The organism is Citrobacter sp. RHBSTW-01013, from assembly GCF_013781985.1.
GTDB classification, from domain to species: domain Bacteria; phylum Pseudomonadota; class Gammaproteobacteria; order Enterobacterales; family Enterobacteriaceae; genus Citrobacter; species Citrobacter braakii.
This window is the reverse complement of sequence record NZ_CP056185.1, coordinates 4,430,981-4,488,651: the sequence shown is the minus strand read 5'-3', so window position 1 is coordinate 4,488,651 and position 57,671 is coordinate 4,430,981. Positions and strand designations below refer to the sequence as shown.

Annotated in this window: 55 protein-coding genes (2 of these 55 running past the window's edge); 36 read left to right on the top strand and 19 right to left on the bottom strand. The window is 48.6% G+C overall.

What is annotated here, in order from left to right; translation table 11 throughout:
• The 5 genes from brxL to HV350_RS21495 all read right to left on the bottom strand — a co-directional run.
• Positions 1–983 carry the 5' portion of a protease Lon-related BREX system protein BrxL gene (brxL, locus tag HV350_RS21515; RefSeq protein ID WP_171862425.1) on the bottom strand. It extends 1,078 nt beyond the left edge of the window, so only the first 983 of its 2,061 coding nucleotides appear in the window; it begins with the start codon at positions 981–983; its stop codon lies off the left edge, out of view.
• 257 nt (positions 984–1,240) lie between these two features.
• On the bottom strand, positions 1,241–3,844 hold the full coding sequence (gene pglZ / locus HV350_RS21510) for a BREX-1 system phosphatase PglZ type A (protein ID WP_099433766.1): 2,604 nt from the start codon (positions 3,842–3,844) through the stop codon (positions 1,241–1,243).
• A 217-nt stretch (positions 3,845–4,061) separates the two neighbouring features.
• Complete coding sequence (gene pglX / locus HV350_RS21505; RefSeq protein ID WP_181630680.1) at positions 4,062–5,402, bottom strand: BREX-1 system adenine-specific DNA-methyltransferase PglX; 1,341 nt, start codon at positions 5,400–5,402, stop codon at positions 4,062–4,064.
• A complete protein-coding gene (locus tag HV350_RS21500; protein WP_181629287.1) occupies positions 5,399–5,845 on the bottom strand; it encodes a hypothetical protein in 447 nt (148 codons plus the stop codon). The genes pglX (HV350_RS21505) and HV350_RS21500 overlap by 4 nt, the downstream gene beginning before the upstream one ends.
• On the bottom strand, positions 5,845–7,818 hold the full coding sequence (locus HV350_RS21495; protein WP_220131609.1) for a hypothetical protein: 1,974 nt from the start codon (positions 7,816–7,818) through the stop codon (positions 5,845–5,847). The genes HV350_RS21500 and HV350_RS21495 overlap by 1 nt, the downstream gene beginning before the upstream one ends.
• A gap of 152 nt (positions 7,819–7,970) precedes the next feature.
• On the opposite strand from HV350_RS21495, the gene HV350_RS21490 reads away from it, so the two are divergent.
• Positions 7,971–9,178, top strand: a protein-coding gene (locus HV350_RS21490) for an IS3 family transposase (protein WP_089617520.1) whose coding sequence is annotated in 2 segments (ribosomal slippage) — positions 7,971–8,292 and positions 8,292–9,178 — 1,209 coding nt in all. Because the reading frame shifts where the segments join, the coding sequence is not laid out codon by codon here.
• Here HV350_RS21490 and HV350_RS21485 read toward each other — a convergent pair.
• The 7 genes from HV350_RS21485 to HV350_RS21455 all read right to left on the bottom strand — a co-directional run bounded on the left by HV350_RS21485 (position 9,170) and on the right by HV350_RS21455 (position 19,613).
• Positions 9,170–10,198 carry an RNA-directed DNA polymerase gene (locus tag HV350_RS21485; RefSeq protein WP_249418020.1) on the bottom strand — a complete coding sequence of 343 codons (1,029 nt, stop codon included), beginning with the start codon at positions 10,196–10,198 and terminating at the stop codon, positions 9,170–9,172. The two genes, HV350_RS21490 and HV350_RS21485, sit on opposite strands and share 9 nt — an antisense overlap.
• A 16-nt stretch (positions 10,199–10,214) precedes the next feature.
• A complete protein-coding gene (locus tag HV350_RS21480; protein ID WP_137675670.1) occupies positions 10,215–10,679 on the bottom strand; it encodes a hypothetical protein in 465 nt (154 codons plus the stop codon).
• 22 nt (positions 10,680–10,701) lie between these two features.
• Positions 10,702–12,636, bottom strand: a complete 1,935-nt coding sequence (gene pglX / locus HV350_RS21475) for a BREX-1 system adenine-specific DNA-methyltransferase PglX (RefSeq protein ID WP_023280806.1) — start codon at positions 12,634–12,636, stop codon at positions 10,702–10,704.
• 86 nt (positions 12,637–12,722) lie between these two features.
• Positions 12,723–14,477 carry a DUF262 domain-containing protein gene (locus tag HV350_RS21470; protein WP_079805578.1) on the bottom strand — a complete coding sequence of 585 codons (1,755 nt, stop codon included), beginning with the start codon at positions 14,475–14,477 and terminating at the stop codon, positions 12,723–12,725.
• A gap of 101 nt (positions 14,478–14,578) precedes the next feature.
• Complete coding sequence (gene brxC, locus HV350_RS21465) at positions 14,579–18,301, bottom strand: BREX system P-loop protein BrxC (RefSeq protein WP_249418019.1); 3,723 nt, start codon at positions 18,299–18,301, stop codon at positions 14,579–14,581.
• A gap of 101 nt (positions 18,302–18,402) precedes the next feature.
• Positions 18,403–19,017, bottom strand: a complete 615-nt coding sequence (locus tag HV350_RS21460; protein ID WP_001201808.1) for a DUF1788 domain-containing protein — start codon at positions 19,015–19,017, stop codon at positions 18,403–18,405.
• Positions 19,014–19,613: a DUF1819 family protein gene (locus tag HV350_RS21455; RefSeq protein ID WP_094760991.1), complete on the bottom strand. Its 600-nt coding sequence runs from the start codon at positions 19,611–19,613 to the stop codon at positions 19,014–19,016. Before HV350_RS21455 ends, HV350_RS21460 begins: the two co-directional genes overlap by 4 nt.
• 270 nt (positions 19,614–19,883) lie before the next feature.
• Between HV350_RS21455 and HV350_RS21450 the strand changes: the two genes are divergently transcribed.
• From HV350_RS21450 to HV350_RS21420, 7 genes are all read left to right on the top strand, one after another.
• Complete coding sequence (locus HV350_RS21450) at positions 19,884–20,072, top strand: hypothetical protein (protein WP_171862386.1); 189 nt, start codon at positions 19,884–19,886, stop codon at positions 20,070–20,072.
• 52 nt (positions 20,073–20,124) lie between these two features.
• The gene (locus tag HV350_RS21445; RefSeq protein WP_094760990.1) at positions 20,125–22,776 is read left to right on the top strand and encodes a TrlF family AAA-like ATPase; all 2,652 of its coding nucleotides are present in this window, start codon (positions 20,125–20,127) and stop codon (positions 22,774–22,776) included.
• Between the two features lie 20 nt (positions 22,777–22,796).
• The gene (locus HV350_RS21440) at positions 22,797–24,029 is read left to right on the top strand and encodes an RNA-binding domain-containing protein (protein WP_065945025.1); all 1,233 of its coding nucleotides are present in this window, start codon (positions 22,797–22,799) and stop codon (positions 24,027–24,029) included.
• Between the two features lie 287 nt (positions 24,030–24,316).
• On the top strand, positions 24,317–24,457 hold the full coding sequence (locus HV350_RS21435; protein WP_181629285.1) for a hypothetical protein: 141 nt from the start codon (positions 24,317–24,319) through the stop codon (positions 24,455–24,457).
• Positions 24,458–25,103: 646 nt separating this feature from the next.
• On the top strand, positions 25,104–25,691 hold the full coding sequence (locus HV350_RS21430) for a hypothetical protein (protein WP_094760988.1): 588 nt from the start codon (positions 25,104–25,106) through the stop codon (positions 25,689–25,691).
• A gap of 260 nt (positions 25,692–25,951) precedes the next feature.
• Positions 25,952–26,485 carry a hypothetical protein gene (locus HV350_RS21425; protein ID WP_094760987.1) on the top strand — a complete coding sequence of 178 codons (534 nt, stop codon included), beginning with the start codon at positions 25,952–25,954 and terminating at the stop codon, positions 26,483–26,485.
• A 655-nt stretch (positions 26,486–27,140) separates the two neighbouring features.
• Entirely contained in the window at positions 27,141–28,718 is a 1,578-nt protein-coding gene (locus HV350_RS21420; protein WP_094760986.1) for a sulfatase-like hydrolase/transferase, read from the top strand.
• Between the two features lie 50 nt (positions 28,719–28,768).
• On the opposite strand, the gene HV350_RS21415 is transcribed toward HV350_RS21420, so the two are convergent.
• From HV350_RS21415 to HV350_RS21405, 3 genes are all read right to left on the bottom strand, one after another.
• Positions 28,769–29,275, bottom strand: coding sequence for a hypothetical protein (locus HV350_RS21415; protein WP_094760985.1), 507 nt, complete (start codon positions 29,273–29,275; stop codon positions 28,769–28,771).
• Positions 29,276–29,288: 13 nt separating this feature from the next.
• Positions 29,289–29,498, bottom strand: coding sequence for an AlpA family transcriptional regulator (locus tag HV350_RS21410; RefSeq protein ID WP_094761036.1), 210 nt, complete (start codon positions 29,496–29,498; stop codon positions 29,289–29,291).
• 90 nt (positions 29,499–29,588) lie between these two features.
• Positions 29,589–30,179: an inovirus-type Gp2 protein gene (locus tag HV350_RS21405; protein ID WP_174329944.1), complete on the bottom strand. Its 591-nt coding sequence runs from the start codon at positions 30,177–30,179 to the stop codon at positions 29,589–29,591.
• 434 nt (positions 30,180–30,613) lie between these two features.
• Between HV350_RS21405 and HV350_RS21400 the strand changes: the two genes are divergently transcribed.
• The 14 genes from HV350_RS21400 to HV350_RS21335 all read left to right on the top strand — a co-directional run bounded on the left by HV350_RS21400 (position 30,614) and on the right by HV350_RS21335 (position 38,005).
• Positions 30,614–31,471: a hypothetical protein gene (locus HV350_RS21400; protein ID WP_094760983.1), complete on the top strand. Its 858-nt coding sequence runs from the start codon at positions 30,614–30,616 to the stop codon at positions 31,469–31,471.
• A gap of 273 nt (positions 31,472–31,744) precedes the next feature.
• Positions 31,745–32,020 (top strand): hypothetical protein, encoded by a 276-nt coding sequence (locus HV350_RS21395; RefSeq protein ID WP_094760982.1) that lies wholly within the window; start codon positions 31,745–31,747, stop codon positions 32,018–32,020.
• 105 nt (positions 32,021–32,125) lie between these two features.
• Positions 32,126–32,359 carry a DUF905 domain-containing protein gene (locus tag HV350_RS21390; RefSeq protein WP_094760981.1) on the top strand — a complete coding sequence of 78 codons (234 nt, stop codon included), beginning with the start codon at positions 32,126–32,128 and terminating at the stop codon, positions 32,357–32,359.
• Entirely contained in the window at positions 32,356–32,586 is a 231-nt protein-coding gene (locus HV350_RS21385; protein ID WP_094760980.1) for a hypothetical protein, read from the top strand. Before HV350_RS21390 ends, HV350_RS21385 begins: the two co-directional genes overlap by 4 nt.
• A gap of 116 nt (positions 32,587–32,702) precedes the next feature.
• Positions 32,703–33,521, top strand: coding sequence for a DUF932 domain-containing protein (locus HV350_RS21380; protein WP_094760979.1), 819 nt, complete (start codon positions 32,703–32,705; stop codon positions 33,519–33,521).
• 113 nt (positions 33,522–33,634) lie between these two features.
• The gene (locus tag HV350_RS21375) at positions 33,635–34,054 is read left to right on the top strand and encodes an antirestriction protein (protein WP_094760978.1); all 420 of its coding nucleotides are present in this window, start codon (positions 33,635–33,637) and stop codon (positions 34,052–34,054) included.
• Positions 34,055–34,065: 11 nt separating this feature from the next.
• A complete protein-coding gene (gene radC, locus HV350_RS21370; RefSeq protein ID WP_171862414.1) occupies positions 34,066–34,575 on the top strand; it encodes a DNA repair protein RadC in 510 nt (169 codons plus the stop codon).
• Positions 34,572–34,793 (top strand): DUF987 family protein, encoded by a 222-nt coding sequence (locus tag HV350_RS21365; RefSeq protein WP_094760977.1) that lies wholly within the window; start codon positions 34,572–34,574, stop codon positions 34,791–34,793. Before radC ends, HV350_RS21365 begins: the two co-directional genes overlap by 4 nt.
• Positions 34,794–34,815: 22 nt before the next feature.
• A complete protein-coding gene (locus tag HV350_RS21360) occupies positions 34,816–35,157 on the top strand; it encodes a type IV toxin-antitoxin system YeeU family antitoxin (protein ID WP_094760976.1) in 342 nt (113 codons plus the stop codon).
• 43 nt (positions 35,158–35,200) lie between these two features.
• Positions 35,201–35,542 carry a TA system toxin CbtA family protein gene (locus HV350_RS21355; protein WP_094760975.1) on the top strand — a complete coding sequence of 114 codons (342 nt, stop codon included), beginning with the start codon at positions 35,201–35,203 and terminating at the stop codon, positions 35,540–35,542.
• 115 nt (positions 35,543–35,657) lie between these two features.
• A complete protein-coding gene (locus tag HV350_RS21350; protein ID WP_094760974.1) occupies positions 35,658–36,491 on the top strand; it encodes a DUF4942 domain-containing protein in 834 nt (277 codons plus the stop codon).
• Positions 36,492–36,567: 76 nt separating this feature from the next.
• A complete protein-coding gene (locus HV350_RS21345) occupies positions 36,568–36,816 on the top strand; it encodes a ribbon-helix-helix domain-containing protein (protein WP_094760973.1) in 249 nt (82 codons plus the stop codon).
• Positions 36,817–36,819: 3 nt separating this feature from the next.
• Positions 36,820–37,095 carry a type II toxin-antitoxin system RelE/ParE family toxin gene (locus HV350_RS21340; protein ID WP_094760972.1) on the top strand — a complete coding sequence of 92 codons (276 nt, stop codon included), beginning with the start codon at positions 36,820–36,822 and terminating at the stop codon, positions 37,093–37,095.
• A gap of 115 nt (positions 37,096–37,210) precedes the next feature.
• The gene (locus tag HV350_RS21335) at positions 37,211–38,005 is read left to right on the top strand and encodes a helix-turn-helix transcriptional regulator (protein ID WP_094760971.1); all 795 of its coding nucleotides are present in this window, start codon (positions 37,211–37,213) and stop codon (positions 38,003–38,005) included.
• 134 nt (positions 38,006–38,139) lie between these two features.
• On the opposite strand, the gene HV350_RS21330 is transcribed toward HV350_RS21335, so the two are convergent.
• Entirely contained in the window at positions 38,140–39,012 is an 873-nt protein-coding gene (locus HV350_RS21330) for a phosphorothioated DNA-binding restriction endonuclease (RefSeq protein WP_181629283.1), read from the bottom strand.
• Positions 39,013–39,270: 258 nt separating this feature from the next.
• Here HV350_RS21330 and HV350_RS21325 point away from each other — a divergent pair, with 258 nt between their 5' ends.
• The 3 genes from HV350_RS21325 to tssD are packed head-to-tail and all read left to right on the top strand — an operon-like array spanning position 39,271 to position 40,544.
• Complete coding sequence (locus tag HV350_RS21325; RefSeq protein WP_137367027.1) at positions 39,271–39,720, top strand: STM2901 family protein; 450 nt, start codon at positions 39,271–39,273, stop codon at positions 39,718–39,720.
• Positions 39,714–40,040 (top strand): DUF1493 family protein, encoded by a 327-nt coding sequence (locus HV350_RS21320; protein ID WP_149382327.1) that lies wholly within the window; start codon positions 39,714–39,716, stop codon positions 40,038–40,040. Before HV350_RS21325 ends, HV350_RS21320 begins: the two co-directional genes overlap by 7 nt.
• An 18-nt stretch (positions 40,041–40,058) precedes the next feature.
• Positions 40,059–40,544, top strand: a complete 486-nt coding sequence (tssD, locus tag HV350_RS21315) for a type VI secretion system tube protein TssD (protein ID WP_003830101.1) — start codon at positions 40,059–40,061, stop codon at positions 40,542–40,544.
• A 57-nt stretch (positions 40,545–40,601) separates the two neighbouring features.
• On the opposite strand, the gene symE is transcribed toward tssD, so the two are convergent.
• The gene (gene symE, locus HV350_RS21310) at positions 40,602–40,964 is read right to left on the bottom strand and encodes an endoribonuclease SymE (RefSeq protein WP_016155589.1); all 363 of its coding nucleotides are present in this window, start codon (positions 40,962–40,964) and stop codon (positions 40,602–40,604) included.
• 778 nt (positions 40,965–41,742) lie between these two features.
• On the opposite strand from symE, the gene HV350_RS21305 reads away from it, so the two are divergent.
• From HV350_RS21305 to pdxY, 3 genes are all read left to right on the top strand, one after another.
• Complete coding sequence (locus tag HV350_RS21305) at positions 41,743–43,113, top strand: tyrosine phenol-lyase (RefSeq protein WP_181629282.1); 1,371 nt, start codon at positions 41,743–41,745, stop codon at positions 43,111–43,113.
• A gap of 188 nt (positions 43,114–43,301) precedes the next feature.
• Positions 43,302–44,567, top strand: coding sequence for an aromatic amino acid transporter (locus HV350_RS21300; RefSeq protein ID WP_016151548.1), 1,266 nt, complete (start codon positions 43,302–43,304; stop codon positions 44,565–44,567).
• Between the two features lie 11 nt (positions 44,568–44,578).
• On the top strand, positions 44,579–45,436 hold the full coding sequence (pdxY, locus tag HV350_RS21295) for a pyridoxal kinase PdxY (RefSeq protein WP_181629280.1): 858 nt from the start codon (positions 44,579–44,581) through the stop codon (positions 45,434–45,436).
• 471 nt (positions 45,437–45,907) lie between these two features.
• Here pdxY and HV350_RS21290 read toward each other — a convergent pair whose 3' ends face one another.
• Entirely contained in the window at positions 45,908–47,461 is a 1,554-nt protein-coding gene (locus HV350_RS21290; RefSeq protein WP_153689761.1) for an L-lactate permease, read from the bottom strand.
• A gap of 580 nt (positions 47,462–48,041) precedes the next feature.
• On the opposite strand from HV350_RS21290, the gene HV350_RS21285 reads away from it, so the two are divergent.
• From HV350_RS21285 to HV350_RS21275, 3 genes are read left to right on the top strand one after another with little or no spacing between them, the layout of a single operon-like run.
• Positions 48,042–48,761, top strand: a complete 720-nt coding sequence (locus tag HV350_RS21285) for a (Fe-S)-binding protein (RefSeq protein ID WP_016155592.1) — start codon at positions 48,042–48,044, stop codon at positions 48,759–48,761.
• Between the two features lie 10 nt (positions 48,762–48,771).
• Positions 48,772–50,199, top strand: coding sequence for a LutB/LldF family L-lactate oxidation iron-sulfur protein (locus tag HV350_RS21280; protein WP_016151552.1), 1,428 nt, complete (start codon positions 48,772–48,774; stop codon positions 50,197–50,199).
• Positions 50,192–50,884 carry a lactate utilization protein C gene (locus tag HV350_RS21275; protein ID WP_094169249.1) on the top strand — a complete coding sequence of 231 codons (693 nt, stop codon included), beginning with the start codon at positions 50,192–50,194 and terminating at the stop codon, positions 50,882–50,884. Before HV350_RS21280 ends, HV350_RS21275 begins: the two co-directional genes overlap by 8 nt.
• 49 nt (positions 50,885–50,933) lie before the next feature.
• Here the strand turns inward: HV350_RS21275 and gntP are convergent, their stop codons facing one another.
• Complete coding sequence (gntP, locus tag HV350_RS21270) at positions 50,934–52,277, bottom strand: gluconate permease GntP (protein WP_181629278.1); 1,344 nt, start codon at positions 52,275–52,277, stop codon at positions 50,934–50,936.
• Positions 52,278–52,537: 260 nt separating this feature from the next.
• On the opposite strand from gntP, the gene uxuA reads away from it, so the two are divergent.
• From uxuA to HV350_RS21245, 5 genes are all read left to right on the top strand, one after another.
• Positions 52,538–53,722, top strand: a complete 1,185-nt coding sequence (gene uxuA, locus HV350_RS21265; RefSeq protein ID WP_181629277.1) for a mannonate dehydratase — start codon at positions 52,538–52,540, stop codon at positions 53,720–53,722.
• A gap of 78 nt (positions 53,723–53,800) precedes the next feature.
• The gene (locus tag HV350_RS21260; protein WP_181221168.1) at positions 53,801–55,276 is read left to right on the top strand and encodes a fructuronate reductase; all 1,476 of its coding nucleotides are present in this window, start codon (positions 53,801–53,803) and stop codon (positions 55,274–55,276) included.
• Between the two features lie 221 nt (positions 55,277–55,497).
• A complete protein-coding gene (gene uxuR, locus HV350_RS21255) occupies positions 55,498–56,271 on the top strand; it encodes a Uxu operon transcriptional regulator (protein WP_029139754.1) in 774 nt (257 codons plus the stop codon).
• A 647-nt stretch (positions 56,272–56,918) separates the two neighbouring features.
• A complete protein-coding gene (locus tag HV350_RS21250; protein WP_016151558.1) occupies positions 56,919–57,128 on the top strand; it encodes a hypothetical protein in 210 nt (69 codons plus the stop codon).
• Positions 57,129–57,304: 176 nt separating this feature from the next.
• Positions 57,305–57,671, top strand: the 5' portion of a protein-coding gene (locus tag HV350_RS21245; protein ID WP_181629275.1) for a porin. The gene runs 671 nt beyond the window's last position; the window shows 367 of its 1,038 coding nt (coding positions 1–367); the start codon lies at positions 57,305–57,307; its stop codon lies beyond the right edge, outside the window.

Sequence of the window (57,671 nt, the reverse complement as noted above, 5' to 3'; positions counted from 1 at the left end):
CCGACAAATACCATGGATGCTTTGGCTTCGATAGAATCACGGCCACGGGAAAAAGAGCCCGATGCCATGTAATCCTTCATGATCTGGACACCATCTTTATCCTTGAAGGTAATACCAGCCACTTCGTCAAAAGCTACTACATCCCACATGCCTACCAGCCCAACCTGCCGGGAACTCATGTTGTAAAACAGATTGGCGACCGTCGTCTGGCCACCTGAGACTAGTAATGAATTAGGCGAGCACTCTTTATAGACGTGGCTTTTACCGGTACCACGTGGGCCGAGTTCGCAGACGTTATAGTTGTTCTCAACAAAGGGGATCATCCGCGTTAACAGATGCCATTTCACCCGTTGCTTCAGATTGGTTGGCTCCATGCCAATAGAGCGGATCAGGGTATCCAGCCATTGGTCTGTTGAGAAATTAGCCCGGGCGGCAAAAAGTTCTTCCATATCCATGGAGGGCATCTGGATCGGCTTAAGGTTGAAAATTGAGAAGGGCGAAATTCTTTGCCCTTCTTCATAAAAATAGTTAAGAGTAACGATACACCAGATCCCCCCGGTGAGCAGCTTCTCGTTAGCTTTAACAATGTTGGCGGGGATCACGGCATCTTTGATACCGAGGTTCGAAAGCTGAGCCTCGTAGACATCTTTCTTCTGGTTGAGCTTTACTCCGATCTTATCGATCACTTTAAAGCTACCACGCTCACGAATCAGAGATTTTACTTTCTCAGCCTCATCCGGGCGAACATAGTTCTCAGCGAGGATTTTTTTGACGTTTTCAAGACCTTCGCGTACCACTTCATCATCGTCTGAAGCACAGTACATACCGAGCAGATATTCCAGTACATAGACAGGGACATTAGCCCCTTCTTTTAGCTGTTTGGTCAAATCCTTACGGACAACTTTACCCTTAAAGTAACGATTTAGACGGGCATCAAGATCCATGCTGGCATGCTGAGATAACTCATCGTCAATGCTGAGCATAGAAGCCTCATCAACAGTAGTTCCGCTCGGCTGGGCAAGCTTCTCCGTGTAAACGTCCATCTGCTGGATCACTACATTGTTCGTGATATGTGTGACATTCACCGCTGGCTCTTGTGCGGTTTCCTTTCCTACAAACTCACCTTCAGTAGGATTTATCTCATCATGTGGCATCTGGTATTGCTCCCGGGTACTGATTAGCTGGCACCCAACATTAGAATTTACTTATCACATCCACAGGATCGCTATTTTGCGAGCCATTAAAAACCGAATTCATCCTGGATTGCCAAATCAATAGTGACTGGATAGCGTGCCATTTCAATACCATCCTCATCATCAACGAGCAGCAATTGATACTGCGCCTTGCGGTCAAATTGAGCACCGGTCAGTTTTAAACGCACGTCTTGCTGGCGCTGATCCAGATTACTTGAGGTCGCTTCAAAGAGTAGCTTCTCAATAGCTGACACGGTTTGTTCTGAACTATCTAACACCGAGATACGAACCATTCTTGATTTATGACGTTCATCGACGGCATCGGTCTGCAGGAAGCGGATTTTATCGATAACATTTACCAGCTTAATGGGTTGGTATGCCGGAACTATGTCGACTTTGGTTTTTTCATGCAGAGTTTGTTTCTTGCCACGCAGCTCTTGTACTTCAAGTATTGGAACACAGACCTCTTGCAACATTGCACCACCATGGACGAAGCGGGCTCCACCAACAAAATGGAAACGGCTCACTCCTTTCGGAAGCCAGAATTCCACATCAGAGTTACCATCAACAATATTACGCAATTGCCCATGCCAGACATCTTCGTTTGTTGGTAAATTGCGACCAAGGAGATAGCGTTTTGAAGCTTCCAGAGTTCCAGATGGTTCGTATTTCAGAGACGATTTTACCCCGTTTTCAACTGAGGCCTGTTGGAATAAGAATCCATGATCGGCTGTGATAACTACGCGAGTAACGCCAAACCCATTGATAATTTTGTTGATGAGTCCATTCAGTTCGTCTATAGCCTGGCGGGCATGAATGAATGTCTTGAGCTCACTTTTCTGAGATTCACTCTGAGCATCGATGACATCGTGATAGACGTAGATTACCTTTGCGTCACCAACCGCCTCGTTAGCTTCTGCCCGGGTCCAGCTCAGCAGACTTTTGGCCGAAATCGCTATACCACCTACCTTACTTAGAATAGTGCTGCGATTTTCTAAACCCGCGCTGTTCTGTCCATCTACTAATACTGTTGAGTTGGTAGCGGCATAGTCAAGTTGCTGATGAGGGAGTAAGGCGGCCATGCCAAGTTGCGTGTAGCTAGGTAGTACCCCGAGCTGGCTCTTGAGCTGTGCAGAGAAGCGCTTGGCTTCATTTATCTGTCCCTGGAGCTCATGAGCAACTTCATAGCGCAAGGCATCACTGATAATAACAAACTGGCGCTTGACGCCGCTTTGGGTAAGGCGTTGTTTGATGACTGTATCATAGAAGCGATGCTGAGAAGGGAGACCAAGTTGCCAGTTATCAAGCAACTGCTCTTTATCTAGCAACCCATCCCATGTCAGTCCCAGTTGGTATAGATACCAGTTCACATACAGATCTTCGATTTTACTGGCCAGTACTGCCAGCACTTCTACCGACTGCCCTTGCAGATGCAATAGTGCTTCATTAAATAGGCGATAGGCTGCATCAAACTGGAACAATTCAGCTTCATAGGCAAGATACATTTCTTGCGCTGAAGTGTAATGAAAACCATCCGGTTTCGAACGGCGTAGTTCTAGCAACAATTCAGCTTGTTGCAGCGCCTGGTAAATATATGCATATTTAGGTATAGTTCTGGCCCAGAATCCATGTCGACGACGAGAGATTAGTTGGGCAAACTCTACTCGATTCAGTTTCAAGTCACCGTTGTTTAATCCAGATATCAGCTCACGGATCAAACCTTGTTCGACTGCTTCAAAGCCTTCGACTTCTCCCCAGAGCCAGATATCTTGCGCTGTCAGGCGTGAAGCAAGTTCGAGCTGATCCGCTACCTGTGCAGAGATGTCGGCAAAATTGCTGCTGTACTGGTTAGAATCACGCCAACCAGATAGTAGAGCCATAGCATTCGCACGTCCGGTGGGAGTGGCTAATAGTTGTGACTGTAGCCAGACAGGGCGCTCTTTAGCATCAAGCTGTTCGTAGCATTCACTCACCAGTAACTTACGAATCAGTTCGCGTAGTGACGGTTCTGTCCCTTCAGCTATGTGGTATCCATATTCACGGTTCATTAAATGCCAAAATGCAGGCAGCAATCCATGCTGTTCTAGCGGAAAAAGAGCGGTTTCAGCATTCTCAAGTAACCGATCGCCAATGCTTTTCATTATTTCGGCAATCTGAGCATGACAGGTCAGCACGACACTTATCATTTTCATATCAAGTGATAGCGGATCTTCTATGCCGCCACGGCCGTCCAGGCGACGTTTAAAGGCTGCAGTACGCTCCTTGTTGGCGAAAAAGCTTTTACGTGACGCGATGTGGTCGCGCAGCGCCATATTGGCGAGACCGAGGTCATTAAGCAGAATTGAGGCTGCATCAGCATAAAACGTGGTGCTATAACGACGTATATCGAGCAACCAGTCTTTAGCTGGTGATGGTTCTGAACTGGGCCAGTAGAGAAGGAACCCCTGCGTGGGTTCATCGATTTCAATGCGTTTGCGCGTCTGAAGCTGTGACTGCTCTGCCATATTGAGCACTATTACTGGCAACCCGTTCCACAGTATGGCGAGTTCTGTTAGCTGTGCAGTAAAGCTCTGTTCTGGGTCGTGCCAGAAAACAATCCTATCTGCGGTGAATTTGTTGTTAAGCCCGGTTTGAAGCTGAGTGATATCCATCAGTACGTCTCGGAATAATTAAGCCATCAGCACCATGGCTGTGAATCGGCGGTAGTGTGTAATGTTGAAGATGATTATACCAACTCTGAACGTTGATGAGTGACCGAATCCCACATGCTAAAGATTCGATAGCTAATCTAACTGATTTGTACAAGGGGACAGTGAGAACAAAGTTATAAAGCGGAGACACTAGTGTCTCCGCTTTATCTTTTTGAACTTACTCGGCTTTATCACCAGTAATAGCTTTCACTTCAGCTAATAAAGTACCGAACTTGCCGTAATTGATCTTAACACCATCGTCGAGATCGAGCTGGATCTTCATATCAGCATAGTGTTTGAGTTGGTCGCCAAAAGAACGCAGCTCGGTAAGCTGTTTGGTCAGGCTATCGATCTCTTTACCGACGAGTTTGGCTTCGGCTGTTTCTGCTTCATTCTGCTGCAGGCGCAGGCGCTCAATACGGCTATCCATTTGGCCGAGCAGGGGCGTGACATACTCAGTGCGCATGCGCGGGAGAGTTGTTTCATTGTAGCGATGTAAATAGACCAAGCATTCAAAGGCTTTCTCTTTACCTGAACTGAATAGCCAGTAGATCGGGCGTTTTTTGTAGGTCTTCAAGTGATCTTTAAAGAATTGGGTCGAGAGATAGCGGCGAATCGTCTCGCGTGAGGTTTCTCCTCCTTTTTTCACTGGCTTGATCGCAGCTAAGCACAGGCTATCGGCAATAAATTGCAAGTTCTCTTCCAGATGAATATTCCCCCATACAGTGCGGATAAACTCTACAAAACGAACAGCAATATCATCCTCAAACCAAGTCTCTGAGGCCAGAGGTAGAATACCATCGCTATCAGCCGGGAAACTGATATAAGCACCTCCTTCAACTAGTGTTTTAAAACCTTTGTTACCGGCATGGGCATAAACCAGTCCCTCACGATCTAGTGAATAGCGCCCCATCATACAGCCGAGCGAATAGGAAATCAGTTCTACGACGGTATCCGATTGCAGTCTGTCTTCTCGCTCTTTGTCGGTCAGATTACCGCCATAGCGATAATGCGGGTTACAGGTGAGGGTTATTTCACTTAGTGGTACGTCAGGCGTCAGCTCATTTTGCAAGCCATAGGTGTCGATAAAAAGACTGTTATTCTCCTCTTCGAGGCGTTGCATTTCCTGAGATTTATTGTGCATAGATGTACGCAGTTTTTGGTAGCAGTTATCCAACAATAACTCACTGAAAACTGGTGGGAGTAGAGGTAATCTATTGAATGCCCAAGAAAGCTCATTAGAGTCCCAATCACTTTTTGACAGTTCAATGAGGGTCTCGGTCAAGAATTTTTTTTCTGGTAATTTAACCGGTATCGCATTTATCCCTATTGAACTGTAGTCAAGTGTCGGACAAAGAATATTCAGAAAAGTTTGAGCAACCTTGCTATTCAACAGACCAAGTAGCCCATGTTTATCTACAGATATAGGAAATATACAAGATCCCTTGGTATCGAAAAGAAAGCCTGTAGGATTATATCTTGCAGAGAATAAGCCAGAGCTTAACGATGAATAAGTTATGTTCTCACGAAAATAGTATTCTTGATTTTTAGGCGTCCTCCAGGTCTAAGCTTGTTAATTTCTTCAACAAACTCTTTAAGTTCTACTCCATTTTTTTCCCAGTTAACCAAATATTCGTTATTTCCAAACCAACGACGAAACTCTCCACCTTTATTGTAGGCGTACCATTTCTCAGGTCTGCTTTCAGATTCTTCGGCACTTTTGCAGTCAAAACATGATTTATCCGCGCTTACTTCATGCCAGAAACGTAAGAAGCGGCCATTATCAGAGGTGGCCATGCCTTGTTTTGCATCAGCAACTTCACGTAGCTTTTCAAATTTGAAGCTGGAAATAACCATGTCGTTAACCCAATATGCAATTGGGCTTCCCGGAATTTTTTCAAAATCCTTGGCTGAAGCTCGATAAAAGTGTTTGTCCATGTTGTTATTTTCTTGCTGGACCATTATGAGTCTCCTTTTGGCAATTCTTTTCTGTTATGTGCCATATCCTGAGCAAATCCATCCGGAACGGGCTTAAAGGGTTTTCCTGGTGAACGGTGGTTGGACTGGAATTGGCGTAAGGTCGTTACATCAATTTCACCGGTGATGCAGTAATCGTGATTCCCACCTTTCACGCGCATTAAGTCGCGTTGGTAGCGTTCTTTGTAAGGTGCACGAATACGGCTATCGCCATAAAGGCGATTATTACACTGGATGATGTAGGCATGGATATCAAGTGCAGCGGATTCTACCAATGCATTAAACGTGTCGGTATCAGGGTTCCATTCTGGTACAAATAACGCATCGATTTTACCGCGCAGATCTGCCCGATAACGAATATTGGTCAATTCGCTGCAGATCATCAATGCAAAACGAAAATCTCCATGTTGCACAATCGGGGGTTGTGTCCATTGTGTGGCAGGGCTTAATTCAAGACCTGCAAGGCGGAAGAGTTCCTGTTCTTCATGTAATGCAGGTCGCTGCTTATCTTGTCGGTAGAGCATCAGAGATGGGAAGCCCAGACCATCATGACTCAGCGAGGCCCATACCTGATTACGTACGCGCTTTTTCGGAGCATGCAGATATTCCACACCACTGATAAATGAAATACCACGCCCCTTAAGTTTGTGGGCTATGCGAATAAACCACTGCGGTGGTAAAGCCAGCTCCGGTAAAATGAGATATCCACTATTATCAGGTCTGGAGATCAGTTCATTGATTAGACGACTGAGTCGCTGATAACGGCGACGACTATCAGGATCGGGTTTGTTCATCACCGCTGCGACAAAACTCGACCCACTAGTTTCCCAGCTAGATACCGCGATTGTATGCTTGGACTTAGGTTCGCCATCAGGGATCTGAAGTATTTTCTTACCGTTATTCCAATGCGGCATTTTGTGCTTGGTCAGCTCAAAACCACGTAAAGCCTGCATCACCTGGCTCAGCTTAGCGCAGTGAAGCGAATTAAACGGATCTGGTGCTATCAAATACAACTCATTGAGGCTAAAAGGGCGAGTAGCGAAATTTAGACCTGCCGGGATCCCTCTTTTAAATTTGAGCCAATCCACGAGAATACGGATACCTTCCGTTATATTGCAAGGAAGTAACTCATGTGCATCTGAGGTGATTAATTTATTACGTGCAATGATGCCTCGCTGGCTCACAATCTCTTTGGGCAGGCCGATGAAGCGAAGTGGAATATGCGCTAGATCGTAACTGAATAGCCGAGCATGAGCTCCCTGTAAGACATTGCTGCCGAGAAGTTTAAACAGACTAGACTCTAAGTGCTTTTTAAACTGTAAGGTATTACGGAATTCCTCCCAGGCAACCTTTCCTTCACCACATAGCTTGTGTGGAAAAGACGAAATAATGCTTTCAGCAACAGCATCGTAAAGTGTGTTCCACCAATCATGTTGTTGATATTGCAAGGAAGACTGCAGAGCCTTAATCGATATAGTGCAATGATCTTTGACCTTTTCCGTTAGCTTATTAAGAGCCTTAATCATTTTATCAAGATAGCTAAAATCTTCACAAGCGACTGCCATTCGAATGATACGTGGCAGGTATTGAGCCAGTTCGAAGAATTTTATCGGCGTAAGCAAATGACCTGTTACCGCATCAAAAAAAGCATGGCGGTGTTCTTTCCAGGCATCAGGCGGAAGGTCGCGCTCGTAAGCTTCATAGTCACGCAGATTGAGAGCGAAGCTAGCTCGATGCAGGGTTAAAGCATCAGTTTTACGCAGATTATCGGCTTGTTCACCAATATGACTGGTTGCTTTAAGCAGATCGGTTGCCACTGATTCGGCTGAATCAGGAAGGTTTGGTAAAGAGCGCCATTCGCTTGCACGTTGATTAATCTGCTCAGAGATAGCATTGACCAAAGCAATACCAGCCGCGCCAGACAGAACGAATAATTTATTTTTGTTGTTTGTAAACACGATACGGCTGGAACATGTTTCAAGGTAATCAGGCTTGAAAAGGATAGCCTGTTCTTTTGGGTGATGTAGCCCCCTGAAACACCGGACAGTAGCTGTATCTCCAGATAAGAGATAGGCTTGAATATATGTCTAACACTAACGCCAATTTTGAGATGACCGGGATCCTGTTAGGGCAAGAAGTCCGTAAACGTAAAACTCCTCAGGAGAAGATCGCCATTATCCAGCAGACGATGGAGCCGGGTATGAATGTCTCCCATGTCGCCCGCCTGCATGGTATCCAGCCCAGCCTGCTGTTTAAGTGGAAGAAGCAATATCAGGAAGGCAGCCTCACCGCCGTTGCGGCTGGAGAGGAAGTCGTTCCTGCTTCTGAGCTTACTGCTGCTCTGAAGCAGGTCCGGGAGCTTCAGCGCCTTCTGGGCAAGAAAACGATGGAAGTTGAGATCCTGAAAGAAGCCGTGGAGTACGGTCAGTCGCGAAAATGGATAGCGCACGCGCCCTTGTTGCCAAAGGACGGGGAATAGCCATGGTCAGCCGGACCATGGGCGTGTCGCGTGCGCAACTGTCACTGCGGATTAACCGTTCTGCCGACTGGCAGGACAGGCGCTGTAACCGGCGTAATGAAGAAGCAGACGCAGAAATACTGTCGGCTATCCTCAACATTATCAGCGATATGCCGAGTTATGGTTATCGACGCGTGTGGGGCATCCTGCGCAAGCAACGTCGCACAGAGGGACAGCCACCTGTGAATGCCAAACGGCTTTACAGGATAATGAGCGAGCATAACCTGTTGTTGTTGCATCACAAACCAGAGCGACCGAAGCGTGAACATAAGGGCAAGATAGCGGTGGCAGAAAGCGATATGCGCTGGTGTTCAGATGGCTTCGAGTTCGGCTGCGACAACGGCGAAAAACTGCGGGTAACGTTCGCGCTGGACTGCTGCGACCGTGAGGCCATAGACTGGGCAGCAAGCACGGGAGGCTATGACAGTTCGACCGTGCAGGATGTGATGCTGAGGTCGGTGGAAAAGCGCTTCGGCGACAGGTTGCCCGACACAGCGGTGCAGTGGCTGACGGATAACGGTTCAGCGTATACCGCGTATGAAACGCGGAGGTTCGCGAGAGAGCTGAATCTGGAGCCCTGCACAACAGCGGTGAGCAGCCCGCAGAGTAATGGCATGGCCGAACGGTTCGTGAAAACGATGAAAGAAGACTATATCGCGTTCATGCCAAAACCGGATGTGAGAACAGCACTGCGAAACCTTGCAGTAGCGTTCACGCATTACAATGAAAACCACCCGCACAGCGCGCTGGGATATCACTCCCCGAGGGAATACCGGCGGCAGCGGACATCGTTAACTTAAGATACAAAAGCTGTTCGGAGATGGAGGGTCAAGATCAGCCTGTTCTTTTGGGTTATCCATATGTTCCCACTTAAATAACTCTTTGCCCCCATCCCGATTGAAGATCCAATCCCAGAACTGATACGTATTTTTTATCTTACTGGTATTTTCCATCACTAACAGGATGTCATCCACATAGCGACCATAGTAGAGTGGAACAACCTGCTGTTCGATAAACTGATCGAGCTTAAAGAGTGCTGCATTGGCAACAACAGCAGAGGCTGGCAAACCAACGGGTAAGCCTTTTCCGAGTGGTGTTAGTTTTGCCCAGGCTTCCAGTGCAGTAATAAACAATTGGTGCACTCTCGTCTGACTCTGATCCAATTCGACGCCGATCAGTTTTATAAAGGCCGGATCTTGCATAAAACCGGGATTTAGTTCATGGAAAAAACTGCTCACATCAGCTGTAAGAGCTAAGACCTCTTTTTTATCTTGCAGTGCTGAACGCATAGCGTTAATGCCGCCATCACGCCAGTCGCGAAAAGGTTTGAGGTAAGGAGTAAATGATCCCAGTGCTAGTTCGTTAATTTGACCATGGCGATTACGGCGTAATCGGCTGCCATAAACATTGCTACTGAGTTTTTTATCAAAAAGCGAACCCACCTTGAGCATCCAAAGAGCTGAAAGGACATGGAAGTCCAAACTGCAGCAGGCCATCAAACGAAATTCTGCTGTGATTTCTTTTCCAGCTTCTATTATCTTCTGCCATTCATCATCAGGTGACGCGAAAATTAGTCCTGTGCTGTCATCTGTTTTCTCCGTTTTAATGGCTTTTGGGACCAGAGACCAACCCCCTAGAAAATCTGGGTTGTGTATCCAATCTTGATCTTCTCCATTGATTCGTTCTTGCAAATCAGTGAGGTTAACCTGCAGCTTATCCTCGTAGTCAGCAATGGCAAATAGCGACGGAGTTGTCGAGTAATAGAGGTCTACTTTAGCCTTACGATAAGCGAGCCCTAAATCTTCTAATGTAAAACCCATATCGTGTCTCCTTTCCCTATTTTCGTTTTGCTACTGCTTTTTTTTTCAGATTTTTAGCTGTATCAACAAAGCACCAGAAGTCAGTCTTTTTCATTTGACAGAAGAGTTTTAGCTGGCCTTTATAACGATGTTCAATGTGATACCAGATTGGATTTCCTGCAACTCGTTCAATATCGGCATGAGCAGCTGCATTTCGCAGATGGTAAAAAATACTCTTTAAAATGTTACTCTTCGCGTTATGGAACCAGATCAGATTTTGCTTGTTATCTGCAGTAGGTAGGGTTGATGTCGCCAGCTCTTTTTCAGTCGAGAAAGGCTGGATTTGTAGACTAAGTCCACTCTTTAACTTGCGATATCCTTTAACCTGGGTTGATAACAGTTCAGATGTTAGCCCCTGGTGCTGCTCGTAATAGAGCACCAATTTTTCATAGATGTCGGCTAACTCGGCGCGAGTCAATTTGTGGAGGTTAGAGTTTGACATTATCTGCTTAAGCCCTATTTCTTTAAGCAATAGCTGCTTTAAACATGGCTGCTTTTTCTGCTTCAGAGTTTCCATCCACTAAACGGAGATAAGTGCCCTGATAGCTTGAAAGGTGAAAATTTCCTAATACGAATGCAGTAGTTGAGACGACTTCTCCACCAATACTATCAAATCCTCTTGCCCCAAGATGGGTCATACTCAGGATAGTGTGTTGATTCAAAATTCGGGTACGCAATGACTCGTATGAAGAAAGGAACATCCAGCTTTGCATGGTGATCATCGCTACCACACCTGACTCTTTGGTTAAATCCAGATTTCGTTCGATAAAAATGGCAAACAGGTCTGACTTGCTATTAGGGAACTGCTTCTTAGCGAACTCTTTCAGATCCGCATTCATCCCCTTACTGCCCATGTACGGTGGATTTGCAATCACCGCATCATAGCGTTTAGCTAGTAGGCGAGCTTGTGCTAGCAGCGGTAATAGTTTTTTAGATTCAGGTCGTTGCATATTATCGCCATTTTTGCTGAGTTCCTGAATCGTGGAATAGAGCTCCTCAATAGCTGAGGCTTGTTCAGTAGATATACTAATTAAGGAACCCAGTGTTTTGGCATTAAGAAAACGCTGATGCAGGTCTTTTAGAAGCGTCAGACGGGGGTCATCTGTAGCTTGGGCTACTGTAAGTAGATCTTGAGTCTGGCCATGCTGCGCATCAGCATTGAGATTAAGTGCTTGCCAAAGTTTCTGAATGTTGAGGTGTCGACTTTCCTGTAGGGCGTAAATATTCAGGTCTATATCACAACCATTGTTACGAGAAAACAGACGACGATCATCCTGACGGGCACGCATTAGCAAAGCAAAACCCGCCAGCTGTGCAGCGCGGTCGTCGATATCGAGTCCAAAGAGGTTATTCTTAAGTATTAGCACTGGGATCTCGCGGCTCCGATAACCGCGTTCTTCATAAATTCGATAGAGCACATTATAGGCTTCCACCAGAATATGGCCGGACCCACAGGCTGGATCGAGTACGCGTATTGATTCAGGTTCGATGCTGGCGGTTGTAAGTTCAGCCAGTTGTGCCACTACCTCGGAAGCCTGCTCGCCTTGGTCGATATAGTAGGGCATCGTGCTTTTGAGTGTGGACTCAGGATAGGTTTGCAGCCAGTAACGTCCCACCGAGTTTTGCACCAGATATTGTACTATCCAGTTAGGCGTGAACAGCTGAGTAGCGGCAGGAATATCTGCGGATTTGACCACCTTACCAATGACCTGCTCTTTTTTCTCACTAATGTAAAATTGGTAAAGCCAGCCGATAACCTCTACTTGCTGCCAGTCAAGTTCTGGGATCTCATCTACCAGTTCGCGCCAGAAGGCATCAGTGCGGGTAAGGCCTGTAGGCAACAGGAGTTCTGTTTCATCATCAATGGCTTCAAACAAAAATGGCATTGCCTGATGCAGTCGGTGACATTGGCCGAGAAGTAGCTCACGGAAGAGAGTCTCCTGCTCATTACCTGCCAGTAACAAGTCCAACAGAGCGGGCTTATCCAAAGCCACACCTTCTGTTATCAGGGAATCGATCACCTCAGGGGCGCGATCCAACACTTCAAAACCCTGTGGCTGAGAAGGGTGTGATAGCAGACGTACACCGTGTTCTAAATATCCCTCTTCGCTTTTCAGCTCCATAAAGCGGATGGCACAGAAGCGGTTAAACCAAGTGTATGCGACATGCTCTATTAAAGTCTCATAGCTATCGTTTGCAAGCTGTTGTTGCAGGCGCTTAAGGGCAGAGGCACAACTGGCTGGATGGGTAAATCCAGCAACTTGCAAAACTTCACCGCTAATTACCGGCTCAATATGGCCCTTGGCAGTGATTCCAAATTCAGCAGCGCGTGCTTTGATCGCTGTGATAAATGCTGTACGAGCCCGAGGGGCTATTTTTTTTAAATTGGCAGTGTTCATTAAGGCTCACAAATTAGTTTATCCGGGCGGTATCCCACCATTCAGAATACAATGTTGGATGAGTTGTAACTCACCTGAAAAAGAAATTATGCCGTAAGAGGTTCACTAAGAAGGTGACGTAAACGCGCCAATAATATTTCACGACGCTTATGATAGAACGCCTCAAATCCAGCCAAAGTCTCTGGAAGTGAGTCGATTGCCTGTAAGTGAAGATGATTGGCACGGGCAGCTGGCTCCGGCCACATCACTTCGTACCATTCATGCGGTAACTTCTCACGTTTTTCATTGTTCTGGCCCCCTTCTAACAACTGTAGGTTAGGTAGCCGGTTAGCCATGATCATCCACTCTTCAATCTGTGTTTCATCGGTCATCCCTATCTTTTTCAGTTGGCTTTTGGTAAAGCGGGCTCTAGGGAATATGTGATCAACATGGAAGTGATGGGAGAAGTCATGTCCCGGAAAGAGCAGAGATAGCAAGGCAAAAGTTCGACGGTTACCATAGTCGAGTTCAACCAACGACTGTAGCTCTTCTTCATCAAAGCGTAAGCTCTTGCCACGTTCTGTCATTGCAATCGATATTTCTATCAAAGGAAACTCTTGCTGACCATGTTCCTTGATCTTGCTTCGCAAGCTAGCCAGAAGCGTATCAAGACCACTTCCCCAAATACCGGATTGTTTAAGGATAGAGCGAATTAGCCAACCTCTGATCCCCTGCCTATCAGCAGCATACTCGCTACGGGATAGGTAGCGGTTATCCAGATCTCGATGGTAGAGGTAATAGGCTATGGGGAGTAGGGCACTGTCTGCTCCCAGATTGTAACTGTTGAAGCCGAAACTGCTGAGTAAATTGACTGCAAGAAGTAAAGCTTTACGGATGCATTCCCAATTATCTTCCAGCTTGCGCATGTTCTCTTTGCTAAAGTTCTCGACTTTAAACCCAACGCTGCCGATATCACTCAGCATCAGACCTGCTTTGAGCACCAGGTCCTTGCTAAAGGAAAAACCATTACCTATTTGGTTCATTTCATCTACTAGCTTGTGAATCTCATCACGCGCATCCAGCGTGCTCCATTGCGTTACGGCGATGGAGAGCAGTAGATCTGAATAGGAGAGTGTTGTTCCGCCACTATTCATACGGATAAAGATATTGAGAACCTTGGATAGCTCCTGACCTTCTTCCAGGTAGTAACTGATCAAAGGTTTATTGTGAATGATGTCATGAAAACGGGAAATCACTTTACCTGCTGCTGGTTTGCGTTCATCTGGCATTTTCATTTCCATGACTGACATCATTACGTCATAGGCATTCATACCGAGAATACGGGAGACTAAAAACCAATGGTGTTGTTCATCGTTGTGGCTTGCCTCATCCTCATTCAAGAACTCGAACTCATAACGAGTTCCGCTGTCAGGGTCTGTGCATTCAAAAAGATTGAGATAGAGGCGACGTTCGATAAAGGCGTCTGCACTGGACCACCATTTACCCTGAGTTTTCCAACTATAGGAACCGCGTAACCCGATGTTTAGTGCTGTCATTCGCTGCTGGCCATCTAGAACCGCGATGCGATCATTTTCACCGATGATATCTAGTTTTTTACAGTGGACTTGATCACGCTGGTGGTAGTCACGCATAAAATCATAAAATTGATACTGACGCAGATTCTCAGTTTTAATTTTCCAAAACAGGAAGGTACCAAACGGGTAGCCTTGTAGTAGAGAGTCAAACAGCTGGCAGATTTGATCTGGCCGCCAGACAAATTCTCTCTGGATTGCAGGCAAAATATATTCATGCTGTTCAACTTTGTTCAGCAGCGTTTCGATGGTGCCACCGGTTTGGTACATGTTTTATCTCTTCCCGTATGGTTGTGTTCGAAGCACTCTTTACGCCCCTTTTGATGAGAAAAGGGGCCGAGCGTTTTACATCCTTGCTTTTGGGCGCAACACTATTTGATCCGCACTCTTTTACCCTGACCTATTGCCTGTTGTAAACGGCTGCGAAGTGTCGCGAGATAGGTGTCGATATCCTGCTCCGTTTCTATAAAGATATGGCTGGCACCGAGTAATTCTGCGGGTGAAACCAGTTCGATAGGTTTAGGTATTGGTTTGTGGCTAACCACTGTCGCAGCAGAGTTATTCGCAATAGTAGTTGGCGAGCCTGATGGATCCGGTTCTCGCAAAGTACCCGCATCGCTATTAGGCGGTTCAGCCGCTTTTTTCCGTGCTGCGGCTTGCTCCGCTTCCAGACGAGCTTGAAGTTCGGCGCTGTAGCGGTTGATCAGTTCTAAGACCTTATCTTCTTCATCATCAGCCTCTTGTTGCAGGCTAACAATCTCATGTAAGGATAAGCTGTTACTGACCCGTTCTTTTAACAGATTAAAGGGACGCATTGCCTGGTTTTGTAACTCAGCTGGTAAGTCAGTAACCAGCGGTGCAACACCTTGCTGGGTTGCATTGATCGCTTCCAAAGCCGCGGCACGTTTCTGTTCTACCAGTTGCAGGTTAATGGCGATGAGTTGATCAATTAACGATCCCACCTGGCGCAGTTTGCTATACGGGGATTTATCATCGTAGATAGCCTGCAGTGCAGATAATGCTTTAGCCGCTTCTGGGTTTTGCTCCAGTGCATGGCGATTGGATTTGAATTGATCGTTGAGGGCTCGACGCAACTGTTGCCAGATATCAAACTGACGAGTGAAAAACTCCTCGACTTCTTCAAAATCTTCGGCAAAATCCTGCCATTCGTTGCTCTGCTGGCAGAGTCCATCGATTAGGGCATAACTGTTGTTGCCCAGCTCAAGCAGGCTGGCGATCAATCGACTGCCGGTAAGCAGGGTGCTTTTGCCAGGGCAATTCCCATCTTTAGCTTTAAAATCAAATTCTTTAATTAATCGCTGCCACTCGCCTAGTACGTCAAGAAGCTTATTCGCCAGCTCTTTTTCGCTGCTCTCGAAGGGTTTATTAAAAATATCTTTCGCCAGTTTAGCCGCTTTAGCTACTTGCTGTTCTGTATGCTGACGTACTCGACGAATACGCAGTGTGCTGTGGCTACGTACCGAGGTAAAATGTTCGTAGCTGCGTTTGAGGGGCAAATCACCATTCGGTGTAGATAGCGCAGCCTTACCAAGCAAGACCAGATGAGTCACCTGTAGCATTACTTCGTCACGGTTCCAGCCGAAGGGACGAGCACTGAATCGCTCTAACAATTCTTTAAGGTAGACCGGCTGATTTTTTTCATCTGCGACATTTAAAAAGAGTTCAATCTCCTTTTTTGCAGCAGCATTGGGGTCTTGTTCACCGAGATTTATATTTAGCTGTGCCATGTCATCGGCCATGATCACCGACTTCAGCTCTTGCACCGGGTTGTTACCACAGCTTTGTAGTAAAGAGAGCTTTTGGAATGAGTTTTCGATTACGTAGGCACAAGCTTCATCAAGCATATTGCTGACACTAGCCGATTTACTTTGCAGCTCATTACCTAGTGCGAATATCTGTGCTTGTTTCACCAGATCATCGAATAGTAATTTCAGACGGCTGCGACGCTGGGTGTTTTCGAGTGCTTTTTCTGCCAGCAATTTCTCTTGCTCAGGTCGTTTACCTCGTATCCCTGCCAGGAACTTCTCGGTTTTCAACCAAGTATCAAATTCAGCCCAGATCCGCTTCTCACTCGACAGGCGTACCAGAATACAACCATTCCCTTCTTGGCTCAGTGCCTTGTAGGATTGTTCGTTATAACTGTCAAAATTGGCATCCAGTGGGGAAATGACTTTGAGCACCAGATCTGTTTGTTGGCTGCCGTCTATAGAGTGACCGTTACAAAAGCGAGTCAGAGGGTAATCCTGCTTGTTTACCGGATAGCGATACTGACGGCGATTGCCCATTACCTCTTCAAACACCAACCGGGCCAGTTGCCGGTTCTCTTCAGTTGCTTCAACCTGAGTGTGTTTGATCTCCTGCTCGACTTCTTTTTCTTCGTTAGTCAGGAATACGTATTCATCGCCATTTCTGACAATCAATAGCTGGTTTTCAAGACGCTGTAGACTGGCTTCGATTCGGCTTTTCAGTGCCACTTTATCGGTATCTATTTCTTCAATAGAGAGTGTGACCAGATTATCAATGGTGGATTTGATCAGATCGACATAGCGGATTAAAAACAGCGATTTAAGAATATTAATGTCGTAAGGATCGAGGCTTGCTTTCTCAGCCGCTTGTTCGAAGATGCGTTTAACGTTGGTATCGAGGAAAGATTCGATTGCCGGATAAAAGGCATGGAAAGGCACCAATACACCGATATCTTTGTTCATCTGCTGGCGTGCGGCATTCTGGAATGCATCCAGCAGAGAACGTTCACCACGGGAGAGATGTTTACCGGTAGCCCCCACTTTGCGGATTGCTTCGAAGACCTTTTGTACCAGCAGATACTGATAGGGAATAAAAGGGTAGTGATCAACAAACTCAACATTATCACTGTAGTTAGCAAGCTCAGCTGTAGTGCTGGTATCAAAGGTCAACTGGTTGCGAAGAATGTCGCCTTTTTGACTGAACAATTCTGCCAGGCAGTTTTTAGCGTCTTCACTTTTTTCGAGCAGACGTTTCTGTATTACCTCATTGGTATTGGACGAGGAGAGGGAAATCCTTGTGTGAAAACGCCCTTGGATCTTGGAGAAGTCCTGGCCTTTTTTAGCGCTAAGATCTCCTAGTACGGCATCGATATCTTCTTGTGAAGTGACGATTACCCAAGCTCTGCCTCCACAAGCGGTACCGATATTTTCTGTTATCGTCTGCAGTTTGAGCATCATCTGGGTGTTGTTGCCGATAAACTGTCCGACCTCATCTACCAGAAAGACCATGCGTTTACTGTCACCAGATGGATCGCTACGATCGAGATACTCCCGCACCCATTTACAGAAGTTGGCAATGTCGAGAGTAAACATGGATTCGAGATTTTCCATACTCAGCACCGATGAGGCATCTGACTGGCCGGTAGCATAGGCCCAGGCTTTTGCCATTTCATCACGACAGAAACCATAGGCATCACGCTGTTCTTCCCAGCTTGAGCCCGTGAGTTCAGCAAATTTTGCTTTGAATGGCTCGTATTGGCCACGGGAATCTAACTCACGTTCCAGATGTGCGATATGAGGATGGTCAGCGCAATATCCCAGGCGCTCATTGAAGACGCGCAAGAAAACTTTGAGAATGGCATCTTCTTTGTCTTCAGTATCTGCGCGGCTGTCGATATTAAAGAGAATTACTTCAGTATTGCGGTTAACTGCAGCGTGGATATCACCGTAAAGAAGGGGATCGCTGATTTTCTCTTTGAAAAACTCGATGGCAGCTTTTGTTTGGCCATTGTTAACAGCTTTCTTGTTACCGAGCAGGTAAGAGAGGATCTTTATAAAGTGAGATTTACCGGAACCGAAATAACCCGATACCCAAATCCCAATTTTACCCGCCACACTAGGATCATCTGGATGGCTGACACCAGGCAGGTAGGTCTCAAAAAAGTGACGAAGGTGGCGGTCAAGTTCACGGGTCACCACATACTCGTCAAGCTCAGTCCAGATGATTTGCTCATCCAACTGCTCGGCTTTCACCACACCATTGATTGGGCGATCCAGTTGTTTGGTAAACAGCTCTCTTATCTGCATTAAAAATTCCGTCTCTATCATACAGCGAGACGCTTCTGCTCGCTATAACGTGATGACTCTTTCGCGGCCAAGTTAGTGGTTTGAATTCTCTCAAAAAACAAGCTACGGCAGCAGTTTAAATTTCAGTACTTAGATGCGTGAGGCACCAGTTGGAAAGCTCGGTAGTAGTTGGCTGTTGCCACTTCTGCGCTGTCCAGATCAAAAGGATAAAGTTCGAGGCCGTTGTAACTGCCCGGATAAAACAATACCAATGGTATTGCCCCCATATGGGCATGTAATGCATTAAGCAAACTATGACCACGTAGCAATGGCCAGCATTGGCCAAGACCTGATAACAATACAAATTGAGGCGAGGCCGGAAGCACTTTATCTATCAGATGCTTAGCAATTCGACCTTGTTCAAGAGGTCCTTTAAGTGCTTTGGCTAGCTCATCGGTACCTTTTTTGCGTTCCAGATCAAAAGCTTTATCTAACAATTTACGCTCTTGCAAAATTGCCAGTACCTCTTCGAACAGATTGAGATGAGCGAAATTCAGCCCCTGCCGAGCTAGGCGAGGCAGAGTCAATCTCAGATACTCCCGTACGGTAAGTTCAAATTGAGGTGGGTAATCAAAGATATAAAAACCGATCTCACCACCGAGCTCTTGGTTCTTCAGGAAGCCTTCACTTTTAAGCCGGTCTTCGATTTGTTCCAGACGAGCTGACAATTGCGGCTTACTGTCCAGTTTCGCTCTCATCTGACTGTCTCCATCACATCGTAGACTTTTTGGCAGTCGAGACTGTTTGCCCACTCTCTTATCTGGGGTAGTAGGAAGACATTTTTCAGCTTTTTACTGCGGCCTGATTCCAGATACCCGCTATCTGCGAGGATTTTAAATACATTGTTGCCCATTTTCTGGATTGAGCTTTCGGAATATTGATCCAAGCCGACAATGGCACGCTGGCGGGATAGAATAAATTCCTGCCAGTCTTCGCTGCGCAATGATTCACGAAACATCTGTCGGGCATCAGACAGTGTCGTTGCCATGAAATCGGTCAGCACTGGGGATTGGCACATGGTCGCCATTAGCAACATTTGTCTGGCTGCATCATCAGGGGCCTTTAGTAGCTCACTCCAGAATGCCTCACCCATCGGTTGAATTCTTTTACGCAGGGTTGAAGCCATGCGTTTAACACTGTGCACTGAGGTCTTCTGCAGCACATTGTCATTTACAATAGCATTATGCCATTGATCATCATTTGGTGAGGATATCAGCAGCTCCGCGATGACTCTGCTCTCACGCAACATCAGGCTGCCACCAATGATGTCACCCAGATATTCTTTGGCGGTCATAATGGCTCCACGGTCAGGGTTTAAAAACTCCGTTATGATACGCGAAATTGAGACATATGGCCTTATGACAAAACACATTTTGCCTTTGCTATCGACCACCGTGATTTTTTCCGTTTCAGAGGTAAAATAGCCATAATGACGGTTACGGCTCTGGAGCAACTTACCATTATGACAACTCTTGTTTTTTTCTTACTCTCATGTAGATGAAGCACTGCGTAATGAGCTTGAGAAGCACCTTTCCTCCCTGAAGTGCATGGGGAAGATCACCACATGGCACGATCGTCGCATTGTTTGAAGAGTAACTATTTGTTTACCGACGTGATGCCGCGTGAAGATGAGGTGGCTGAAACCCTGGCCTGGACGCCTAAGATTCTGGAGCGCAAAAGCGTTCGGGCGCGAGTATATGAGCGCGTGCGTGGTGTGATTGATACATTTATCAACGGTATGCAGGGTTTTTAAGCGTATTATTTGCTACGAGTAGTGAACCGCCAGAAAGATAAGGAGCCTGACGATGTCTGTGAACTGGACTAAAGCTGAGTTTTTTAAGTGCGCTTTGCAGGTAAACCCTGCGGGCTATAACAAGTATCGCGGGAAAGAATCACTCAGCGAAGAGGTCTACAACCAGCAGCTTCTGGAGGCCTGTCTTGAGGCTGGGGTTCAGGTTGTTGGTATTGCTGATCATGGTGCTGTGGATGCGGTGGACAGACTTCGTCAGCTCTTTAATGAACATGGTATTGTCGTTTTTCCTGGTTTTGAGATTTGCTCCAGCGAGAAAATTCACTTCGTTTGTTTGTTTGATGAAAATCGGACAGTGCAAGAGCTGGAACGTTATTTGAGTAATTTGGGATATGAAGATCCCGAAGACTGTATTTCCCCATCAAAGCTCAGTGCTGTGCAGATCATTGAAAAAGTAGATGATCTGGACGGATTTATTTTTGCAGCGCATAGCACCAATGATAATGGTGTACTGAAATGCCGTATGAACCATATATGGAAAGAAAGTGCATTGTTGGCGGCGCAGATTCCTGGAACGGTTGATGACTTAAAAGGGGTTGAGGATGATTTTTACCGGAAAGCCATCCTGAACAAACTTCCTGATTATCGTCGTGAGCGGCCTATTGCCATTATCAACGCAGCAGATGTTGCTCAGCCTGAAGAAATTAAAACGGCAGGAGCATCTTGCTTGATAAAAATGACCAGGCCATGTTTTAGCTCATTTAAACAGGCATTTTTAGATCCTGAATCACGGGTACGTCTGAATGCAGATAAGCCGCATAGCTATGCTTCGGCAATTGAAAATATCCGTTTTATTGGTGGATATCTGGATGAGACCGATATTACTTTTTCCGACCACCTTAATGCTGTTATTGGCGGTCGTGGGACAGGTAAATCGACTTTGCTGGAGGCTATTCGTTTCGCTCTTGGTAAGCAGCCTTTTGGCGATTCGGCACAAAAGCAGCACAGCGCAATTATTAAGAGTAACTTGGGGAATGGTGCGTTGGTCCAACTGAATGTCCGCTCTGCTGCAATGCAGGGGCGTGCATTTACCATTAGCCGCAAATTTGGTGGACAATCCATCGTAACGGACAGTGAAGGTAATGTTTCGCCTTATTCTCCGGATGATTTACTTCCTGGGCTGGAGTTGTACGGGCAGAACGAAATTTACGAAATGACCCGTGATGCGCAGAGTCGCAATCATTTAGTGGAGAGGTTTTTGGAAGGTGATCACAACCAGTTTGATGTGATTATCAACAAAGCGTTGGCTCGTCTCGGAGATAGCCGCCTAACTATCCTTAGTGCTCTGGAGCAAAAGGCGGAGGCGGAACTTGAAGTTGCACGGCTGCCGAAATTACTGGAGCAGGCAGAACAATTTAAACAACTTGGTCTGGATGAAAAACTCAAAATCGTTCCCTTGCTGGAAAAAGAAAAGCAGCTTAGCTCACGCCATCAGGAAGAATTGTCCAGAGTGCAAGATGCTCTTCTGACGTTAAAAGATAGCCTCCCCGATCTTGCTTATCTCAGCGATGCGGTGATAAATGTTCTGCCGCATCAGTCTCTTCTTCTCCAACAGCGTGATGTGCTCCAGCGGGTGCAGGAGCAGACGGCGGTACTGGTTCAGCAACTGGATGAGGTTGTTCAGCGTTCATCAGCAGAACTTACTCCTTTACAAAGCGAGCTATCAAGTTTAATCGGTGCAGAAGAAGCTCAACTTGAAAAGGCCTTTAAAGATATCCCGGCCAGCCAGGGAAAAAGCGGGCGACAGATAGGTGCAGATTATCAAACGTTGTTACGCCAGATTGCTTCTATTCGTCCTAAAGCAACGGCTCTGGAGAACCGGCAGAAACAACTTGATGAGCTATACCAGCAGCGAAAAAGATTACTTCTGGAGCTTATCCAGGCTCGTTCTCAACGTTCCGCTGCGTTGGCGAAATCAGTCAAACGCCTGAACAGAAAACTAGATGAAAAAGTGCGGCTCAATTTGCAGCCAGAAGGCGATCGTCAACCTCTGTTGCATTTTCTGGAGCAATGTAATCTGGAAGGGGTTGGTCCACGGCGGCTTGCCTGGGTTCTGGAGCATGATTTTACACCGGAAAATCTGGTTGAGAATATCCGTCTTGGTGAACAGGCCTTACATAATGCCGGGTGGGGAATCACACCAACCGTCGCCCAGGCTTTGCTACGTTTGAGCGAAAAACAGCTTCTGGAACTGGAAGCATTATCACTACCGGATACGATGCAAATTGAGCTGAATGTCATGCATGACGGTGGCGGTGTTCTCTGGCGTCATATTGATGAACTCTCTACCGGGCAACAGTGTACTGCTGTCTTGCATTTATTGTTGTTGGAAAATCAAGACCCACTGATCCTCGATCAGCCAGAAGATAACCTGGATAACGCATTTATTGCAGAGCGTATAGTGACAGAGCTGCGCAAGGCGAAGCTCTCCCGGCAGTTTTTATTTGCCACGCATAACGCTAACATACCGGTGTTCGGTGATGCTGAGTGGATTGGTGTATTGAGCGTGGAAGAGGGTAAAGGTCGTATTCTTCCTGAGCAGCAGGGGGCTATTGATTTGCCGGAGATCCAACGCCTGGCGGCGAATATTCTCGAAGGTGGTCAAAGTGCCTTTAATCAACGCCGGGAAAAATATGGGTTTAAATAACAGAAAAGCGAGAGTCAGCCATGCTTAAAAGCGAGTTACTGGAGATCATTGCCAACGGAGAAAGCTCCGGAGTGGAGTTTAAGCGTGATGATATCCGCCCGGAGCAACTGGCGAAAGAAGTTGTTGCCATGGCTAACTTCCAGGGAGGATGCGTCCTGCTAGGTGTTGAGGATGATGGCACCATTTCTGGTATTCATCGTCAGAACCTGGAAGAGTGGGTGATGAATGTAATGCAGGATAAAATTCACCCAATGCTTTTGCCGTTCTATGAAGAAGTCCGAATGGATGATTCTCTTACGGTGGCTATCGTGAGCTTTCCTCAAGGAATTTCTAAACCTTATGTCGTGCGCCATCAGGGGAGGGAAGAAATCTTCATTCGCGTGGGGTCCACGTCCAGATTGGCGACTCGCGAGCAGCAAATGCGTTTGTTCGAAATTGGCGGTATGTTACATACCGAGGTGATGCCCGTTCCGAGAACAGATATTACCTGCCTGGATGAAGCCCGCTTATTGAATTATCTGCGCGATATTTTGCATGACCCAGATATTCCGGAGACACCGGAACAATGGCAACAACGGTTGCTGGGGTTGAGCTTTCTGACGCAAGCGGGTGAAAATGTTTGCTGTACGATTGCCGGGTTAGTTCTTTTTGGTAAATATCCACGCCAGTATTTACGTCAATCGGGTATCCGTGTCTTTGCCTTTGCCAGTGAAGACAAAGAATATCAGCCGTTGTTGGATGATATTCTGGATGGCCCAATGGTGGGACGTTTTGATACCGAAGAGGCTGGGAGAGCGTTGATCGATGGAGGATTAATTGAGCGTTTGATGTCAACCATCATGCCATTTATTACTTCTGAGGCCTCTCAACCTGATACGAACTTGCGTCGGGAAACCACTTGGTATTATCCGTTAGAAGCTGTTCGTGAAACCGTTGTAAATGCCCTGGCGCATCGTGACTGGACACGCTTTGTTGAGATTGAAATCGGCTTATATAATAACCGATTCGAGGTTATTAGCCCCGGTGCGCTGAATAACTCTATGTCGGTTGAGAAGATGGTGGCAGGCCAGCGCTCGCCGCGTAATACGATTATCATGGAAGTCTTGCGCGACTATGGTTACGTTGATTTCAGGGGAATGGGGGTCAGGACAAAAATTATCCCTCTGACGCAGGCTTTGAGTGGACAAGCACCGGAGTTTACCGCAACGGATGATTATCTGAAGACGGTTCTTTACCGTTCACCATCTCCTTGATATTGGCCCAGCATTATTGTTTATTCCGAATGTAAGAATATTTCAGTAATGTTGGGATATAATTTCTAAATTGTAGTTATTCTATATTTTCAAATATAAAATTTATACTGAATATAAAAAATCAATTAAGGTAATTTTATGACTAAACTATTTTAAGATAGATATTATCTCCATGACAACATCTTACGGCTCGCTGTGAATCACCTTCAAGCGGGTTTTATTTTAATTGCCTCAGGAGATAAAAATGATTTGTCCACATTGCGGTTCAACCAACACACAGAAACGAAATGTCGGTAGAAAAATTGGAGGTGGCATTGGAGCGATCGCTGGTGGCGTTGCGGGTATATCTGGTGGCACTGAAGGTGCAGCGCTCGGTGCGGCGGCAGGCTCAATCATACCGGGTGTCGGGACAATTGCCGGTGGTGTGATTGGATTTCTGGTGGGTATGGGGAGCGGGGTCGCGCTGGGAGCAACGGCAGGCGGCAGTCTGGATGGTGAGATCTTCGACGAATATACTTGCCATACTTGTATGTTAACATTTGATAGCTAGAGTATAAACCTCTAAATCACGGTGTGGCATAGTCGATACAGTTGAAGGCCCTCCAGAGAAGCAGAGAGACAAGACTCTTATGGGAAGCGGTTCCTGTGATGCAACACGATACTATTTGCGTTTGTTTCAGTTGGCTAAATAGCTGCGCGGAATAGTGCTCCGCTTTCGTCTGGCGCTTGCAGGGCAAGGCTTTGGGGCCGTTTCCTCTGCCTGACCGCACCGAATCGGGCCTGAAATGCGTTGCTCGCACGCAACCAGCCATATGTCAGTAACTGGCAGGTGTAGCGGTATTAGACGCAGCTATTTAGTAGTAACCAGCACTAAGAAACCTGTTGCCTCACCAGCGTTCTCTGCCCGATAATAAAGCAACTTATTACTCCGCAACCGTTATCCTTCAGGGTTGCATAGATTGCCAGTCACACCATCTTTTTTACCGACAGGTTTTTCGGGAACGTTTTTTATTCCCTAATTGCAGGTCGGAGAACGTAACCAAGGCCTGCTGCCGTTTTTCAAGGAACTCTGTTATGTTTAAATACGTACTTTCAGCAATCGCATTGGTGGCAACTAACGCCAGCGCTTATACCGATGTCACTGATGCACTTAACCGACAATACGAAATTTTTGAATGCCAGTTAGACAATGGCGACTATTTCCGAATGACCAATCGGAATGGTTTCCTCCAGTACAACGTAGACATTCATAACAAAGATAAAGGAACCACCTGGAACTTTCGGTACCCGGAAAAACCGGATAATAAATTGCTCCACATCGACGCGCGTTACGGAAATGATGAGCGTTACGGGTACCGCGACCGTATTTCCGTTTCATTCATGGGGGGCGGTGACAGTAAAAAGGGGGAGATGAAAGTCACGCTGGATACTACTGCTATTCACCAGCTTCATACTAATGATAATCCGAACTGGAAAACTGGACGCGGAATGATTGAGTATTACGATGACAATAAATTAGTCAGCAGGATGATGTGTAAGAACGATGTCTATTTTGCGTGGGAGCTGCGTTACCTCATTAAGTCGGAGCAACTGAAGCCAGGGTTCACGATGGATTACATTAGCTACAAGGATGGTGAGAAAGTGCATCTTCCATCTTTCTGATAATCCAGATATCTGCATACAGCACATTTTTTATGTAGCGTCCGGCTATGTTTTAATTAATAAAAAAACCGCAGAGTGGCTCTGCTGAGTATTTAATTAAGAACCGATTTTTCCACCACTAAATTGGATGTGAACGAAGTACATCATGGAGCAATAAAGCATAGGCAGAAATATTATCGGCAAGCGTGGAATGCCAGAATTAACCAAACCGATGACATTGCCTATGGTATAACAATTACAACTAATTAAGGAGGATATTCATGGTAACAACCAAAACCATTCAAGCTGTTATCGCAGCGGCTATCCTGGCGACTGCAACGGCGCACGCTGGCGATATGCATCAGGTATTTCTGTGCGACCTTGATGACCATCAGCAGGTTACTGCTTACGCTCAAAATGGCGTGGTCTGGTATGGCTACGTTAATGATCAAACCCATCAGTCATGGGAATATCCGAATGACGATCAGCTCGATGGCAATAGATTGTTAACGGTATATAACCTGACCATGCATTCGGGTGCTTTGCCGTATGTCGAATCCGAGCTGTGGTTCAAATTCAATGATGGCAACAAGGTTGGTTATGCAATACTTGAATCCGGCTACAATCTGAAAGATGGTCGTCAAAACGGGTCTTACACCATGGTTATTGATGGGCAGCAGACATATACAGCCCAATGTGTTAACAGCAATATTGGGGCCGATGCTATGGCGCAGGATATTCAGACGCACTATTTTTCTAAAGGTTATAACGTATCTAAAGACAGTGCGACTAATACCTTTAATCTAAAAATGTAAACTGCTCGCAATATCGCCGAACGAACAGCATCAGAGTTTATTAAATTCACTCTGATGCTGGTTCTGTTTTTACCGGAGAATTCGTCTGCCAGCCAATGATGCCCCGAACCGGTATATACTACCGTATCACCCGTTAACCCTAATCACAGTATCTCACCGGCCAGAATGCTGTTGTGCTAATCGTTTATATACCTCTACTCACCCACTGAAAATCACCGCACTGTACGCCAGCCTAATGGCTGGTTATGTCATCACCATAATTCAGACTAACTTACTGATACCAGCGTCATAACTCAGCGATAGAAAATTGGTCATTTATTGATTGAACTTAAAAATATTCAGAGAAATATCCCCGGAATTCACGCCTGATCGGTGAAAACGATCAATATCGAAAAATTGATCTGTGAAAACGATCTGACTTTCTCGTGAACATCTGCCAGCATCCGTTCCGCATAATCCATATCTCCGGCATGGTTATATTCATAACTCGTGGTGCTAAACGAAGATATCGGGATACATGCCTACATTCCCCGCCAACAGGGGCTCATGAATGAAGGCCGCATTGCGTTCTCCTCAATAGCGGCGCTGGCAGCGCCAGCCTTCTAACCGCAGCATTCTGCTGAAAAATAACCTGTAATTACGGGTAGGGTAAGCTATGTCTAAAATCCGGCTACGGCCTGTTTCTGTCGCCTGTATTTCCCGCTGGTCCACGTTAATTATCGCCACGCTATTGGTGGTTCTCGCCAATATTCTGATAGCACCAGTCCATGTTGTTTTTGACCGGGCGCTGGTCTTTGTTCTGATAATGTTGAGTCTCTCTCAGCTCGTCAGTAAGCGCTGGCGCTACGGTATTGCGTTGCCTGTGCTGGCGCTGATTGCACTGGATATCACCCTGACCGGCTGGGCCTGGCTCAGCTTTCATTCGGCATTCAGCTATGGATTTGCACAGAGCGTTCTGGATTCCAACGTGGATGAATCGCTGTCCATGCTGGGGCTTTATTTCCGCTACGTGATACTGTTTATTATAGCGCTGGCAATTCTGCTACTGAGCGTCATCAGAACACCCCACCTGACAAACCGTTTTCGTCAGACCCCGGTTTTACTGCTTTTTCTGCTGCTGGCCGGGTTCAGTATTCAGGCCGTGATCCATCAGTTGCGCAGCAATAATCTTCAGAGCCCGTTACAGCGGGTGCTGGCTGCCACGCCAGTGAGCAATGCCAATGTATTTTTACAGGTCTGGCAGGACAGTCAGATCATTACCTCCGTCACCGCGAATCCACCACAGTACGCACCGACCACCCGCGATACCGGCATTGATACCTACGTGCTGATTATTGGTGAGTCGGAGCGTACTGCGAATATGCATATTTACGGATATGGACGAGAGACGACACCCGAACTGGAGGCACAGCGTAACCATCTGCTGCTGTTTCGCCATGCAGCCAGCGGTGCGCCCGTCACGATTATGGCAGTGCCGCTGGCGCTGACTGGCGATACGCCTTCACACCATGATTTTCAGCATTACCGGGATAATATTATCAGCGTGGCAAATCAGGCAGGCTTTGATACCTGGTGGTTCAGTCGTCAGGGGACCGGCGGTGCGCACAACAATATTATTACCGCCATCGCTTCACTGGCTCACCACCAGCAATGGGTGGATCAGGGCTATGATGATGCACTGGTGCCGCTCTTACGTGATGCGCTGACGCATCCGGGGAAAAAGCTGATTGTGCTGCATCTTTACGGTAGCCATGAAAACGCCTGCGACCGCTATCCGCATAACGCTGCTGTTTTCCCGGACGCGAATAACCCGGATGGCTGCTATGACAATTCGGTGCATTTCACTGATGCGCTGATGGGTCAGGTCTTCCGGCTTTTGCAGGATAAACACGCCTCCGTGCTCTATTTCTCCGATCACGCACTGGTGCGCGATCCCGTGGGAGATGTGATGTATCACCACGCAGGGACTCACCCGCCGCACGAGGCTATTCAGGTGCCGATGTTCTTCTGGTTCAGCCCACAGGTAGCCACTCAGGATTCGATAACTGGTAACCAACAGCCGCTCTGGTCTACGGTAAACAACAACCGGCTAATGGAAGAATGGATGGGGATCACCCGGCAGGGGGAACAGCCGGAGTCGATACGCGATTACCTGCAACATCACAGCGGCCACGCCGACGTGATGGATACGACCGGGCATGTGTTTGACTGGGAGGCGCTTCCGGTGCTTTGAATCGCGATGACGATGCGGCCAGCAAAACACAGCTAACCATCATAATCGCCTTACACTGGTTTTGGAATGTCGCACCACTGGTCGTAGAAGGCAAAGAACAGATATTCGTCCACCAGCTGGTGATGTTCCGGGTTGGTGCGCTGCAAGTCGTTGATATCTGGCTCAGGAGAATGCGGGTGGTTAGTGAGTAATGCACTGAAGACCACCAGCGCCTGGGCCTCGCGTTGATACGGCGACAAATGGCTATATGCCGCCGTGTAATCCCGTAGCCCCAATCTATGCACCTCACTGGTCAGAATACTGCTCCAGGGCGTCTCAGACGTAAAGCGAATGGCAGAGCGAGGTACTAACCGTTCGCCACAATCCGCTGGTGATGTCGGGAGTAAGAACGTCGGAACCAGCATGATACCAATCCCGGATATATCAGCAGGTACAACTCTGAGCAGGTCACGATGACGGGATAGCAAACGGCCCGTTGCATCATCGCGGGCAACACACTTGTTTAAGAGCCGCTGATAATGCCGTTGCAGTGCGGATAGTTGGATCATATCGTTCATGGATATTACCCCCTTATCCACGGGATTTTTCTATCTGCTGTTGCAGCCAGTTTTCCACTTCACTTTTCAGCCAGCGTGAAGACCGGCCTAATTTAATCGGCTTTGGAAATCCCCCGTCCTGGATAAGTTTATAAAACCACTTATCCGTCAAGCCGGTAAATGTAGTGATGAATTTCATATCGACTAATTGATCGCTTAATAATGTATTTGGCAAGCTGGTCATGATGTTCTCTCCGGTAAACAGGAGAGCAGTACCGGGATGGATGAGAATGAATGTGGTACTGCTCATGACAAAAACAGCCGCCGTAATAAATCACTTCCAGAGATGGGTTCTTGGCCTTCCCCTGCGGGTTCTATCTGGAATAGTGCTAAACCGGATATTTATTCCATCAGGTTTTTGCTCAGTCTTCGCCAGATAGCTGAGAATGTATTTCATAGAGTTTATCCCCTCATCGTCATTGTATTCAGTTACTTCTTCCCCTCTGACTTTATAATGGCGCTGTGGCGTACATCGATGAGCATAACCCTCTGCATCGGTAATACGCTGCCAGCACTCAGCAATCTCCTGAAAGACCGGCCAGGCTTTATTGCGTAACTGAGCATTAATGAATATTGCACTATGTACATGGTGTCGGTGATTATCCCCATATTCAGCGACCCAGAGATAACCCGCGATACCGTGGATATTGTTTAATGCGTTCTCCAGTTGAACCATATCAGCACACAGGCCATGAACATCCTGCTGAGTAAACTCAGGCGAGTAACTCAGATAGGCAAAATCGATTCTGAGCAGAATTAGTTTGGAGAATTTGTTGAAGAGGTTATCTACATGCCGGTGCAGGCAGCTTTCCAGATGAGGGGATGTTGGGTGATTAGCGTTTGTAACTGGGATTGATTTCATCATGCGTTCCTCATTATGTTGCATCATGAACATGAGAGAGGGACGTAAGTTTTTAGTTGACTCTGGTTAGTAATATTAGATAGGGTATTGATAACGATGTACGTTGTATCCGGTCAGATATACTGTCGCTGTATAATAACAGTAATAACCTTATTTCAGCATGATGGCACATATCACGAATCACTGCTTCCTGGGCTGTGACTGGCTAGCACTGACGGCTATATCCAACCAGGGTGACAGAGCATAGTCTGGTCGATAAAACTAAAAATTCATTCACTGAAGATCAACGTCGATCACCATTCACTCTTTAGACCTTTAAAATCGTCACGGCGCATTTTCGGTTAATTTTTGATAAATTTGCGACAAAAACACCATAAAATCATGCAGAATGACGGTAAAATCACGGCGTGATTGTTTATGTAATGAGGTATTTGTTGATGAGTTATGAAAAATATGTTTCTGAAACTAACATTAGAAAGTGCCAGTTTTATGTCCGTTACATGGAAAGCAGAAGACGTTCAGGAATAAGCGTTCGCGATGAATTTGACTGGGATAATAAATCCGGAAATACGAGTGAAATATGCCAATGGATTGATGATGAACTCAACGATTATTATCGGGGAAATAAGCGGCGGATAGATCAGTTCATAGAGGAAATGGAGGCGGCCTGTAAGGATGAATTGTTGCCGTTAACTGACTTTGGGTTGATAAATGATAAAAGAATTTGTCTATGGGCATGGTATATTAAAATTGGTTGCAACACCCGACGTAATGAAGTATTTCCCGATCATCGTGGACGATTTGATGCGCTGATAAAATACTTTGATGAATTGGATTGCAGTGGGGTGAGGAAGAAAAAAATCCTTGATGATTTAAGAGGCGAGTGGCAAAAATATGTAAATATGCCAGATCCTTTTGCAAAGGATAATGAGAGGGAAATAACGTATCGATGGGACTATGCTGAGAAACCGCCTTATAATATCACCAGGTATTTTTTGCCCATCACAAATGAAGATAAAAAAATATGCCTAACGGGTTTCTATGATGCAATTCTTGATACTCCGGAGAAGAAGGAGTTATTTAGAAAGAAAATAGGCAGCGCATTATCATCGCAAAAAACAAGAGATAAAAAGGGTAGAAAAAACATCAACAAAAAATTCTATATATCTCATGAAAACAATGAAAAGTTGGATAGCATGGTAAAACACACGGGTTTCAATCAGGATTATTTCATTAATCATCTTATTTCTGAGGAATACAACAGACAAAAAACCTCCTCCGGTGAAATTAAATAAATTTTAAATATATATTACTTCATTGAACATCAAAGAGAATGTGTAAAAACATTCTCTTTGCATTTGTTGCGTGCGTTTCTTTTGGTTGTGCCATTCCTTACACTAATGAATTTTTTTCAAACACTACATCCCGGTCATTTATCGCCCTTTCTCTCCCTAATGAAAAATTCATAACACACGACTGAAAACATTTCTCATCGTGACGAACTGAGCTACGTGATACATCAATGCCATTAATTCATCATCAATATTGCCAATAAGGAGCTGTAAAATATGCAACGCCAGAAACTCAATCTGAAAGCCCTGTCAGGATTATTACTTGTCGCCGGAGCATTATGCCTGCCCGTCACCAGTCAGGCCGGGAGCTATACCGATTATATTACCTACCGGTTTATTAGTAGCAGAAAAAGCGCACAGCTGAATCAACAAGTCTGTACTTACCAGAGCATTCAGAGCCAGCAGCAGGTTGAGCTCACACTTCCCTACGTCTGCTGGCCGATGGCATTTCAGAGCCGTATGGACGGTCAGTTTTATAAGGATACTGACTAAGCCGCTGATTTATCGCTCTACACAACATCATCTCTGTTTTTTCACAGCCCAGTCGTTACGGCGACTGGGCTTCTTTATTTCTGTTTGCTCTCTGAGGAGATTGCAATGACCGAACCAGCATTACTACCCGACGGGCCATTTATCCGTGCCGAAGCAAATGCAATTGCCGACTGCTATCAGAATGTTGCCATCGAAGATGATCAGCAGACCCACTTTCGTCTGGTCGTTCGTGATACTGACGGAAGCCTTATCTGGCGGGACTGGAACTTTGCTGCCGGAGCCGGTCAGGGGCTGAACCGCTTTATCGCTGACTACGGCATTCGTAAGGAGTCCGCGTGAACAACGAACGCCGTAAACGCCTGGCTCTGCTGGCGCAACAAGTCACTGAACTGAAGGACGACGTGCAGGCTGTGCTTGAGGAGGAAGAGGATGCCTTTAACAACCTGCCGGAAGGCTTACAGAATGGCGAGCGCGGCGATGCGATGCAGACGGCCATTGCTGCACTGGATGCAGCAGTCAGCGCACTGGAAGAAACCAGTGACCAGCTGGCAGAAGCGCAGACGTAGTCCACCGACATTCAGCCACAGCGGGCATAACCTGCCCACAACCACACCATCAGACCATGTTCCCGCCAGGAGCATGGTCTTTTTTATACCGTTACCCCACTACTGAGGAACAAACCATGCGATTAGCCAGCCGATTCGGGTGGATAAACCAGATACGCCGTGACCGTCCATTAACCCATGAGGAACTGATGCAGGTGGTTCCCAGCGTGTTCAGTGAAGACCGCCACGAATCCCGCAGTGACAGATATGCTTACATCCCCACCATCACACTGCTGGAGAACCTGCAACGCGAAGGGTTTCAGCCCTTCTTTGCCTGCCAGTCCAGAGTCAGGGACCCCGGCAAACGTGAACACACCAAACATCTGCTGCGTCTGCGTCGTGCCGGGCAAATCACCGGTGTGCAGGTGCCGGAGATTATTTTGCTCAACAGCCACGATGGTTCCAGTTCGTACCAGATGCTGCCGGGGTACTTCAGAAGCGTCTGTACCAATTCGCTCGTCTGCGGTCAGTCATTGGGTGAAATCCGCGTGCCGCATCGGGGAGACGTGGTGGAGAAGGTTATCAAAGGCGCTTACGAGGTGCTCGGCGTGTTTGACCGCGTGGAGGAAAAACGCGAGGCCATGCAGTCGCTGCAACTTCCACCTCCCGCACAACAGGCTTTTGCAAAGGCCGCGCTGACTTACCGCTTTGGTGAAGACCACCAGCCGGTAACTGAAGCGCAAATTCTGGCCCCCCGCCGCTGGCAGGACGAATCCGGCGACCTGTGGACGGTCTATAACCGCATCCAGGAGTCGCTGATAAAAGGCGGTCTGTCGGGCCGTTCAGCTCAGGGGAAACGCAGTCACACCCGTGCCGTGAAAGGCATCGATGGCGACCTGAAGCTCAACCGGGCGTTATGGGTGATGGCCGAAGAACTCCAGCAGGCGCTGAGTTGATACCCGACAGCACCACATCCTTTTTCACTTTATCTATCCAACTCATTAATTTGCAGAGAGATTTTATCATGCAACACACCACTACACCTGAAGCAAAAACACCGGTACGCCAGATGCAACCTGACCGCACCATCATCACGGCCAGCCTTGTTCCCGACGAAGAACGAATCGCCTTCTGGGGTCGTCGCTTTGGGCGCGTCCGCCAGTGGGTCTTTCTGGAGCCTCAGGTGTTTTCCTGGCTTGACCTCTGGAGCACCGACTATCAGGGCGGCATCTGGGATTTTCACATACTGTCGAATGGCGGCGCGTTCCTGACTCCGCCGGAGCAAGAGAGCTACACGTTGTTTAACGAACACAACGGCAATGACGCTGAGCTCAGCACCGAAGCCACCGGTATCGCGGTGTGCCTGATGGCCTGGAGTCACCATGCCTGCCGCACCAGTTGTCAGGCTATCAGTGAGCACTACTACCGCCTGCGCGATTACGCGCTGGCCCATCCTGAATGCAGCGGCATCATGCGGCTGATTGACTGAGGAAACCCCTTATGAACACAGCACTATCGCTGGTTGCCATCCAGCCCGATGTAATACCCTCTGCGGCAATCAGTCTGACCCCTGGCGCTCAGCGCATCATCCATCAGGCACTGTCGATACTGGAACAGCACCTGCGCCAGCCCGGTGTATCGTTCCTCTCGGCAGAGGAAACCCGTGACTGGCTGCGGCTGAAAATGGCCGCACTGGAGCGGGAGGAATTTATAGTTCTGTTTCTGGATAACCAGCACCAGCTACTGGCCTGTGAAACCCTGTTCACTGGAACTATCAACCATACCGAAGTGCATCCCCGTGAAATCGTGAAAGCAGCGCTGCGCCATAACGCCGCTGCGGTGATCCTCGCGCATAACCATCCTTCCGGCACGGCAGAGCCCAGCAAAGCGGACCGGCTTATCACCAGTAATTTGCAAAATACGCTGCTGCTGGTTGAGGTACGGACACTCGATCACTTCATCGTCGGCCACCGGGAAATTGTTTCGTTTGCTGAGAGAGGCTGGCTATGAACATCGTCAGTAAACGCCAGGCGATGACGATTTACCGGCAGACGCCCGGCGCGCGGCTGGCCTCTTACTGTACTGGTCATTACCGCTGGACCGGCAGCGTCTGTCATTACACCGGTCGTCACGTACCCGAGATCAGCGGCGTACTGGCCGTCTTTGCCGAACGTCGTCAGGACCAATACGGACCGTATGCACTCCTGCGCTGCGTGACCCTGAATTAATCATCTTTAAGGAAAGCTAAAAATGAAAATAAATAAAACTACATCCACACCGGTATGGGGACTACGGAAAGATGTCTTCCCGTCATTTGGCGCGCGGTTAGTTCAGGAGGGTAATCACCTGCACTATCTGGCTGACCGGGCGGGTATTTACGGTGAATTTACCCCGGCGCAACTAAAGACGCTGAATATCGTATTTCCGATGTTTATTAAACAGATGGAGGCTGCTTTACGCACTGGCGCACTCAATCCGCGCGAGGCCAGACGTTTTACGACTGAAATTCGTGGCATAACCTGTGAAGCCGATACGTGCGGATCGTTTGGTTACGTTTATCTTTCGCTTTACCCAACCATCGTTAAAAGCTGACCGGCATCCTCCCTCAATATCTGTTTACCAACGGAATTTCATTATGCAAACCCAATACAACCACCCATACCGGGCGACACCATCACAGCCGTCGCCTGTCGAAATCTGGCAGAAAATGCTGACGCATTTGCTGGCTAAGCATTATGGCCTCACGCTCAACGACACGCCGTTTAGCGAAGAGAAAGTGATTCAGGAACACATTGACGCCGGTATCACGCTGGCTAATGCCGTGAATTTTATTGTGGAGAAATACGAACTGGTTCGTATCGATCGCAAAGGATTCGGTTGGCAGGACGCATCACCTTACCTTAGGGCTGTTGATATTCTGCGGGCGCGACAGGCAACGGGCCTGTTGCGAGGTCGCCGTCATCTGGCGGCGCACTGAATCTTGCGAGCGGCCTTCCCGTATTCCATTCCCGATCTTTCATCCCTGTTAACTCCCTGCATAATGCGCCTGCCATTCCCGGCGGGCGCGTTTGCTTTTATACGGACGAAAAATTATGCAAACAGAAGCTGAAGTGTTAACTAACCATAACGAACTTATCTGCTCGACAAATATTGAACGGATCGTCACCGGGCGGAATGCTGCGCTGCAACAGATTGAAGCCGTGATCCACCAGCTTGATGAGATTTCCCGACTGACATCCGGTATTGGCGGCAACACGGCGGAGCACTGGGCGATGCGACAGGGGCGGGCTTTTGACTGCTGGTTGATGCAGGCAACTGACAAAGCTCTGCCAGTTATCGCCCGCAATATCGATCGCAGCATCTGGCGCGATCTGATGCTGAAATCCGGGATGTTAACCTTGATGGACGCTGAAGCCCGTAGTCAGTGGGCGAAGAACCTGGAGGAGGGCGATCTTCCGGCCATCAGCGAAGCCAATATCCTGAGTACCTTTGAGCAGTTGCACCATAACAAGCAGGACGTTTTTGAGCGCGGCATTATCAATGTGTTTAAAGGGTTGAGCTGGGACTATAAAACCAATAACCCTTGCTACTTCGGCAAGAAGATCATCGTTAACAATCTGGTGAAACATGACCGATGGGGCTACAGCCTAAACTGGGGCTGGCGGCGCGATCAGCTCGCCGATCTGGAGCGGATGCTGTATCTGCTGGATGGCAAAACCATTCCCGATAACCGGCATGATGTCTCCATCCGGTTTATGGATTTTGTGCGCGATAACCCGCATCAGCAGGTTTTCGAAGATGATTTGTTCATCATTCGCTACTTTCAGAAGGGGAGCGGGCATATCACGTTCAAACGGCTGGATCTGGTGGAAAAGATGAATGACATTGTGGCAAAGCACTTTCCGGGGATGTTGCCTGCAAAATGAGATGTGATGTTTTTATAGGCACCTCTATGCTAATCTTAATAGGAGTTATTAAATGTTATTAAAGGAGATAATCCCTATGGGTTCGCTTACTAAACAAACCATCAGCGCACAGATACCAGTGGAGTTGGCTGCTGCTGTTGAAAATCTGGCAATTGAGTTAGATCGTTCTAAGAGCTGGATTATTAAGGAAGCGTTGACCAGTATGCTGGCCGAAAGAGAACGGCGTCATCAGAGTATCCAGGCCGGTCTTGCCGATGTGGATGCTGGTCGTGTGGTGAGTCATTCGAACATGGTGGATTTCGCTAACCGTTTAAAGAAAGCTTGATAAATGGAAATTTACTGGACGCTTAAAGCTCAGGATGACTTGGAGCGTATCTACCGTTTTGCCCTTCAGTATAGCCGCCAGCACGCCGATGACGTTTTGGATCGCCTGATTACTGGATGCGCTGGCCTTGCAGCGCATCCGGCAATTGGCGTACAGCAGCCTCGGTATGAACCTCGGGAAGTCCGAAAAGTGTTATTTGATGATTACGAGGTTCACTACGAACTTCGTGACAATGATATCTATATCGTGGATCTCTGGCATACAAAAGAAGAACGCTGAAGAGATTTTCTTTTCGTTCACGAGCGCTGATTACTGAGTAAAAACACGATTTTGTGTCTTTACTCATTTATGTGTTTTAATGGTACTTTCTGTCTCCTTCTGAAGGATGGATGCCATGTTACAGAACAACATCAAACAGCTTCGTACCCAGCTATCTATCACCCAACGCGAACTGGCATTTATGGTCGGAACCAGCCAGCAGCAAATTCAGCGTATCGAAAGTGGAAAGGTTGCAGCCCGACTGGGGCTTGCGCAGGCAATATGTTCAGCGCTGGATAAACCGCTAAATGCCGTCTTTCCTGGTGGCGAAAACACACTGAAAAAAGTGCGCAGTCAGTATAGTTGTAGCGATGAGGAGCTGGAAAATATTGCGACCAGTGGCATCGAAATGGACTGCAACCTCTGGACCGTAAAACTTTGGCTACAGGGGCAGCAGGATTACCTGCTATTGCCTATATCTTCTGCGGATAAGCGGCGATTCTATTATTATTTTCAGGAACAGACCGCCCCTAATATAGAACGTTTCTTTGTTTTTAATTCCGAGCAGCATCGCTACGCATTAAATATACGTGAAGTGGTATTTCATCAGTTTCTGGCTGATGGTTTACCAACAATCGTTGATGAAGAGGATGACTACGAGGACGATTATTTCAATGTTCATATCACTCTGGTCAACGGTGGGCCAGTGATACCGCTGAGTGTTGAGTCTGATGCGCCGCAAAATGAGGAGGCGGGGGATATCGGTCAGTTGAACGCGTTCTTTGAAATGCTGGATTGTGAGCCTGAAACAGCAGATCGCTACATGATAACTGATGAGGATGGGGAGGATGCTTTTATCCGTATAGGTTCTATTGCGATGGTGCGAGTTGCGCTTGACGTACTGGAACCAGTGGAAGACGATGATGAGTAGTATTGAATGAATTGATTTCTTAAGAAATGGTGCTGAGTATACATGTGAGTATACAAAGCAACTGCGTATTTTTATAAATCCATTGATTTCATGTTGTTATGCTGAAAATCGCGGTGCGGCCTTCGCACTCACCCTCACCCTCTAAACACCTCCTTCCTGTGCCACTCTACAAACCCTTCTTTTGGATAATTCTCGCGCATCATTGGCAGCGCTATCGATTTACCGTCGAAATCCCAGAACAGTCTGCCCACCATGCCGCTGCCATTCACTGCGGGTGACACCTGAACCCGCATACTCTCATCCAGCCCAATCGAACCTTTATCAAAGGCTTTATGGTGGATTGCACACAGCGCCAGGCCGTTTGAAATCTCGCACGGGCCACCATGCTGTTTCCATTTGATATGGGCCGCTTCAAGCGCAACTGAAGTGCTGTCGTGGCGCATATTGAAGCCACAAATGGCGCATTCATAGTTATAAGCACGCAGAACCTGCTGGCGGAACAACGGGTCCCGCTGTTTGCGGATTTGCAGGATATCAAACCCCAGTTCATCCGCGATTTCTTCCTGAATGCTTTCGGTGAAGTGCGCCTCGAGGATTTGCTGTGCCAGGGTGTTGATGAGGTTCTTGTTCTTTTTCAGCAGGGCAAAATGTTGTTCATCAAAGCCTCCGGCAACGTTATGCGTCACCAGTTCTCCGGCAGGGGGCTGTTTACTGCTGCCGGATGTTGAGCACTGCTCGGCGTTTTGTAGCTCCCAGAACCCATCGCCCTGTAAGCGCCAGAAGGGCATATCCGGGCGGTACTGCGCGCGCTGTGGTCCAAATCGTTCCAGCAGGCTATGCAATGGGTCGCGAACTTCCGAACCGTAGTCAAACAGGCGACCGTGACCCTGCTGATAACCCGCCAGCACATGAAGCAGCAGCAAAGGTTTGTGCGGCGCACGCTGCTCGCCTTTACGCCAGATGGTGATGTCGGCAATTGCCTGCTGCAGGGTTTTACTGGAAGTCATTGATTTCATTATCAGGTAAATAATTGCGATGATGCTCGCAAAATATCACCTGATCAAGCAAAGACGGGTTGATGCGCTATCGACGTCACTTATTGGTATCAATTTGATAAAGCACTATGCGTGGCATGTTGTCTGACATCAACGACATCACTTTTATGTTTTCTGAAAAACACATACGCCACGGCAGTTACCGTTCCCCCACCAGGGTACGCAGGAGTACGATAAGCATGCAAATTATTGCATATCGAAGGATCTCTAGTGGACACAGTAGAGGAACTCAACGGAACATACTTTTATAAAGGGGTCTGTAACATTTCTGCAGGTGAGCTATTTTTCTGGATTTTTCTCGACAAAATTGATGAACAATTTGGGGGAATTAAAGATGTGGTAGAAATGTCATGTATCATTCTTGGGCTACCATTGTTGAAAACACGGGGTAAGCCATATGGGGCAACACAAGGCACATCAATTGCCTCCAAATATTCTCGTGAGTTTCTTAACGTAACATTGTCCGTCAGGCTTCCTACCATCACCAATGCCAGTATCAAATATTTAAAACCAATGATGACTAACAATCTGGGGGCATTCGTTGGACGAACAATTCCTGTGATTGGTTGGGTATTACTCGCAAATGATGTCGCCCAAATTGTTTATAAAACGGTGAATACCTACAACACCATTGCCAGAGAGGAAGATCGCGTATGGTGACGGATAATGAGGTATTAGAATTTTTTCGGGGGGAGTTATCTCTCGCGGTAACGTTTACTTTCAAGCCTATCCCGATTGAACTTGATACGCCGCTGCAAGGTTACGCTGAATGGGATGAATTACCGTATGCCATTGATGATTTTGGAGAGAAATATAACGTTGATGTTTCTGTGATTGATTTCGATGCCTATTACCCGTGGGAAAGAGAATCGGTCTATAGAAAATGGTTTACCAACGAACCCATCAAACAAGTGTCAAAACTGCTTACTGTGCGTATGTTCGCAGAATCAGCCAGAGCAGGCCGCTGGTTATATGATTGATTACAAGGAGTGTTGAAAATGGCTGTACCCGTTCATTTATTTTTAAAAGACGATGGTGGCGCGATGATTCGTGGAGGCTCGGATGTCCGGGGACGTGAAGGCAGTATTGAGTTACGTGGTTTAACACATAACCTTAGCATTCCAACCGATGGTGCCACTGGAAAGCTAACCGGCACACGCCAACATGGCCCATTTCTTTTTGACAAAGAGATCGATTCCTCCAGCCCATACCTTTACAAAGCAGTTGCGACAGGTCAGACACTTCAAAGTGCGGAACTTAAGTTCTATCACATAAACGACGCAGGCCAGGAAGTGGAATACTTTAATACCCTGCTTGAAGGTGTAAAAGTTGTATCAGTGACACCAATCGTGCATGACACACGTACGGTAACGGGAACCGGACATTTGGAAAGCGTACAACTGCGCTATGAAAAAATCACCTGGTGTATTGTAGATGGCAATATTCAATATACCGACGCCTGGAACGAACGTACTACGGCATAACAAAGATGACGCAATACATCCTAATAAAGGCGCCCACAGGCGCCTTTAGCAAGACCGTTACCCCTTCGACCCTTTCCCCGCAATCACCCCGATAAACTCCAGCACCTGCTTTTGCTTACGCGCGGAGAGCTTTTCCACGGCGCGCAGGGATTTCATCAGTTCTGACTCTTCGGGTTCGGGCGTGCGGGCGGTTAACACAATGCAGCCTTGCATGACGCGCACATCGACGCGGGTGCCGGTGTCGAATCCGGCGGCTTTAAGCCACTGGCCCTTCATCACGATGGACGGAAACTGGACATACTTCACCGGCAAACGGCTGTAATCAGGATAACCGCTCGCATAACCCACCTTCAGGCAACGGTTATCTGCGACGTACACTTCTGGATCAAATGAAACTGCAATACAATGCGTATCAGTCATGATGGCTATTCTCGTGAAATAGTTACTGTGATTAGCGATGCGGAGGTGCGCCAACACCTTCGCATCGCGCTAATAAAACCCCTGTAAATTACCCCAGTAATTGGCGGGAAGTCCAGATGTAAATAACATGAAATAAGCGCGATTAGCACGCTTTCGGAATAAATAGAAATCCTCTCTATCCCAATAAACATAGTATTATTCACCGTATAAATTCATTCCTGTCCCATCCTCCTGATACCTGTCATTTCCAGAAAATAACGCCCATCTGTATCAGGCCAAAAATGCGATCTAACTCACTGAAGCAAATAGCAAACTCTGAAACAACGCCGTTTTGTACACTTTGCTTTACACTTTTAGTGATGTGAATCACAAATATAAACCCGTGAAGTGATCCGACTCTCACAAAATGGGGTGTACTCATTCAGCAATACAGTATGAGCACAGCCTGGAAAGTTAAGTTTTCAGTATTTCCCCTCTCCACGGGGGCACCATCGCAAATGGCAAATCAACACGCAAAAAAAAACTTGTTGAATATGAACGGGTAAAAAAACGACGTGTGATTTGCATCACCTACATTTACAGCTTTTTAAATTATTGCCAGTGATTAATGTTGACCAGGCTATTTCCATAATCAATTAAATCTTGCATAGTGCCTCCACATTATTTCTCCCCCTGACTCAGGAGGCGAATAGTTATATTTCATCAGACTTTATTGATGAACCAGGTATGCTTTACTTCACATTAATACGTACATGACCACTGTTACTGGAGAAACAAAATGAATTATCCGGCAGAACCCTTCCGTATTAAAAGCGTTGAAACTGTATCTATGATCCCGCGTGATGAACGCCTTAAGAAAATGCAGGAAGCGGGATACAATACTTTCCTGTTAAATTCGAAAGATATTTATATTGACCTGCTGACAGACAGTGGCACCAACGCAATGAGTGACAAGCATTGGGCCGGAATGATGATGGGTGATGAAGCCTACGCGGGCAGCGAAAACTTCTATCATCTGGAAAGAACCGTGCAGGAACTGTTTGGCTTTAAACATATTGTTCCTACTCACCAGGGGCGCGGCGCAGAAAACCTGTTATCGCAGCTGGCAATTAAACCGGGGCAATATGTTGCCGGGAATATGTATTTCACTACCACCCGTTATCACCAGGAAAAAAATGGTGCGGTGTTTGTCGATATCGTTCGTGACGAAGCGCACGATGCCGGTCTGAATATTGCTTTTAAAGGTGATATCGATCTTAAAAAATTACAAAAACTGATTGATGAAAAAGGCGCCGAGAATATTGCCTATATTTGCCTGGCAGTCACGGTTAACCTCGCAGGCGGGCAGCCGGTCTCCATGGCTAACATGCGCGCGGTGCGTGAACTGACTGCAGCACACGGCATTAAAGTGTTCTACGACGCTACCCGCTGCGTAGAAAACGCCTACTTTATCAAAGAGCAAGAGCAGGGCTTTGAGAACAAGAGCATCGCAGAGATCGTGCATGAGATGTTCAGCTACGCCGACGGTTGTACCATGAGTGGTAAAAAAGATTGTCTGGTGAACATCGGCGGCTTCCTGTGCATGAACGATGACGAAATGTTCTCTTCTGCCAAAGAGTTAGTCGTTGTCTACGAAGGTATGCCATCCTACGGCGGCCTGGCCGGACGCGACATGGAAGCTATGGCGATTGGTCTGCGCGAAGCCATGCAGTATGAGTACATCGAGCACCGCGTGAAGCAGGTTCGCTATCTGGGCGACAAGCTGAAAGCCGCGGGTGTACCGATTGTTGAACCGGTGGGCGGTCACGCGGTATTCCTTGATGCGCGTCGCTTCTGCGAGCATCTGACGCAGGACGAGTTCCCGGCGCAAAGCCTGGCTGCCAGTATCTATGTGGAAACCGGCGTACGTAGTATGGAGCGCGGAATTATCTCTGCGGGCCGTAATAACGTGACCGGTGAACACCACAGGCCGAAACTGGAAACCGTGCGTCTGACTATTCCACGCCGCGTTTATACTTACGCGCATATGGATGTAGTGGCTGACGGTATTATTAAACTTTACCAGCACAAAGAAGATATTCGCGGGCTGAAGTTTATTTACGAGCCGAAGCAGCTCCGTTTCTTTACTGCACGCTTTGACTATATCTAAAAAATAATTATGGCCCCATCTCAGGATGGGGCTTTTTTGTATTTCTTTTCCATGAACAGGAAGCCTTTGCGGTGCCCGTTACCGTGACATAACTACAAAAGTAAACCCTGACTCCGACATTTTTATTATCCGCATGATGTACAAATGACAGCTGTAATTATAACGAATAGTCTACAGGAACATTTATCATGGATATTAATGCCATTGAGCGACAGAGTAGTACCCCCGGACTGATTAGCGGAACCATGTTGGTTATCGCGACCGTAGTGGGTGGAGGGATGTTTTCCCTGCCGATTGCGATGGCTGGCGTATGGTTCCCCGGTGCGTCAGTTATTCTTCTGTTTATCGCCATCATGATGTTATTAACCGGTCTGATGCTGGTCGAAGTTAATCTGCATTATGGCGCCGGTGCCAGTTTTAATACCTTTACTCAGGATTTATTAGGTCGAAAGTGGAATATTGTGGTCGGTATCGCTTTCGGTTTTGTGCTGTATATTCTGACCTATGCCTATATCTCTGGTTCGTCGGCGGTGATGGCGCAAACCGTGTTCAAATACAGCGGCGTGCGCTTTCCGGCGAATATCTCGGTGGTGATCGTCAGTATGCTGGTCGGGGCGATTGCCTGGTACAGCTCCTTGTTGGTTGGACGTATTACTACCGTGTTGATCATCGGTAAGTTTATCGCGTTCTTTGCCACCTTCTCTGGCCTGGTGGGTCATATCGAAGTGGCGAAACTCGTCGACAGCGTGGCGGTGGCGCTGCCCAATTCGCAGTACCTGCCGTATATCCTGATGACGCTGCCGTTCTGCATTATCTCCTTTGGTTTTCACGGTAACGTGCCGAGCCTGGTGAAGCTGTATGGCACGAGCGGGATCTCAAATATTACGCGTTCGATTATCATCGGCACGCTGTTTGCCCTGCTGCTGTATATCTTCTGGCTGGGTGTCACGATGGGCAACATCAGTCGTTCCTCGTTCCCGCCAATTATCGCCAAAGGCGGCAATATCGACGTGTTTGTCGAGGCCATCAGCGGGCTATTCACCAGCCGTTATATGGATCTGATCCTGACCTTCTTCGGCAACTTTGCGGTAGCCAGTTCCCTGCTGGCGGCGACGCTTGGCCTGTTCGATTACATCGCCGACCTGTTTCACTTCCCGGATGACGGCATGGGTCGCCTGAAAACCGCGCTGGTGACCTACTTCCCGCCAGCCGCCGTGTGCTTCTTCTTCCCGAACGGGTTTGTCCACGCCATTGGTTACGCCGGTCTGGCCTTTACCATCTGGAGCGTGATCCTGCCGCCGTTCCTGGTGAAAGCGGCGCGGAAACGTTTTCCGACCGCCAGCTATACCGCGCCGTGTAATAACACCGTGCTCAATCTGGTCATTGTCTGTGGGGCGGTTGTCTATCTGACGGTTGTTCTGGACGTATTTGGTCTGCTGCCAACGTTTCGCTAGACGGAGTCAAAATGAAAAACGTGTTGTCTGTTCAGTCGTCAGTCGTTTATGGCTATGCCGGAAATAAAGCCGCCGTGTTGCCGATGCAGCTCTCGGGGATCGATGTCTGGCCGTTTTACACCGTACAGTTTTCCAACCACACCCAGTACGGGATGTGGCAGGGCATGGCGATGCCGCACGGTGAGCTGAGCGCCATCATCAGCGGGCTGGATGACCTGCAAAAACTGGCGCAATGCGATGCCGTGCTGTCCGGGTATCTCGGGGACAAACGCCATTGCGAAGAGGTGAAGCTCGCGGTCACCACCATTCGCCAGCGTAATCCCCAGGCGCTCTATTTTTGCGATCCGGTGATGGGCGACCCGCAAAAAGGCTGCATCGTCGCGCAGGGCGTGGAGTCCTTTTTTGTCGATGACGCCATTCAACTGGCTGATGTGATGGGGCCGAATCTCTATGAGCTGGGCGTGCTGACGGGCAGACAACTACGTAGTTTTGACGAGGTGGTGGCAGCGGCGCAGCAACTGGTGGCGTGGGGCGTGAAGAAGGTGCTGGTGAAACATCTCGGCGACTGCTCGCGCGACAAACAGGCGTTTGAAATGCTGCTGGTGACGGCGGAACAGACATTACACATCGCCCGGCCGCTGTATACCTTTGCCAAAATGCCGGTGGGCGTTGGGGATCTGATTTGCAGCGTGATGCTGGCCTCACTGCTCAACGGTTATGAGGACAAGCAGGCGCTGGAGCGGACCACCAGTGTCGTCGACGCGGTGATGCGGCTGACGAAAGAACACGACTCGTATGAACTGCGGCTGATAGACGCGCGTCACCAGATAATGGAGCCGCAAATTCGCTATCAGGCAACGGTGCTGTAGCGCCGCAAGGAGGCTCTATGTTTCTGACACTGCTACGATTTCAGCATCCGCTGATCTACCGTTTTGCATGGCTTCGTCTGTGGGTCAGGGTGTTAAGAGCGTGCGGGCTGCGTAAGTGAAAGGGGAGAACATTTTTCTCTGCTGCCGGATGCGGCGCTTGCGCCTTATCCGGCCTACAAATGAGCGTGAAACGTAGGCCCGATAAGCGAAGCGCCATCAGGCATTAGCGCCAGGCATTACACGCGGAAGTAGCGTGGTGGGATCAACGCGGAAAAGGCGTCGAACTTCTTCACCATCTTTTTCCAGAACAACATAACAACAATCCTCGATTTGAAACATCGGCGCTATTTTAGTCAGCGCCGACAAATCGTAAAGCCAGTCGCTTCGTTTCGATCCTGAAGCGGTGTAAACCTTTTTGGTCACCGCGTCGTCAAATACGGTTGCCGTCAATTTGACGGGGTTGACAATGGATTACGCCATAAACCAGTAATAAAAGAGACCGACTTTCAGGCCGAGGATCACAATGTAGGCGCAGCAGTATTTCATGGTGCCAGACATTATCTGGTTGGCCTGTCCGTCCATTTTGGTGGCTGAAACCGCAATGGCGATACTCTGCGGCGAAATCATTTTCCCCCCCGTTGCACCAGAAGTATTCGCCGCCGCGAGCCAGTTGGGATCGATATGCAGTTTACTGGCGGCAATGGTTTGCAGTTTGCCGAACAAAATATTTGAGTTGGTATCGCTGCCGGTAACAAACGTGCCCAGCGCGCCAATCACTGGGGCGAGGAAGACGTAGGAACTGCCGGTCAGATCGACAATCGACTGGGCCAGCGTGGAGATAATCCCGCTGAGATCCATCACCGTGGCCAGCGCGACAATCGCCATAATCGCCACAATGGAATTTTTAAGCTGGAAAATGGTTTTGATAAACACTTCCAGCATCCCGCGTGCGGACGCTCCCTGAATAAAACCGCCGATAAGGGTCGCAAAGATGATCAGCATCCCCGGCGTGGTCACCCATTCAACTTTCAGCGCCAGCGTGTTGCCGTCGGCGAGCGTGAAATGCAGCACCGAGGCCAGTTGGGACGCCGCGCCTTTGATCGTCGGGAACAGCGGTGAGCACAGCAGGATAAAAACAAAAATAAACAGATAGATAGAGCCTACGCGGAACAACACTTTTGCCGAGCGCGGCGTGGTTTCGCGGGTATGGCTGACCTCAATGCGCCACTCGGGATCGGTTTTCCCTTTGCGCAGGCGGCTGACCATCGCCACGGCAAACAGGCTGACCAGGCTACCGGCAAAGGCGGGCAATTCCGCGCCAAGATGAATGGCGACAAAATATTGCGGAACCAGCGTGGTGATGCCGCAAATCAGCGTGATCAGAAATACGCCACGAATGGCTTTCAGGCCGCCGCCAATAATGCAGACAATGACAAACGGCAGCAGGATATTAAACAGCGCGAGCTGCAGAATAATGGTTCCGCCTAAGGTATACACCGACAGATTAACCTGTTCCGCCAGAATAGAAACCGGGATCCCGACCGCGCCGAACGCGGTGGGAACGGTATTCGCCACGAGAGAAGCGATCGCCGCCTTCAGCGGGTTGAATCCCAGCGCAATAAGAATGCCGATCGGAATAGCGACCGCCGTGCCATAACCTGCCGCGGCTTCAAGGAATCCGCCGAAGCACCATGAAATCAGTAGCACCTGAATACGCTTATCTTCGCTAATGCTGGCGAGAATATCGCGCAGAATATCCAGCGCCTTGGTCGCCTGCATGACGTTATAACTGAAGATGGCGCCGAGGATCACAATCACAATCGGCCATAAACCCTTCAGTGCGCCATAGCCTATCGCGGCTTTCAGATTCTGTACGGGCATTTCCCAGAATATGGCCGACAGCGCGGCAGTGAATACCAAAGAGATCAACACGGAATAATGGATGGGCATTTTCAATTTCAATATTAAAAATACCATCAGTAGTAAAGGAGAGAGTGCCAGGGCAAACATAAAATATTCGTTCATTGCTATTCCTGATTGGTTCATTAAACCTGATTTATATTTATGGTGGGGAGGCTACATTGCTGGGTTAATAAAGTATGTAAACTGAATCGCTTCAGTGAATAAAGTAATTATGATTTGTAGTTTTGTAACTATTGTAATCTTTTAATTAAAATCCAATGCCAGGTAAATATACTTAAGAGTAAGTTGAATACCTATAAATAGTTATATGGTAACCTTTTTAATAATGCTGGTGATGAGAATAGTAAGCACCTGAAACTGTTATTAAGGTGTTCATAACGCTGTGGTTTTAAATATAAAAATGTGAGCGAGACCGAAAGAAATAAACCTGGTTGTTGCATATGGGGGTTGATTAGGGGATTATTTGGTTTTGTCATACAAATGAAAATACTGACATATGCGACTGTCCTGACTTAAGAAGCGGAGAGTTGGCATCAAAGGAAAACGACCCGAGCATCACCATGAACCCAGGTATTAGTAAAAACAGCAAACAGAAAAACTGGGCGTGAAATACGGCTGAACCTTTGCTTGATATCGCGATATCAAGCGCAATAAACAGAAATGAAGCAATGGAGTAGTTATTGTGAATGTAAATTTCTTTGTTACCTGCATTGGTGACGCACTGAAATCACGGATGGCACGAGACTCCGTATTGCTGCTGGAAAAACTGGGTTGTCGCGTTAATTTCCCCGAGAAGCAAGGGTGTTGCGGTCAGCCAGCCATCAACAGCGGTTACATCAAAGAGGCGATCCCTGGGATGAAAAACCTGATCGCCGCCCTGGAAGATAACGACGATCCGATTATCTCGCCAGCAGGCTCCTGTACCTACGCGGTAAAAAGCTATCCGACGTATCTGGCCGATGAACCGGAATGGGCGCTGCGTGCCGAAAAGGTTGCCGCGCGTATGCAGGATCTCACCTCCTTTATCGTCAACAAGCTGGGCGTGGTGGACGTCGGCGCCAGCCTGCAGGGCCGCGCTGTATATCATCCCTCTTGTAGCCTGACTCGAAAGCTGGGGGTGAAGGAAGAGCCGCTCACGCTGCTGAAAAACGTGCGCGGACTGGAGCTGCTGACGTTTGCCGATCAGGATACCTGCTGCGGCTTTGGCGGGACGTTCTCTGTCAAAATGGCCGAGATATCCGGCGAGATGGTGAAAGAGAAAGTCTTACATTTGATGGATGCGCAGCCGGAATATTTGATTGGCGCAGACGTCAGTTGCCTGCTGAACATTGGCGGTCGACTGCAACGGGAAGGCCAGCCGGTCAAAGTGATGCATATTGCTGAAGTGCTGATGAGCCGCTGAGGGGAAAGAGATGTCGATAAAAACCAGCGATGTAGAATTTAAACTGCGCATTCGTCAGCAGATAGAAGATCCGATCATGCGCAAAGCCGTGGCCAATGCGCAGGAACGTATTGGCGCAAATCGACAAAAAATGGTCGATGAGTTAGGCCACTGGGAAGACTGGCGCGATCGTGCCAGCCAGATCCGCGATCACGTGCTGAGCAACCTCGACGCTTACCTGTATCAACTCTCCGAGAAAGTGACGCAAAACGGCGGTCACGTCTATTTCGCCAAAACCAAAGAAGAGGCCACCGCCTACATTCTGCAGGTCGCGCGCAGCAAAAACGCGAAGAAGGTGGTGAAGTCCAAGTCGATGGTGACCGAGGAGATCGGCGTCAACCATGTCCTGCAGGATGCGGGAATTCAGGTGATCGAAACCGATCTCGGGGAATACATCCTGCAATTGGATCAGGATCCACCTTCGCACGTCGTGGTCCCGGCTATTCATAAAGATCGCTATCAGATCCGCCGCGTGCTGAACGAGCGTCTGGGGTATGACGGCCCGGAAACCCCGGAAGCTATGACCTTGTTCATTCGCCAGAAGATCCGCGAGGATTTCCTGAGTGCCGAAATCGGTATTACCGGCTGTAACTTTGCCGTGGCGGAAACCGGTTCAGTATGCCTGGTGACCAACGAAGGCAACGCGCGCATGTGCACCACGCTGCCGAAAACGCACATTGCGGTGATGGGCATGGAGCGTATCGCGCCGACCTTTGCCGATGTGGATGTGCTGATCACCATGCTGGCGCGCAGCGCCGTGGGCGCTCGTCTGACGGGCTATAACACCTGGCTGACCGGCCCGCGTGAGGCGGATAACGTGGACGGACCGGAAGAGTTCCATCTGGTGATTGTCGATAACGGTCGCTCTCAGGTGCTGGGCTCTGAGTTTCGCGATGTGCTGCGCTGCATCCGCTGCGGAGCCTGTATGAACACCTGTCCGGCGTACCGCCACATCGGCGGACACGGCTATGGCTCTATCTATCCTGGACCTATCGGCGCGGTGATTTCTCCGCTGCTCGGCGGCTATAAAGATTTTAAAGACCTGCCGTACGCCTGTTCCTTATGTACGGCCTGCGACAGTGTCTGCCCGGTGCGTATTCCGCTGTCAAAACTGATCCTGCGTCATCGCCGGGTGATGGCCGAGGAGGGCATTACCCCGAAAGCCGAGCGACGGGCGATCAAAATGTTCGCTTATGCCAATAGCCATCCGGGGCTGTGGAAAGTCGGAATGATGGCGGGCGCGCATGCGGCAAGCTGGTTTATCAATGGCGGGAAAACCCCGCTCAAGGTTGGCGCGATTGGTGACTGGATGGAGGCGCGCGATCTGCCTGATGCTGACGGCGAGAGCTTCCGCAGCTGGTTTAAGAAACATCAGGCGCAGGAGAAAAAGAATGGATAACCGTACCGCGTTTTTAAACACCATCGCCCAGGCGCTGGGTCGCCCGCCGCGTTTCGAACCGCAAGCGGATGCCGCGCCGGTTAACAATTATGCCAACGAGCGCCTGACCGAACTTAGCCCGCAGCAGCGCTGCGATGCGTTTATCCAGTTCGCCAGCGAAGTGATGCTGGCCCGCTGTGAACTGACTCGCGAGGACCAGGCCGCAGAAGCAGCGCTACGTCTGTGTGAAGAATTGGGTCAGCCAGTAGTGCTGAGCGGCGACAGCCGACTGGTGGCGCTGGGCATCACCGAACGCTTGCAGCAGGAATGCAACGCCGTGGTCTGGGATCCGGCGCGAGGCAGCAAAAATATTACCGAGGCCGAGCAGGCGAAAGTCGGCGTGGTGTATGCCGAGTATGGCCTGACCGAGTCCGGCGGCGTGGTGCTGTTTTCCGCGCCGGAGCGCGGGCGTTCTTTGAGCCTGTTGCCGGAGTCCTCGATTTTCGTGCTGCGTAAAAGCACCATCCTGCCGCGAGTGGCGCAACTGGCAGAAAAACTGCATCAGAAAGCGCAGGCCGGTGAGCGTATGCCATCGTGCATTAACATTATCAGTGGACCCAGCTCGACGGCGGATATTGAGCTTATCAAGGTGGTTGGGGTGCATGGCCCGGTGAAGGCGGTGTATCTGATTATTGAGGATTGTTAGGGCAGGAGAAAGAACCGCTCTGGCGCTGTGGGCCAGAGCGGTATCGACGTTATGCAATCATGCTGATGATCAACACGATAATCAGACCAACCACGGAGTTCACCAGCTCCAGCAGACCCCAGGTTTTCAGCGTATCCTTCACCGACAGGTCAAAGTAGCCTTTGAACAGCCAGAACGAGGCATCGTTGATATGGGTCAGGGTGTTGGAGCCAGCTGCCGTCGCCAGTACCAGCAACGCCGGATCGACGCCCACCAGTTGACCGGTTGCCGGGTCGAGAATGGCTGCGCTGATAATCCCCGCTGCCGTCATGGCTGAGACCACGCCCTGACCGGTTGCCAGACGAATAAGCACGGTTATCAACCACGCCATGATGTATGGAGAAATATTGCCGTGCGACATCAGCATGCCGATGGTATCGCCGATGCCGGTATCGATAATGGTCTGCTTCAGTACGCCGCCCGCGCCGATGATCAGGATCACCATGGCGATGCTTTTCACCGCGTTTTCAAAGGCGTTCATCACCCACTGCATGTCGTGACCACGCGCGGTACCAAACAGCACGAAGGCGACAATCATGGCGATAAACATCGCAATTGGCGAGGAGCCTAAGAAGTTGACCACTTCCCACGCCTGCGTTCCTTTCACCAGCCAGATGTTGGCGATGGTGGTGGAGATCATGATGATCGCCGGGATCAGCGGAACCAGAATAGAGACGCCGAAAGACGGTAGATTGTTCTGGTCAACCGGTACGTCGGCCTTCATGAATGACGGCGTCGGGCGATCGAGGTTGCCGAGGAACTTCGGCAGGATAATCCCGGCGCAGATCACGCTCGGAATAGTCACCAGAATACCGTAGATGTAGACCATACCCATGTCAGCGCCGTAGGCGTTAACCAGCGCGACCGGGCCTGGCTGCGGCGGGAACAGCGAGTGGGCGGTGGTGGCGGCGGCAACGGCAGGAATCGCCAGCTTGAGGAACGGGATCTTCGCTTCTGCGGCTATGACGATCACCAGTGGCGCCAGCATAATAAACGCCACTTCATAGAACATCGCCAGGCCAAAAATCAGACCAATAATGATCACCGACAGCTGCACATAGCGCAGCCCGAGTCGCGCCAGCAGCGTATGAGCAATCTGATGCGCCGCTCCGGAATCGACCATCAGCTTACCGATGACTGCCCCGAATACCACGATAATCGCCAACTCACCCAGCGTGCTGCCAAAGCCGGATTTCATGGTGTGCAGCAGCGCCATTAAGTCCATACCCGCCAGCATGCCGACCGAGAGCGCCGCCAGCAGCAGGGCGACCATCGAGTTTATTTTGAATCTTAGATTGAGCACCAGCATCAGACCGATGCCGAATACGACCCACAGAATATTGAGAACATGCATATAACGTCTACCTTTATTGGTTGAACTATTATGACTTTGGTTGAGATGTTATCCGTATTGGTTAACCATTGATGCGATGAATGTCACATTGCGTTACATGTTTACATCTTTACTGCGCTTCCTGGCCGCAAAATGGCGATCTAATCAGCAAAAATCGTGATTTGGTTAACCAATTAATTCCTTCAGGTTGACATGTCATACCAAAAGGAGGAATTTATGTGCCATATCGTCGAGTCCATAACGTAAATGAGGAATAAAAGATGGAACAGACATGGCGCTGGTATGGTCCTAACGATCCGGTCACCTTAGCGGATGTACGTCAGGCGGGTGCCACGGGCGTGGTCACCGCCTTGCACCATATCCCGAACGGGGAAGTGTGGACGGTTGATGAGATCCTAAAACGCAAAGCCATTATTGAGCAGGCGGGCCTGGTCTGGTCGGTCGTCGAAAGCGTACCGATCCACGAAGACATTAAAACCCGTTCTGGTAACTATCAGCAGTGGATCGCCAACTACCAGCAAAGCCTGCGTAACCTGGCCCAGTGCGGCATTCGTACCGTGTGCTACAACTTCATGCCGGTTCTCGACTGGACCCGTACCGACCTGGAATACGTCCTGCCGGACGGCTCCAAAGCGCTGCGTTTTGACCAGATTGAATTCGCCGCCTTTGAGCTGCACATCCTCAAACGTTCGGGCGCGGAAGCGGATTACACCGCCGAAGAGATTGCTCAGGCGAATGAACGCTTCGCCACCATGAACGATGAAGACAAAGCGCGTCTGACCCGCAATATCATCGCCGGTCTGCCAGGCGCGGAAGAGGGCTATACGCTTGACCAGTTCCGCCAGCATCTTGCGCGTTATAAAGATATCGATAAAGCCGCACTGCGCGAGAACTTTGCCGTCTTCCTGAAAGCAATTATTCCTGTAGCGGAAGAAGCAGGCGTGCGGATGGCGGTACACCCGGACGATCCGCCGCGCCCAATCCTCGGCCTGCCGCGCATTGTTTCCACCGTGGAAGATATGCAATGGATGGTCGATACGGTCAACAGCATGGCGAACGGTTTTACCATGTGCACCGGCTCCTACGGCGTCCGGGCGGACAACGATCTGGTCGACATGATCAAACAGTTTGGCCCACGCATTTACTTCACCCATCTGCGCTCCACGCTGCGTGAAGATAACCCGAAAACCTTCCATGAAGCGGCGCATCTTAACGGCGACGTCGATATGTACGAAGTCGTGAAAGCGATCGTTGAGGAAGAGCAGCGCCGTAAAGCCGAGGGTAAAGAGGACCTGATCCCAATGCGTCCGGACCACGGCCATCAGATGCTTGACGATCTGAAAAAGAAAACCAACCCAGGCTACTCCGCGATTGGTCGCCTGAAAGGGCTGGCGGAAGTGCGTGGCGTTGAGATGGCTATCCAGCGCGCTTTCTTTAGCCGCTAAAGCGAGTTGCCGGTCACCTGTCTGGCCGGCTTTTTCTTTTCTCTTCCGTTGGTCATTCAACGGGTTCTGGAGTTCACGATGACAACGACAATTGCCAATAGCAACCTGCCGGTTGCTCGCCCTGCATGGGACAGCTCGCGCCTGCAATCCCGTATTGTTCACCTGGGATGCGGCGCATTTCACCGCGCGCACCAGGCGCTGTACACCCATCATCTGTTGGAAACCACCGACAGTGACTGGGGGATCTGTGAAGTTAACCTGATGCCGGGTAACGACCGCGTGCTGATTGAAAACCTGCGCAAACAGCAACTGCTGTATACCGTGGCGGAAAAAGGCGCGGACAACACCGTGCTGAAAGTGATTGGCTCGATGAAAGAAGCGTTGCACCCGGAGCTTGACGGCTGTGATGGTATTTTACAGGCTATGGCGCGCCCGCAGACGGCAATTGTCTCGCTGACGGTCACGGAAAAAGGCTACTGCACCGATGCTGCCAGCGGACAGTTAGATCTCAATAACCCGCTGATTAAACACGATCTGGCGAATCCAGGCACGCCGAAATCGGCGATTGGTTACATCGTACAGGCGCTGCATCTGCGTCGTGAGCAAGGGCTTGCGGCCTTTACCGTGATGTCTTGCGATAACGTGCGTGAAAATGGTCATGTGGCGAAAGTCGCGGTGCTGGGTCTGGCGCAGGCGCGCGACCCGCAGCTGGCGCAGTGGATTGAGGCTAACGCCACTTTCCCGTGCACCATGGTCGACCGCATTGTTCCGGCGGCGACGCCAGAAACGTTGCAAGAGATTGCCGACCAGTTGGGCGTGTACGATCCGTGTGCTATCGCCTGTGAGCCGTTCCGTCAGTGGGTTATCGAAGATAACTTTGTCAACGGTCGCCCTGACTGGGACAACGTTGGTGCGCAGTTCGTTGCCGATGTGGTGCCGTTTGAAATGATGAAATTGCGTATGCTCAACGGCAGCCACTCTTTCCTCGCGTATTTGGGCTATCTCGGCGGCTATGAAACTATCGCTGATACCATGACAAATCCGGCGTACCGCAAAGCGGCGTTCGCGCTGATGATGCAGGAGCAAGCGCCGACGCTGTCGATGCCGGAAGGCACCGATCTTAACGCCTATGCGACGCTGCTCATCGAGCGTTTCAGCAACCCATCACTGCGTCACCGCACCTGGCAGATTGCGATGGACGGCAGCCAGAAATTGCCGCAGCGCCTGCTGGATCCGGTGCGTCTGCATCTGCAAAACGCCAGCGACTGGCGTCACCTGGCGCTGGGCGTGGCGGGCTGGATGCGCTACACCCGTGGCGTGGATGAACAGGGGCAGGCCATTGATGTTGTCGACCCCTTGCTGGCTGAGTTCCAGCGCATTAACCAACAGTTCCAGGGGGCCGAACGCGTGACGGCGCTGCTGGGGCTGAGCGGCATTTTTGGCCATGATCTGGCGGAAAACGCTGATTTTGTGGAGACAATTATCGCGACGTATCAACAGCTGTGTGAACACGGTGCACGCGAGTGCGTTGCGGCGTTAGGCGCTGACGCATAATCCCCGAAGTATGACGGGTCAATCAAAATGCTGATTTGGTTGACCCGTTTTCTGTTTTTGGCTTCCCGCAAATGCTATAGTTCAGGCGAAAAAACGTTTTTTGTAGGCTTGATAAGATGCGTCAGCGTCGCCATCAGCCAATGGCACAGGTGCCGGTTGGCAGCGCATGTGCCTTATCCGGCCTACGGATCTGAATTGACGCATCTGACGGACATAACACGATGAAATCGAACACTTCTCAACAAAGACCCTACCAGGAAGTGGGTGCAATGATCCGCGATCTGATTGTCCAGACGCCGTACCAGCCCGGGGAGCGTTTGCCGCCGGAACGTGAAATTGCTGAGATGCTCAACGTCACTCGCACGGTGGTTCGCGAAGCGTTAATTATGCTGGAAATTAAAGGTCTGGTGGACGTGCGTCGCGGCGCCGGGATCTACGTACTCGACAATGCAGATGCGCAGACCATCGACAGTACGGATGTCAATCATTGCAATGACGCGGGTCCGTTTGAGCTGCTGCAGGCGCGACAGCTGTTGGAAAGCAATATCGCCGAATTCGCCGCGCTGCAGGCTACGCGTGAAGATATCGTTAAAATGCGCCAGGCGTTACAGCTGGAAGAGCGGGAGCTGGCCTCCAGCGAAGCGAACGGTTCTGAAAGCGGCGACATGCAGTTCCATCTCGCCATAGCCGAAGCCACGCATAACAGCATGCTGGTGGAGCTGTTTCGCCAGTCATGGCAGTGGCGTGAAAACAACCCGATGTGGATCCAGCTCCATAGCCACCTCGACGATACCCATTACCGTAAAGAGTGGATGGGGGACCACAAACAGATTCTGGCGGCATTAATCAAAAAGGATGCCCGCGCAGCCAAGCTGGCAATGTGGCAGCATCTGGAAAACGTCAAACAGCGCCTGCTGGAGTTTTCAAATGTTGATGACATCGACTTTGATGGTTATCTGTTTGATTCTTGGCCGCTGGATAAAGTTAACGCCTGATTTTCCTTCCTCTCCCATGCGGGCTGTTGCAGCCCGCGCGACACTTTTCAGCACAAAAGCTTATTGCATAACAACGCTTTTTTCTCGTCATGAACGTCACGTAAAAAAAGGTTTCCATCACCTCAGATGATGATTTTTCCGCCGTCGTTACGCGGTGAAAATTGATTTATATCAATTAAAAACAACTTATTTTTGCATGCGAAAAAATGCATCGTTTACCTTATTTTTACCTTTCCGTGCTTATTTTTAGACAAAATGGGCCTGTGTTAAGTGAGAATCAAACTGATTTACGCGGTGGTCAGAGCGAGGCCGCCTGGAATAACAGTGCATAAAAACAGGCGCTTCACGGAAATGTAGACATTAATAACGGCACGTAACTTATTGGCTGTAATGATGTTTTGATTTGAGATCATGTTTATTGTCAATAGTTCTGGCTTTTTTAATCAAATGAATAAAAGTGAATATATGTAAAGTTAAAATTACACATTATTCTATAATCAAGTTATCTTTCATTTGAAATGCTGTTCCAGTTTTTTGTCCGTTATTAACAGTTTCATTACTATTGTCACTGTATTTTGCCGTTGACATGTTTTTACACTGACTGCATATTTCATCGCCATAAGCGTGTTTGCGTTCAGGAGATGATAATGCCCTCTCGAGATTACCCCGATATTAGAAAGGCCAGGGGTACCCGTTCAAAAGATATGGTTCTTTTAAGTGCCCGTGTCGATACCTCTCTGTGGGAATATGTTCGTACGCTGGCATTTGAAACCCGTAAAAGTAAACAAGATATTATTGCCGAAGCAATAATGTTATATCGCTCTGTTAATGAGAGCGTAAACGAAGAATCCAAGTAATTACTCTCTGTTCGGGTTTTATTTAACCCAAAATGATATGTGTCTTGCCACTTTATTATTACCTTCATTGGTGTGTTAGAGGTTTTCCCCTTTTCCATAGGGGGCTTTTTTATGCGGGTATTCTGCCTTCATAACAAAGTTGATAGCAAAATTCACAATTAAAAGTGAGTAATAACATGAAAAAGTCAGCAGTGGTATTAGCTGTAATGGTATTAGGGGTAACCTCCGTTCATGCAGCGGAAATTTATAATAAAGATGGCAACAAACTGGATCTGTACGGCAAAGTAAAAGCGGTCCATTCCTGGACTGGCGGCACCGATGCCGACGGTACATACGCGCGTCTGGGTTTTCGCGGTGAGACACAAATCAACGATCAACTGACCGGTTATGGCCAATTTGAAAGTCAGTTTGATGCCTCTAAAGCAGAAGGTTCTCAGAATGGCGTCAATACACGTCTGGCGTTTGCTGGCCTGGATTATGGCCATGACGTTAGCTTTGACTACGGTCGTAACTACGGTATCGCTTACGACGTGGGAGCTTACA

Excerpts from the sequence above, each read along its gene's own strand:
- HV350_RS21400 (WP_094760983.1), top strand. The coding sequence starts at position 30,614 with ATGAGTTATGAAAAATATGTTTCTGAAACTAACATTAGAAAGTGCCAG.
- symE (WP_016155589.1), bottom strand. The coding sequence starts at position 40,964 with ATGACTGATACGCATTGTATTGCAGTTTCATTTGATCCAGAAGTGTAC.
- pdxY (WP_181629280.1), top strand. The coding sequence starts at position 44,579 with ATGAAAAACGTGTTGTCTGTTCAGTCGTCAGTCGTTTATGGCTATGCC.
- HV350_RS21320 (WP_149382327.1), top strand. The coding sequence starts at position 39,714 with ATGGTGACGGATAATGAGGTATTAGAATTTTTTCGGGGGGAGTTATCT.
- brxC (WP_249418019.1), bottom strand. The coding sequence starts at position 18,301 with ATGATAGAGACGGAATTTTTAATGCAGATAAGAGAGCTGTTTACCAAA.
- HV350_RS21300 (WP_016151548.1), top strand. The coding sequence starts at position 43,302 with ATGGATATTAATGCCATTGAGCGACAGAGTAGTACCCCCGGACTGATT.
- HV350_RS21335 (WP_094760971.1), top strand. The coding sequence starts at position 37,211 with ATGTTACAGAACAACATCAAACAGCTTCGTACCCAGCTATCTATCACC.
- HV350_RS21280 (WP_016151552.1), top strand. The coding sequence starts at position 48,772 with ATGTCGATAAAAACCAGCGATGTAGAATTTAAACTGCGCATTCGTCAG.
- uxuA (WP_181629277.1), top strand. The coding sequence starts at position 52,538 with ATGGAACAGACATGGCGCTGGTATGGTCCTAACGATCCGGTCACCTTA.
- gntP (WP_181629278.1), bottom strand. The coding sequence starts at position 52,277 with ATGCATGTTCTCAATATTCTGTGGGTCGTATTCGGCATCGGTCTGATG.
- HV350_RS21340 (WP_094760972.1), top strand. The coding sequence starts at position 36,820 with ATGGAAATTTACTGGACGCTTAAAGCTCAGGATGACTTGGAGCGTATC.
- HV350_RS21410 (WP_094761036.1), bottom strand. The coding sequence starts at position 29,498 with ATGACCAGCTTGCCAAATACATTATTAAGCGATCAATTAGTCGATATG.
- HV350_RS21360 (WP_094760976.1), top strand. The coding sequence starts at position 34,816 with ATGAAAATAAATAAAACTACATCCACACCGGTATGGGGACTACGGAAA.
- HV350_RS21435 (WP_181629285.1), top strand. The coding sequence starts at position 24,317 with ATGTCGGTAGAAAAATTGGAGGTGGCATTGGAGCGATCGCTGGTGGCG.
- HV350_RS21395 (WP_094760982.1), top strand. The coding sequence starts at position 31,745 with ATGCAACGCCAGAAACTCAATCTGAAAGCCCTGTCAGGATTATTACTT.
- pglX (WP_023280806.1), bottom strand. The coding sequence starts at position 12,636 with ATGAACACTGCCAATTTAAAAAAAATAGCCCCTCGGGCTCGTACAGCA.
- HV350_RS21250 (WP_016151558.1), top strand. The coding sequence starts at position 56,919 with ATGCCCTCTCGAGATTACCCCGATATTAGAAAGGCCAGGGGTACCCGT.
- HV350_RS21330 (WP_181629283.1), bottom strand. The coding sequence starts at position 39,012 with ATGACTTCCAGTAAAACCCTGCAGCAGGCAATTGCCGACATCACCATC.
- HV350_RS21375 (WP_094760978.1), top strand. The coding sequence starts at position 33,635 with ATGCAACCTGACCGCACCATCATCACGGCCAGCCTTGTTCCCGACGAA.
- HV350_RS21380 (WP_094760979.1), top strand. The coding sequence starts at position 32,703 with ATGCGATTAGCCAGCCGATTCGGGTGGATAAACCAGATACGCCGTGAC.
- HV350_RS21275 (WP_094169249.1), top strand. The coding sequence starts at position 50,192 with ATGGATAACCGTACCGCGTTTTTAAACACCATCGCCCAGGCGCTGGGT.
- HV350_RS21405 (WP_174329944.1), bottom strand. The coding sequence starts at position 30,179 with ATGATGAAATCAATCCCAGTTACAAACGCTAATCACCCAACATCCCCT.
- HV350_RS21440 (WP_065945025.1), top strand. The coding sequence starts at position 22,797 with ATGCTTAAAAGCGAGTTACTGGAGATCATTGCCAACGGAGAAAGCTCC.
- HV350_RS21460 (WP_001201808.1), bottom strand. The coding sequence starts at position 19,017 with ATGAGAGCGAAACTGGACAGTAAGCCGCAATTGTCAGCTCGTCTGGAA.
- HV350_RS21420 (WP_094760986.1), top strand. The coding sequence starts at position 27,141 with ATGTCTAAAATCCGGCTACGGCCTGTTTCTGTCGCCTGTATTTCCCGC.
- HV350_RS21365 (WP_094760977.1), top strand. The coding sequence starts at position 34,572 with ATGAACATCGTCAGTAAACGCCAGGCGATGACGATTTACCGGCAGACG.
- HV350_RS21290 (WP_153689761.1), bottom strand. The coding sequence starts at position 47,461 with ATGAACGAATATTTTATGTTTGCCCTGGCACTCTCTCCTTTACTACTG.
- HV350_RS21445 (WP_094760990.1), top strand. The coding sequence starts at position 20,125 with ATGTCTGTGAACTGGACTAAAGCTGAGTTTTTTAAGTGCGCTTTGCAG.
- HV350_RS21260 (WP_181221168.1), top strand. The coding sequence starts at position 53,801 with ATGACAACGACAATTGCCAATAGCAACCTGCCGGTTGCTCGCCCTGCA.
- HV350_RS21355 (WP_094760975.1), top strand. The coding sequence starts at position 35,201 with ATGCAAACCCAATACAACCACCCATACCGGGCGACACCATCACAGCCG.
- radC (WP_171862414.1), top strand. The coding sequence starts at position 34,066 with ATGAACACAGCACTATCGCTGGTTGCCATCCAGCCCGATGTAATACCC.
- HV350_RS21485 (WP_249418020.1), bottom strand. The coding sequence starts at position 10,198 with ATGGGTTTTACATTAGAAGATTTAGGGCTCGCTTATCGTAAGGCTAAA.
- HV350_RS21425 (WP_094760987.1), top strand. The coding sequence starts at position 25,952 with ATGGTAACAACCAAAACCATTCAAGCTGTTATCGCAGCGGCTATCCTG.
- HV350_RS21450 (WP_171862386.1), top strand. The coding sequence starts at position 19,884 with ATGGCACGATCGTCGCATTGTTTGAAGAGTAACTATTTGTTTACCGAC.
- HV350_RS21480 (WP_137675670.1), bottom strand. The coding sequence starts at position 10,679 with ATGTCAAACTCTAACCTCCACAAATTGACTCGCGCCGAGTTAGCCGAC.
- HV350_RS21345 (WP_094760973.1), top strand. The coding sequence starts at position 36,568 with ATGGGTTCGCTTACTAAACAAACCATCAGCGCACAGATACCAGTGGAG.
- HV350_RS21500 (WP_181629287.1), bottom strand. The coding sequence starts at position 5,845 with ATGGTCCAGCAAGAAAATAACAACATGGACAAACACTTTTATCGAGCT.
- HV350_RS21430 (WP_094760988.1), top strand. The coding sequence starts at position 25,104 with ATGTTTAAATACGTACTTTCAGCAATCGCATTGGTGGCAACTAACGCC.
- HV350_RS21305 (WP_181629282.1), top strand. The coding sequence starts at position 41,743 with ATGAATTATCCGGCAGAACCCTTCCGTATTAAAAGCGTTGAAACTGTA.
- HV350_RS21390 (WP_094760981.1), top strand. The coding sequence starts at position 32,126 with ATGACCGAACCAGCATTACTACCCGACGGGCCATTTATCCGTGCCGAA.
- HV350_RS21470 (WP_079805578.1), bottom strand. The coding sequence starts at position 14,477 with ATGTACCAAACCGGTGGCACCATCGAAACGCTGCTGAACAAAGTTGAA.
- HV350_RS21455 (WP_094760991.1), bottom strand. The coding sequence starts at position 19,613 with ATGACCGCCAAAGAATATCTGGGTGACATCATTGGTGGCAGCCTGATG.
- pglZ (WP_099433766.1), bottom strand. The coding sequence starts at position 3,844 with ATGGATATCACTCAGCTTCAAACCGGGCTTAACAACAAATTCACCGCA.
- HV350_RS21415 (WP_094760985.1), bottom strand. The coding sequence starts at position 29,275 with ATGAACGATATGATCCAACTATCCGCACTGCAACGGCATTATCAGCGG.
- tssD (WP_003830101.1), top strand. The coding sequence starts at position 40,059 with ATGGCTGTACCCGTTCATTTATTTTTAAAAGACGATGGTGGCGCGATG.
- HV350_RS21350 (WP_094760974.1), top strand. The coding sequence starts at position 35,658 with ATGCAAACAGAAGCTGAAGTGTTAACTAACCATAACGAACTTATCTGC.
- uxuR (WP_029139754.1), top strand. The coding sequence starts at position 55,498 with ATGAAATCGAACACTTCTCAACAAAGACCCTACCAGGAAGTGGGTGCA.